Origin of the sequence: Vibrio hangzhouensis (assembly GCF_900107935.1) — a bacterium.
Classification (GTDB): Bacteria; Pseudomonadota; Gammaproteobacteria; order Enterobacterales; family Vibrionaceae; genus Vibrio; species Vibrio hangzhouensis.
Genome location: NZ_FNVG01000007.1, coordinates 115,343 through 173,013, shown reverse-complemented (window position 1 = coordinate 173,013; position 57,671 = coordinate 115,343). Strand labels below are relative to the sequence as shown.

Sequence of the window (57,671 nt, the reverse complement as noted above, 5' to 3'; positions counted from 1 at the left end):
CAATGCGAACGCGGCACTTACCATCGACAATTTCGCCCACGTAGCGCAGTACTTTGCCTTCTTTCGCCGCGCTCTCGACAAGCTCACTAAAGTAAGCGTCCGCTTCTGGTAGTCGGGCCATAAACTCATCGATAGAGCCCGAATCATCAAAGCCTGGTGGTAACGCCTGGTCGACTTCTACGTCTTCAAGTTCGAGTGCCATGCCAGCTTCACGCGCTAGAATTAGCAGCTTACGAGCGACGTCCATACCCGATAGATCGTCGCGAGGATCCGGCTCTGTAAAGCCTTTGTCTTTCGCCACATTGGTGGCTTGGCTTAGCGTTAGTCCTTCATCCAGCTTACCGAAAATAAATGACAGTGAACCAGATAAGATACCGTTGAATTTCTCAAGTTCATCACCGGCCGCAATGAGGTTTTGCAAGTTTTCGATAACCGGCAGACCTGCACCTACTGTTGTTTCGTACATTAACTTACGACGGGAGCTGCGAGCCACATCGCGAAGCTGATGATAGTAAGACATGCTTGCTGTGTTGGCTTTCTTGTTTGGTGTTACAACGTGGAAGCCAGCAGCCAGGAACTCAGCATATTGGTTTGCGATCTCTTCGCTAGAAGTACAGTCAACTAATACAGGGTTAATGATGTGATTGCGCTGCACCAGAGCCGCAAGGCCTGCAACAGTAAACCTCTCACTGACATCGCCCATACGATCGCGCCACTGATCTAGTGGAAGCCCCTTTCCGTCAAGCAATACACCTTTGCTGTTCGCCAGACCACACACACGAATGACAATGCCTTTCTCGGCCAATTTCGCCTGCTGTCTTTGTATCTGATCTACCAGCTCACCACCGACGCCGCCAACACCGACGACAAACACGTCAAGGAAGTGCTTAGAGTTAAATAGATTCTCATGACACGCCTTGATCGCTTCAGAGATTTTATCTTCCGGGATCACTGCCGAAATCGCGCGCTCTGAAGAGCCCTGTGCAATAGCAACAATGTTCACGTTAACTTCTGCAAGTGAAGAGAAGAACTGAGACGCCACCCCGCGAGAAGTACGCATACCATCACCAACTAGAGTTACGATCGCGACGTCATCCATAAACTCTACAGGCTCAAGCAGGCCATTTTTAAGTTCCAGCTCGAACGCTTCACTAAGTGCACGCTCTGCATCCAGCTTATCTTCTTCTTCGATACAAAAGCTGATGCTGTACTCTGAAGAAGATTGCGTGATGAGTACAATCGAAACGCCAGCAGACGACATCGCACCAAATACACGGCTCGCCATACCCACCATACCCTTCATACCTGGGCCTGAAACGTTAACCATAATCAGGTTAGATAGCGTGGTGATGCCTTTGATTGGCAGGTTGTCTTCACCCGTGTCCTGACCAATGAGCGTTCCAGCACCTTGTGGGTTGAAGGAGTTCTTGATAAGACATGGAATATGGAATTGAGCGATTGGGGCGATGGTTTTCGGGTGAAGTACGGAAGCACCAAAGTAAGACAGCTCCATCGCTTCTTGATAGCTCAGAGATTTCAGCAGGCGCGCATCGTCAACCAGTCGAGGGTCGCAGTTATACACACCGTCAACGTCAGTCCAGATTTCGCAGCAATCCGCTCGCAAACACGCCGCTAGTACCGCAGCGGAGTAATCAGAGCCGTTACGACCTAGCGTCACCAGCTCACCTTTTACATTACCGGCAGTAAAGCCCGGCATGATGTGTACTACGCCCTCCGCAAGTGGGTTTGCTTGGAAGTTCTGAGTGGAGACCTCGACGTCGACCATTGCCTCAAGGTGGTCACCTTTAGCAAATAGGTACTTCACTGGGTCGATAAGATCCGCCGCCTGGCCTTTCGCTAACAACACCGCTTTCATCAGCTGAATAGAAATACGCTCACCTTTTGAGATGATACGAGCATTCACATGGTCGGGGCAGGTACCAAGTAGGCGGATACCGTGCACAAATTGGTGTAATTGGAACAGCGATGTTTTGACTTGATTGTCAAAATCGGTGCTATCGATATTCGGGAGGATTTTCTTGATGTCTGAGAACAGCTCATTGAATGAGGTTTCCAACTCAGAGATTTGCAGTTCAACTTCATTGTTTTTTAGCGCAGTTTCAATGACTGCCACTAATTTATTGGTGGTTTTACCCGGTGCCGATAGCACCACAGCTAAATCTTCTTGCTGGGCATTGTTAGCGATGATATCCGCTGCTCTTAAAAAACGGTCCGCATCGGCTAACGATGAGCCTCCAAATTTTAGTACTCGCATCCTTTCCTCCCGAAATACTCAAAACAGGTAAAAAAAAGGCCCGTATCTTGGTGATACAGGCCTTGTTTTTGAATTTCTTTCGTCTACCAGCCTGCCCCAACGATCATGTCGGTAATAATAATGGTGGTGGTCATTACTACGTGCTGGTGATTAAACATAATAGGTCGTAATTCAATTTCTCTTATGTGCTTACCCATACGTGTACCGCATTTGTTGGCGATTAGTCAATCAAAATTTGTTCTTTTGTTGCTTATGATAGGAATTTCTCTCAAAAGCATAGAAATTGACAATTGATCACTTTATATGCAAACAGGATCTTTATACATAACTAATCGCTATATAGTTTTACAATGTTTTGCTTAGATTATGTGCTTTAATTAGAGTTCAATAAATTATAAATAAAAACGATAACTAAGGAGTGGTGCGATGAAAGCAGTGTCTTTGTATGCCTTACCCTTGGTTTTGTTTTCAGCAACCAGTTTGGCGGTTGAGCTACCGGCTCTGCCCGCGCAACACAATGCCTCCCCTCATAATTTTTTCCTGTCCTCCGGCACTAAAGCCACCAACACAGATACGTTTGACGAGTGGAGTATCGATAGTGGTTACTCATATTCTGTCTTTGACTCACTCGATGTATACATCGGCGCAAGACTGAATAATTCAAATGAGTCTAACAATGGTGGAATATTGAGTGGAGTGAGCTATCAAGTATCCGACCGACTGTCTGTTCAGAGTACAGTGCGTGGTTATCAGGTAGAAGAAAATGAGCAGAAGCAAGGCGCGATGGCAGCAGAGATTTCCAGCCGGGTAAGACTTACCGAAAACCTAGACGTCCATGCCACCTTTGACTTTGAAAAAGTACAACAAGGTGTCGAAGTCGGTCTAGGTTTCCGCTTTTAGTCGATTAACGCTTTTCGATTAAATATCAGAATTCAAGCGCTTGTTTGGCAATCAAAATTCCATTCCAGTCAGAATAGACAAAGTGTCCTGGTTGCACAATTTGATTGTTCATGGTCAAGGTAACATTGATCTGTCCCGCACCACGTTTTTCAGTTTTGAATGGGCAGGCCCCCAATGCTTTAACGCCAAGATCCATCTCAGCCATCGCAGCAACGTCACGCACCGCTCCGTTAACGATGATCCCCTCCCAGCCATTTTCAATCGCCATAATAGCGAGCTGGTCCCCCAGCAAGGCTTTGGCACAAGAACCATTCCCGTCTATGAAGAGTACTTTACCCGCTCCGTTCAGACCTAACACTTCACGAACCATAGAGTTGTCATGGTAACAGCGTACTGTCACAATCTCTCCCCAGAAGGCGGCCCGCTGTCCAAAGTTCTGTAGTGGCAAATTCAACAACATCACTTTATCTTCGTGTTGGTCACAAATATCAGGTGTGATATCTCTCATTTTTCCTCCGTGATCATCGCTCAATAGACACAAAAAAATATGTCTTTAGAGGGCGATTAAATTAAAAATCCTTTTCTATCCATCCAGCCTTTTTGTGCTTCAGTACACAAACTGACTCAATGGACCTAAATTCGTTTGTCGTCGAGGTTGATCACAGGAGACCAGAAACAGTACACCATTTTCGACAAAATAAATGGCGTTTTGCTCATAAATTTGCGCCAACTCACATCCTTGAGTTAAGGATATTTCCACTGCAAAACTGTCTTCCATCCAGTCAAAATTCGGGTCGCCAACTTTAACATTCTGGTAGGGAAATCTCGCAATATCACGCTCTAACTGCAAGTTTTTTATGCAGTTTATCTCTTTAGACACTTGACTACTTCTAGGGTTGCAGGCTGTTATAATCACATAGCACTGGCACTCCCACGCAGCCAGAAATTTCAAGCGTACATTTGAATAGGCACGCCAAAGATGCGCATCAATACTCATATTGTCTAAATTGTCGTAATTGCCCAATACTATTAATATTTGTTACAAAGCGGCGATTGATTTAAATCAACAAAGTGCATGGAATTAACATTTGACCATTGTTAGCATGCTGTTAACATTATAGAATTCGCCTCAGTGACATAGCAGAATAATAAGAGATTAAAGGGATTTCTCGTTTTTTGGCAACATCATGGATGGCGACGTAACCTGTAACTGTTTCTATGATTGTGAGTAAAACATCCAAGAAACATTACCTATATGTTAACTTTTTGCCTAGAATTTATTCTACTAGAGACAGAATTATCACAAGTTTAATTTAGGTACCGCCGATGCAAAGCCCGCAGATTCTTATTGTTGAAGATGAGCAAGTAACCCGTAACACCCTAAAAAGCATTTTTGAAGCAGAAGGATATGCTGTATTCGAGGCCAGCGACGGTCAGGAAATGCACCAGGTGATGTCAGAAAACTCTGTAAACCTTGTTATCATGGATATTAACCTTCCTGGTAAAAACGGTTTATTGCTAGCTCGTGAGCTTCGTGAACAAGCAAACGTTGCGCTGATGTTTTTGACTGGTCGTGACAACGAGGTTGATAAAATACTTGGTCTAGAGATTGGTGCTGACGACTACATCACTAAACCATTTAACCCACGTGAACTGACTATCCGTGCACGTAATCTTCTGACTCGCTCTATGAGCAACAGTGCTGTGACAGAAGAAAAACGCAGTGTAGAGAAGTATGAATTCAACGGTTGGGTTCTGGACATCAACAGCCGCTCACTGGTAAGCCCGGGCGGTGACAGTTATAAACTGCCACGTTCAGAGTTCCGTGCGCTGCTGCACTTCTGTGAGAACCCAGGCAAGATCCAAACTCGTGCGGATCTGCTGAAGAAGATGACGGGTCGTGAGCTTAAGCCGCATGACCGTACTGTAGACGTAACCATCCGTCGTATTCGTAAGCACTTTGAGTCAGTATCTGGTACACCAGAAATCATTGCTACGATCCACGGTGAAGGCTACCGCTTCTGTGGTGACCTTGAAGAGTAACTTCTTTTATATCCTATGAAAAAGGGACGCTTGATGCGTCCCTTTTGCTTATCCGGTCGTTGTGGTTTGATATCAATACACGGTATCGACATTCACCTGTTTGTTGACCAACCAGGTCTTGCTCTCGCCATCGTCTAGCAGAACGGCCACATCAATGGGCTTGGTTATATTGACTTCAAGTTGCCAGTTAAATGCAATTTCCCATTGGCTTTCCGAATGATTGCGAAGCTCAAAATCATTGCCTTCAAATTCCCAGAACTGATCGCCCTGCCTGAGCACGACCAGAGCAATGTCCATATCAGCCGGTAACTGTGTCTCCGTTGTCAGATTGAGCGCACCATACAAATTCTGCTCTTTAACCAGTGCAGTGGTTTCACCAATCTTGGGCATCATATCAATCCACAAATTCGACTCAAGGCGAACAGATTGCTGGGCGAACATAGCGCTATTACCCGCGCTCCAGACCTGATTATCGATTGTCGGCGATGAAGCACAACCGGCTAAGGCTGCAGTAAGTGCGAGCGCTGTCAGTATTCTTTTCATTTTGATTCCTTACTTTCCAACCACATTTTCAAAACACGTATGTCATTCTGATACTCGTTCTTGATCTCTTCAACCCAATCTTCAATATTCTCCCACCAGGCAGGCATATCAGGAGATTGAGCCTTTTGGGCAATAGATTGGATATGCTTCAAACCAATGGAGCCAGCAGCCCCTTTGATCTTGTGTGCTTCTGACGCGATGCCCGGCTGATCTTTCGCGGTCATATTGGAATCAAGGATTTCGATGTAATCTGGCATCATATCTTCGAACATCTTGATGCTGTCACGAACGGGTTGTGTACCGACAATGTCAACATAGGACTCGAGCATATCCAGATCCAATAAGCGACAATACAGCTCCTCGTTGATTTTAATTTCGGGTTCAGTTGCTACCGTCACTCGTTCAATTTGTGCCGGCTCGTCTTCACCAGCAAACTTATTAATAACCTCTGATAGCGCTTTAACACTCAGTGGCTTGCTGATAGCGTCATCCATTCCTTTTGCTAGGTACTCTCGCTTATCTTTAAGCACATTGGCCGTCAGCGCCACTAACGGAGGTAATTGCTGATAATGCGATCGGAAATGCTGCGCCACGTCGAAGCCTGTCATGTCCGGCAATTGAATATCCAGTAATGCCAGAGCGTATTCTTCCGGATTAAAGCGCTCTATTGCCTCTTCTCCGGTCATCGCCACAGTAACAAAGTGTCCTAAACTCTCCAGCAGCGAACGAGCTACGGTAATATTGAGCTCAATATCTTCCAGCAAGAAGATATTCAGGCTTCCCTGACGTTTTACTTCTATTGGCGCGAGTTGCTGCTTATCGGCACATGGAACATTTATAGAGACAGTAAAGGTACTTCCGTAACCCTCTTCGCTATCCACCGTGATGTCTCCATCCATCATTTTAATGAGTTGCTTCGACACAGCCAATCCAATTCCGGTTCCTACAGCATGCAGGTTATCTTTTCCAGATTTAACCTGATAGTACATCGCAAATATCTTATCGAGTTCCTTCTGCGGGATACCGATACCGGTATCTTCCACTTCGATCACGATATGCGCCTGACCGTCTTCGATATCAGAACTGATGGTCATCACAACACCACCCTGCTTAGTGAATTTCATCGCGTTACTGACCAAATTCCAGATGACCTGTCTCAGACGGGTTGCGTCGACGACTACACCTTCCGGTAATTCTGTCAGACGTTCCAAATCAAATCGCAAACCTTTTTGTTCCGCCATCAACGCTGAGATACTTTCCAGCTCTGCCACAAAGTCTTCAAAATTCAGCGGTTCTGGGAAGAGCTCTAACTTACGTCTATCGAACTTATCCATATCAATGATGTCATTGAAAATATGCCCCAGAGTAATGGCGCTGACGTTAATGGTTTGCATGTGTTTGCGCTGCTCAGGATCAAGTTGGCTATCCAATAACATGCGACTTAAACCGACGATCCCGTTAAGCGGTGTTCTCAACTCATGGCTGATGGTCGAAATAAACGTAGTTTTATCTCGGCTGGCCTTTTCAAGCGATTCCGCATGACGCTTACGTTCCGTAATATCTCGTCCAAAGCCCACCAATCCCAGGTGCTTGCCGTCCCGGCTATAAAATGGCACTTTACGTAACTCGTAATAACACTTTTTACCATCAGGGTATTCCAGCCACTGCTCGTATGTCAGCGCCTCATTATTGCCCATCACTTTGTGGTCCGTTTCGACCACCTGCTTTGCGATTTCCTCTGAATAAACATCCCAAGGTGTTAGTCCCACCAGTTCTTGCTCTTTACGACCCGTGAGTTCTTCCATCGCTTTGTTACAACCAGAGAAGACTCCTTCCGCATTGCGGTAATAAATCAAGTCTGGCGACGCATCAATAAACGAACGCAGCAACGCAGTTCGTTCGGCCAACTCTAACTGGGTACGCTCGCGCTGAAAGACCTCATTTTCCAGATCTTTCATCGCTTCTTCACGGGCATCTTCTGCTTTCTGACGCTCTTCAATCTCCTGATTCAGTTTACGGATATTTTGCTGAAGCTTATGATTCAGATCCTGATCCCGGGAACGCATATCTTTGAGTTTAGAGACCATTTTTGCCAGACGTTGGCGAGACTCCTCTAACTGGTCTACGACCACAGACAGGAAATAGACCGCCCAAGGGGTGATCAACAGACCGAAGAAAACGGAACGAACAATGTCGATATCATCGACACGACCGTTGAGCACCAAAGTGATGCCTACCTGGACAACAACCGCCAGTGCCACCAGTGCTAAAGCAAGCAGAATAGAAAAACGAACAATGCCGAGCTTGACCAACAAGTCGACATAGTATTGCGCGAGGTTTTTAATAGGTTTCATTCAGCACTCCGTGCATTACAACTGGGCTAAGTCTATCACTAAGCCCGTTGCTACACACGGAAGGCGAATTATTTGAGAACAGGTTTGTGATAGATAAACGAATTCGTGGTCAGCGAGCCTTGCGCCCCCTCTTTTGTCAGGGTACGGCCCAGTTCCGTCATTGCCAGCCAGCGATTTTCACACCAGAGCGGGGAAAGCAATGTCGGTCGCCTCGCTGAAGAGGAGACTCGGTGGTAGACAATTTCTGCTGGCGTGCGGCGTATCATTTCACTGGCCACATCCAGATAGAACTCCAGAGTGGGTGCTTCCAGTCGTCCGGCACGCCATGCCTTAGCCATGGTACTGCCCTCAACAATATGCAAGCCGTGAAGTTTGATCCCGTCTGTTCCGGTCTTCAGCACCTTTTCCAGTGTCTGCAGGTTGTCCTGCTTGGTCTCATTAGGCAGGCCCACAATAAGGTGAGTACACACCTTGATACCAAGAGCCCGTGCACGTCGGGTGATCTCATCGTACACCGCAAAATCATGACCACGGTTAATTCGTTTCAAAGTCTGATCATGAGCGGTCTGTAATCCGAGTTCCAGCCAGATTTCATAACCTTGCTCGACGTAACCCGCCAACAATTCCAGCACTGAGTCCGGAACGCAGTCTGGACGGGTACCCACACACAGGCCGACGATATCAGCGTACTTCAGTGCCTCTTCATACATATTCTTCAGAACCTGCACTTCGGCATAAGTACTGGTATAGGCTTGAAAATACGCTAGATACTTTTTCGCACGCTTTACTTCGCCCGCGCGATCAGACAGTTGCTCATGGATCGACTGTATTTGAGTCTCTTCACTGGCAAAGGATGCAACATTGCAAAATGTGCAACCGCCACGTCCGATGGTACCATCGCGGTTTGGACAGCTGAAACCGCCGTGCAGGGTCAGTTTGTGAACTTTCTCTCCATAACGGCGTTGTAAATCCTGGCCGATGGTATTCACCAACTCATGTAATTGCATGCTCAATAACCTATTAATAAGAATGAATCTCACTCTAATTTGTGAAACTAAATTACATCCCTGCAAAAGAAAACCATGCATCGTATCAGCACGCTGTTAAACATCGCTTAACCAAAATCAATAAATATGCATAAAAACAAGCAAAAAACGGCAAATGTTGCAGTTATGTTATGGAATATATTCAAAACTAGATAAAAAAAATGTGTAACAGACGTAAGTTTCGTTGGAATTACAGAGAACAAAATTGTAGGATACTTACACAATTCTGCTGTATTTGCCGTTTTTATTACAGTATGAATTAGTAGATTGAAGGTTGATATTCTACTCCCAGCAACACATTTCACTAAATTATGAAATGCAGACATTAGATATCACCAAGGAATGTTTTTCTCGCAATACTTTTCCTGCGAGATGCTGAATGGACTCGAAAGCTGCCCCCTCTGGCAGTCAAGAATCAAAATTACAAAGGACAAGGCGCAACCACACACTATTGTTGTGCCTGGATTTAACTGGAAGGAAGTATCTATGGTAGATAGAGAGCAGAATACACAAGGTCTGTATACTCCTGAACTGGAGCATGACGCTTGTGGTATCGGTTTTGTTGCTCACCTAAAAAACCGTAAATCTCACGAAGTAGTGACTCAAGCCCTGGATATGCTGGCTCGAATGGAACACCGTGGTGGTCAGGGTTGTGACCCATGCAGCGGTGACGGCGCAGGTATCCTACTTCAAAAACCGCATGAGTTTCTTTTAGAAGAGTCAGTAAAGCTTGGCATCAAGCTACCCTCTTTTGAAAAGTACGGTGTCGGTGTGGTGCTATTCCCTAAAGACGAGCACAAACGCGCACAGTGTCGTGACATTCTGGAACGCAACGCTAAGCGTCTGGATCTTGAAGTTATTGGTTACCGCGTACTGCCAACCGACAACTCTATGATCGGTGCTGACCCGCTAAGCACTGAGCCTCAATTTGAACACGTATTCGTAACTGGCGGCCCAGGCTGCACACCAGAAGAGCTAGAGCGTAAGCTTTATGTACTGCGTAACTACACGGTTCGCGTCTGTCTGGAAAGCGTGTCAAACATTGGCGATGACTTCTACATCAACTCGATGTCATACAAGACTCTTGTTTATAAGGGTCAGCTAACGACAGAGCAGGTACCTCAGTACTTCCTCGATCTACAGAATCCAACGATGGTGACAGCACTGGCTCTGGTTCACTCTCGTTTCTCTACCAATACTTTCCCGAAATGGCGCCTAGCACAGCCTTTCCGTTACATTGCCCACAATGGTGAAATCAACACCGTACGCGGTAACCTGAACTGGATGAAGGCACGTGAAGCGATCATCGAATCTGACTTGTTCACTCAAGCAGAGATCGACATGCTGCTCCCTATCTGTCAGGAAGGCAGTTCGGATTCATCCAACTTCGATATGGCACTTGAGCTCCTGGTTCTGTCTGGTCGTAGCCTGCCACATGCGTTGATGATGATGATCCCTGAAGCATGGCAAGAAAACAAAAACATGGACCCAACACGTCGTGCGTTCTACCAGTATCACGCGAACGTAATGGAACCATGGGACGGCCCGGCATCGGTGTGCTTTACTGACGGTGTTCAGGTAGGTGCAACGCTTGACCGTAACGGTCTGCGCCCGTCGCGTTATACCGTGACTAAAGATGACTTCCTAGTGATGGCATCAGAATCTGGTGTTGTCGACATTGAGCCAGAGAACGTTGAGTTCCGTGGTCGTCTGCAACCTGGCCGTATCTTCGTTGCTGACCTAGAGCAAGGTCGCATCATCTCTGATGAAGAAGTAAAAGATGGCATTGCAAGTGCTCAGCCATACCAGAAATGGGTGGAAGAGAACCTACTTAGCCTTAAGAAGCTTCCAGATGCGAGCAACGAGTTCAGCCAACCTTCTCCAGAGAAGCTATTGCACAAACAGCAAGCGTTTGGTGTCAGCTCAGAAGAAGTGAACGAAATCATCGTACCTATGGCAAAAGATGGCAAAGAGCCATTGTCTGCAATGGGTGCTGACTGGCCGCTGGCGATCCTTTCGCACCAGTCACAACATCTGTCCAACTACTTTAAACAGCTATTTGCTCAGGTTACTAACCCGCCAATCGATCCGATTCGTGAGCGTATGGTGATGTCACTGAACACTTACCTAGGTAAAGATCAGAACCTCCTGACTGAATCGCCAGAGCACTGCCAAAAAGTAGAGCTTGAGTCTCCGGTTCTATCTAACTCAGAGCTTGAAAAGCTGCGTGCTATCGATAACGAGCACCTACAAGCGAAAACGTTAGATATCGTATTCCAAGCGAGCGAAGACGAAGGCAAGCTAGAGCGTGCCCTAAAACGTATCTGCCAATACGCTGAAGACGCAGTGATCGATGGTTACTCAATCATCCTTCTAACTGACCGTGCGGTTAACTCAAACCATGCGGCTATCCCAGCAATGCTAGCCGTAGGCGCGGTTCACCATCACCTAATCCGCAAAGGCTTACGTGCTAAGTGTGACATCGTAGTAGAAACCGGTGACGCACGTGAAACACACCACTTTGCAACACTGGTGGGCTATGGTGCAAACGCGGTTAACCCATACCTAGTTATTGAAACTATGGTTGAGCTGCAGCGCACTAAGAAGTTAGATCCTGAAACGACTATCTCTGAGCTGTTTGAGAACTATCGTAAGGCCATCAATGGCGGTCTGTTGAAGATCTTCTCGAAGATGGGTATCTCGACGCTTCAGTCTTACCACGGTGCGCAAATCTTTGAAGCACTTGGTGTAAGCAAATCAGTGGTTGAGAAATACTTCACGGGTACCGTTTCACGTATCCAAGGCCTAACGATTGATGACATCGCTAAAGAAGTTCTGATCCGTCACCGCGTAGGCTTCCCTGCACGTGAGATCCCAGTTCAAGTACTTGATGTCGGTGGTGTTTATCAGTGGAAACAGCGTGGTGAGAAGCACCTGTTCAACCCAGAAACTATCTCGCTGCTGCAACAATCTACGCGCAACAAAGACTTTGCTCAATTTAAGCAATACGCGAAAGCAGTTGATGATCAGGGCGACAACGCCGCAACACTGCGTAGCCAGTTAGACTTTGTTAAGAATCCTGCAGGTTCGATTCCTCTAGAAGAAGTCGAGCCAATCGAAAGCATCCTTAAGCGTTTCGCCACGGGTGCAATGTCATTCGGTTCTATCTCGTACGAGGCGCACTCTACCCTGGCCGTTGCGATGAACCGCATCGGTGCGAAATCGAACTCGGGTGAAGGTGGTGAAGACCCTACACGTTTCGAGCGCAAAGAGAACGGCGATTGGGAACGCTCTGCCATCAAACAGGTAGCATCCGGTCGTTTCGGTGTGACATCTTACTACCTGACCAACGCTGATGAGTTACAAATCAAGATGGCTCAAGGCGCGAAGCCAGGTGAAGGTGGTCAGCTACCAGGTGATAAAGTAGATGACTGGATCGGTGCAACACGTCACTCGACTCCGGGCGTTGGTCTGATTTCTCCACCGCCGCACCACGATATCTACTCAATCGAAGATTTGGCTCAGCTGATCTACGACTTGAAGAATGCTAACCGTGCTGGCCGCGTGAATGTGAAGCTAGTATCAGAAGCCGGCGTGGGTACTATCGCCTCTGGTGTTGCAAAAGCAAAAGCAGACGTCGTTCTTATCGCAGGTTTCGATGGTGGTACCGGTGCATCTCCGATGTCATCAATTCGCCACACGGGTCTTCCATGGGAGCTAGGTTTGGCGGAAACGCACCAAACACTTCTGAAGAACGGCCTACGTAACCGTATCGTGGTTCAATCTGATGGTCAGATGAAAACACCTCGCGACCTAGCAGTGGCGACTCTGCTTGGTGCTGAAGAATGGGGTGTTGCAACCGCAGCACTAGTGGTTGAAGGCTGTATCATGATGCGCAAGTGTCACAAGAACACTTGCCCAGTGGGTATCGCAACGCAAAACAAAACTCTACGTGAGCGCTTTGACGGTCGCGTGGAAGACGTGGTGACCTTCTTCCAATACATGGCTGAAGGCCTGCGTGAAATCATGGCTGAGCTTGGCTTCCGCACTATCGATGAGATGGTCGGTCAATCTCAGAAACTAAAAGTTCGTGACGACATCGCTCACTGGAAATATAAGAACCTGGATCTCACGCCTGTTCTGCACATTGAACAAGCACGTGAAGAAGACGGTGTTTACAACCAGACAGAGCAAAACCACAACCTGGAACAAGTTCTGGACCGTAAGTTGATTCAAGCCGCTATCCCAGCACTTGAGAAGGGTGAAGCAGTAAATGCTGAGTTCCCAATCATCAACACGGATCGCTCTGCAGGTACCATGCTGTCGAACGAGATCTCTAAAGTTTACAAAGACCAAGGTCTACCACAGCCAATGAACGTCAAGTTCAACGGCTCTGCGGGTCAGTCATTCGGTGCTTTCCTTGCTAAGGGCGTGAAGTTCGAAGTGGAAGGTGATGCGAACGATTACTGGGGTAAAGGTCTGTCTGGCGGCACCTTGGTGCTGTACCCAGATGCAAAATCGAGCATCGTTGCGGAAGACAACATCGTTGTTGGTAACGTTTGTTTCTATGGTGCGACATCTGGTGAATCTTTCATCCGCGGTATGGCTGGTGAGCGTTTCTGTGTTCGTAACTCTGGCGCGAAAGTTGTGGTTGAAGGCGTGGGTGACCACGGCTGTGAATACATGACTGGCGGTGTTGCGGTTATCCTTGGCTCAACAGGTCGTAACTTTGCCGCTGGTATGAGTGGTGGTGTGGCTTATGTTTGGGATAAAGCCGGTGACTTTGAAACCAAGCTCAACCCAGAACTGGTCGACCTGGACCCTATCGAACAAGAAGATCGCGAACTACTACTAGACATGCTGAATAAGCATGTGGAGTTCACAGGAAGTGAAGTCGCTCAGTCTTTCCTAGACAACTTTGAAGCAAGCATTGCCTCGCTGGTGAAAGTGATGCCACGCGACTATAAAGCAGTGCTACAAAAGCGCAAAGCAGAAGCTGAGCAAGCGCAAACGGAACAAGTGGAGGCAGTATAATGGGTAAGCCTACTGGATTTTTAGAACATGGTCGCGAGCTTCCAAAGAAGCTCGACCCAACAGTTCGTATTGAAGACAACAAAGAATTCGTTCTGAACGAAGAGTTTGGCGACAAAATCAATACTCAGGCTTCTCGTTGTATGGATTGTGGCGTGCCGTTCTGTCATAGCGGCTGCCCGATCGGTAACATCATCCCTGAGTTCAACGATGCCGTATATCGCGACAGTTGGGAAGAAGCCTGGAACATTCTGAGCTCAACCAACAACTTCCCTGAGTTCACGGGACGTGTATGTCCATCTCCATGTGAGAGTGCTTGTGTGCTTGGTATTAACCAGGACCCAATCACTATCTGTAACATTGAGAAAACCATCGTTGAGACCGCTTATCGCGAAGGTTATGCGAAACCAAAAACACCGCGTGCACGCACGGGTAAAACCGTTGCAATCATCGGTTCTGGTCCTGCCGGTCTGTCGGCTGCAGAGCAGCTCAACAGTGCAGGTCACTCTGTGACAGTATTTGAGCGCGACGAGAAAGTCGGTGGTCTGCTTCGCTTCGGCATCCCAGATTTCAAACTGGGTATGGACGTGATTGACCGTAAGATCAACCTAATGGCTGAAGCTGGTGTTGAATTCAAAGTAAATCAGCACGTGGGTGTTGACGTTAACGCTCAGCAGCTGCGTCAGGAGTTTGATGTCGTACTACTAACAGGTGGCTCTACAGTGCCTCGTGACCTACCGGTTCCTGGTCGTGAGCTAAACGGCGTTCACTTCGCGATGGAATTCCTTGCACAGAACAACCGCCGAGCAAACGACATGGACCTGAAAGGCGAAGAGATCCACGCCAAAGATAAACACGTTGTGGTGATCGGTGGTGGTGATACTGGTTCTGACTGTGTTGGTACCTCAAACCGTCATAAGGCTGCCAGCGTAACTCAGGTAGAAATCATGCCGATTCCGCCGGAGAAGCGACCAGCCAATATGCCTTGGCCGCAATACCCAATGATCATGAAGACCACCACTTCTCACGAAGAAGGTTGTGAACGTCATTGGAATATCCTGACCAAAGAGTTCATCGGCAACGATGAAGGTCAGGTAACCGGTCTGCGCATTGCCGATATCGTTTGGAAAGATGCGGCACCTGGTGAGCGTCCATCATTCGAAGAAGTGGCAAACTCTGAACGCGTTATTCCATGTGACATGGCCTTCCTGGCAATGGGCTTCCTACACCCAGAACCAACAGGCGTGCTTGCACAGTTGGATATCAAGCTTGACGAACGTGGTAACGTTGCTGCGAGCAACTTCCAAACCAATCAACAGGGTGTTTTTGCCGCTGGTGATATGCGTACTGGTCAGTCACTGGTCGTACGCTGCATCAACGAAGGCCGTGAGTGTGCACGCGCCGTCGATGAATACCTAATGGGCAACACCAACCTTGAAGCGAAGGCAAACTCTTTGATGCTTTCTGCTTAAAGGTTTTCTGTATGGTTACACTGAATAAGTAACTGACAGCATTCCTTCCGAACTTGGCCAGCAATATGCTGGCCTTTTTTGTAGCCGATAAACACCTTGTTACGCAAAATGTTAATAGCCTCTCCATTTTGATGAAAATGACCCTAGCCCTTCATAGTGAAATCCGCTGGTTTTCCGATTCACACATAACAATTTTCCGAAAACTTGACCTTTCTCGCCATAAGCTATACGTTGTGAATTCCGTGAAAATAGAATAGATACAATTTGTTAAAAGTTTTACGACAATAAATGTGACCCAAATAACAACAAAAAGTCATTAAAAAGCATTAATTTACTGTCAGGATGACAGCAAGCTCAAAGGGAGAAAGGCAATGGCTCTTTACGATCCAAGTCTTGTAAAAGACAACTGTGGATTTGGTCTTATTGCGCATATGCAAGGTCAGCCCAGCCACAAACTGGTGCGCACCGCAATCTCAGCACTAGACCGCATGACTCACCGAGGCGGTATCAACTCCGACGGAAAAACAGGCGATGGATGTGGCTTGTTACTTCAAAAACCCGATTCATACTTCCGGTTAATTGCAGAAGAAAATGAATGGAATCTGGGAAAACAGTATGCCGTTGGCATGCTTTTTCTTTCCAAAGATCCGGTAAAAGCTCAGACAGCCAAAGACATCATTAACCAAGAACTGGCTCAGGAAACCCTGACCATTTCTGGCTGGCGCGATGTCCCTACGAATGAACAGGTTCTCGGCCCGATAGCCATGAGCTCTCTGCCAAATATTGTTCAGGTCTTCATTTCGGCTCCTGCAGGTTGGCGTGAACAAGACGTCGAACGACGTCTGTATATCGCCAAAAGGCGCATTGAAAAACGCATCAATGACGATGCCGACTTCTATATCTGTAGCCTGTCGACACAAGTGATCGTCTATAAAGGTCTGTGTATGCCGGCCGATCTTCCGCGATTCTACCTTGATCTTGCCGATCTTCGGATGGAGTCGTCAATCTGCTTATTCCACCAGCGCTTTTCAACCAATACTCAGCCACGCTGGCCATTGGCACAGCCGTTCCGCTATTTGGCGCACAATGGTGAAATCAATACCATCGAAGGTAACCGCCAGTGGGCAAAAGCGCGCGCTTACAAATTCGCCTCACCGCTATTGCCAGACCTACAAACTGCAGCACCATTTGTTAATGAGACTGGCTCAGACTCTTCGAGCTTAGATAACATGCTGGACCTATTCCTGTCTGGCGGTATGGATATCTTCCGCGCGATGCGAATGCTGGTGCCACCCGCATGGCAAAATCACCCGGACATGGACCCGGATCTGCGAGCCTTCTATGACTTCAACTCCAAACACATGGAGCCATGGGATGGGCCGGCAGGAATCGTTCTGTCCGATGGTCGCTACGCGGCCTGCAATCTGGACAGAAACGGCCTTCGCCCGGCGCGTTATGTTATCACCAAAGACAACCTCATTACCCTCGCATCCGAAGTCGGCATTTGGGACTACGCCCCCGATGAAGTGGCAGAAAAAGGTCGTGTCGGCCCTGGAGAACTACTGGTTGTCGACACTCAGGAAGGGCAACTTTGGCACTCCGACGACATAGATAATGATCTCAAGAGCCGACACCCTTACCGAGAGTGGATGGAGAATAACGTTCACAAACTGACCCCATTTAGTGAGCTCAAAGATGAGCAGGTTGGTGAGCGCAGCTTTGATGAAACTCTGCTTAAGACCTATCAAAAGCAGTTCGCCATGACCAACGAAGAAACTGATCAGGTGCTTCGCGTATTGGGCGATATGGGCCAAGAAGCCGTTGGCTCTATGGGTGACGATACGCCTATGGCGGTTCTGTCTTCCAAAGAACGTTTGGTTACTGACTACTTCCGCCAGAAATTTGCTCAGGTCACCAACCCGCCTATCGATCCATTGCGTGAAAAGCACGTCATGTCACTCGCGACCAGTGTCGGTCAAGAGATGAATGTGTTCTGTGAGACCGATGGTCATGCCTATCGCGTCACCTTCGACTCACCAGTATTGCTGTACTCTGACATACAGCAGCTACTAGAGCTAAGCGACAAACACTATCGCAACACGATCCTCGACATTAACTACGATCCCAACGAGAAAGATCTCAAACAAGCTCTCCTCGATCTCTGTGATCAAGCTGAAACGGTGGTTAAGGAAGGTACTGTATTAGTGGTACTTTCTGATCGCGCACTGGTTAAAGGTAAGCTACCTATCCCAGCGGCCATGGCAGTTGGCGCTGTGCAAACAAGATTGATTGAAGCGAACCTTCGTTGTGATGCCAACATTATTGTCGAAACCGCGACAGCACGTGATCCGCACCAGTTTGCCGTATTGCTTGGCTTTGGTGCTACTGCCATCTACCCATATCTAGCCTACGAGGCACTTGGCAAGCTAGTAGACGATGGTGCGATAAACAAGAGCTATCGCGAGGTCATGCAAAATTATCAATACGGTATCAACAAGGGGCTATACAAGATCATGTCGAAGATGGGTATCTCGACCATCGCTTCCTACCGTTGCTCGCAACTGTTTGAAGCGGTCGGTCTGCATACCGATGTGGTTAATCTCTGTTTCACGGGCGTTACCACCCGTATTCAAGGTGCGAACTTCGACGACTTCCAACAAGACTTGTTTAACCTGTCTCGCAAGGCATGGGCAAAACGAAAACCGGTTGAACATGGTGGTCTACTCAAATACGTCCACGATGGCGAATACCACGCCTATAACCCGGATGTCGTAGGTACGCTGCAACAAGCAGTGAAGTCGGGTGAATCTACGGATTACCGTTCTTTTGCCAAGCAGGTAAACGACCGTCCTGTTGCTATGCTTCGTGACTTGATGAAGCTAAAAAAAGCCGACCAGGCTCTGCCACTAGAGCAAATTGAACCAAAAACAGAGCTGTTCAAACGTTTTGATTCTGCCGCCATGTCAATTGGCGCATTGAGCCCAGAAGCGCACGAAGCGCTAGCCATAGCGATGAATAAACTCGGCGGCTACTCTAACTCTGGCGAAGGGGGAGAAGACCCTCGTCGCTTTGGTACCAATCGAAATTCACGTATTAAACAGATTGCCTCTGGTCGTTTTGGCGTAACACCACACTACCTCACCAATGCCGACGTGTTGCAAATCAAGGTAGCACAAGGCGCTAAACCGGGAGAAGGCGGACAGCTTCCAGGTCACAAGGTGACGGCTGAGATCGCCAAACTGCGTCACTCAGTGCAAGGGGTTACACTCATCTCCCCTCCTCCACATCACGACATATACTCCATTGAGGATTTAGCCCAGCTTATCTTTGATTTGAAGCAGGTTAATCCCGATGCCTTGGTATCGGTGAAACTGGTTTCCGAACCTGGTGTAGGCACAATTGCTACTGGTGTAGCTAAAGCATATGCAGACCTCATCACCATCTCTGGCTACGATGGCGGCACGGCAGCCAGCCCTCTGACATCGGTGAAGTATGCCGGTTGTCCGTGGGAGCTAGGGCTTGCCGAAACGCAGCAAGCACTGGTTGCCAATAACCTACGCCACAAGATCCGCCTGCAAGTCGATGGCGGTTTGAAGACGGGTCTGGATGTAGTGAAAGCCGCGATCCTCGGTGCTGAAAGCTTTGGTTTTGGTACCGCACCTATGGTGGCAATGGGCTGTAAGTTCTTGCGTATCTGTCACTTGAACAACTGTGCAACCGGCGTTGCTACGCAAGATGAAACGCTGCGTAAAGAGTACTTCAAAGGTCTGCCTGAAATGGTGGTCAACTATTTCACAGGCCTTGCCGATGAGGTACGTGAATTACTCGCTGAGTTAGGTGTAGAAAAGCTGACTGACTTGATTGGTCGCACTGATTTGCTGGAAGCGGTAGAGGGGATGACAGCGAAGCAATCAAAACTCGATCTCTCCAATATCCTTGAGGCGCCAGTATCACCGCTGTCCCACCCACTGTATTGGACAGAGCCTAACCATCCATTCGATGCCGCCGAGCTGAACCAGAAGATCAATAATGAAACACGCGCTGCGGTTGAAAGTCAGTCCGGTGGAAACTTCTACTTTGATGTTCGTAACACCGATCGTTCTGTCGGAGCCAGGTTGTCTGGTGAGGTCGCCAAACGCTATGGCAACCAGGGCATGGCAACCAACCCAATTAAGCTCTATTTAGATGGGACGGCAGGTCAGTCACTGGGGGTATGGAATGCTGGCGGGGTGGAAATCTACCTAACAGGCGATGCTAATGACTATGTAGGCAAAGGCATGGCTGGCGGTAAGTTAGTTATCAAACCTCACGTAGGCACAACCTTCACGTGTAATGACGCCACCATCATTGGTAACACCTGTCTTTACGGTGCAACCGGCGGCAAGCTCTTTGCTGCGGGTACCGCTGGTGAGCGCTTTGGAGTGCGTAACTCGGGCACCATAGCGGTGATTGAAGGTGCGGGTGACAATGCCTGTGAATACATGACAGGCGGTATTGTGGCTATCCTTGGCGCGACTGGAGTTAACTTTGGCGCGGGTATGACGGGCGGCTTTGCTTATGTCATGGACAGCAATGATGACTTTGAAGGTCGCGTCAACACCGAGTCGGTCGATGCAATTTCTCTGTCGGATCTGTACATCCATCAGGAACACCTACGCGGCCTCATTGCCGAGCACCTTGAGGAGACAGGCTCAGTACACGCTGAAAACATTCTGGCAAACTTCGATGAATGGATTCCAAAGTTTTATCTAGTGAAACCGAAAGCCGCGGATCTCAACACGCTGCTTGGTCACCAAAGCCGAAGCGCCGCAGAGCTGCGCGTTCAAGCCCAATAATTGGAAGGAGCCTGAATTATGAGCCAGAACGTATACCAATTTATTGATGTGAACCGAGTCGATCCGGCGAAAAAGCCCATCAAGGTTCGCAAGATAGAGTTCGTTGAGATCTACGAACCCTTCACCAAGCAACAAGCCACCGCTCAGGCCGATCGCTGTCTGGATTGTGGTAACCCTTACTGTGAGTGGAAATGTCCGGTACACAATTACATTCCTCAATGGCTCAAACTTGCCAATGAGGGGCGCATTTTGGAAGCGGTTGAGCTTTCGCACCAAACCAACAGTCTTCCAGAAGTGTGTGGACGTGTGTGTCCACAAGATCGTCTCTGTGAAGGGTCGTGCACACTGAATGATGACTTTGGTGCCGTCACGATCGGTAATATCGAGAAGTACATCACCGACAAAGCGTTTGAAATGGGCTGGAAACCGGACATGTCGCATGTCGAATGGACCGATAAAAAGGTCGCCATAATTGGTGCCGGTCCTGCAGGCCTCGCCGCCGCTGATATCTTAGTGCGTAATGGCGTTAAGCCCGTAGTCTTTGACCGTTACCCAGAAATAGGCGGACTGCTCACCTTCGGCATCCCATCTTTTAAGCTTGAAAAAGATGTGATGCTTAACCGTCGCCGCATCTTTAGCGACATGGGCGTTGAGTTTAGACTTAATACCGAGGTGGGTAAAGATGTAGATATGGCCACTCTGGTTGACGAGTTCGATGCCGTCTTCTTGGGCGTTGGGACATACAAGAACATGCGAGCCGGTTTAGAGAATGAGGATGCGCCAGGCGTATTTGATGCTCTGCCGTTCCTTATTTCCAATACCTATAAGGTCATGGGATTAGCAGGTGATCAACCTTTCATTGACATGCAGGGGAAAAAAGTGGTGGTTCTTGGTGGTGGTGACACGGCCATGGACTGCGTCCGAACCTCTATCCGCCAAAGTGCTAATAACGTCATTTGTGCTTACCGCCGTGATGAAGAAAACATGCCCGGTTCAAGACGTGAGGTGAAAAACGCGCGTGAAGAAGGGGTAAACTTCATGTTTAACCTGCAGCCACTGGGCATCGAAGTGGACGCCAATGGTAACGCCTGTGGCGTGAAAGTGGTGAAAACGGCGTTAGGCGAGCCGGACGAGGCGGGACGTCGCCGACCAGAGCCAGTAAAAGGCAGTGAACATGTGCTAGAAGCTGATGCTGTGATCATGGCCTTTGGCTTTCAACCACATCAAATGACCTGGCTGGAACCTTATGGTGTCGAGCTCGATCAATGGGGCCGAATCAAAGCTCCCGTGAGTCAGACGTTTATGTATCAGACCACCAATGAGAAGATTTTTGCCGGAGGCGATGCCGTGCGTGGATCGGACTTAGTGGTGACCGCCATCGATGAAGGACGCAAAGCGGCAGAAGGCATACTAGACTTCTTAGAGGTATAGGACTTTCATTCAATAGCCCAGCCTAGCTGGGCTTTTTTAAGGAATGCATATGACAATCGCCCGAATCATCGCCCTGTCCTCCACCCTCATTCTCGCTGCCTGTAGTGCCCCTAGAAACACAACAGCGGATCTGTCAGAACAACCCTGTGGTGACAACCCACGCTGTGTTTCAACTCAGGACAATCGGGAAGAGTTTGAGCTGGCGTCATTCATCCTGACACCAAACGCAACGATCGATCAAATAGCACAAGTGGCCCTGAGCTTCCATCGATCAGAACTGGCAGACAAGCGAGATGACTATCTGCGAATAGAGTACACCTCTGAGATATTTGGCTACATTGATGATATGGAACTCAAAATCAAGGATGGACGTTTAATCGTCCGCTCTGAAGCCCGCATCGGTTACTATGATTTCAAGGTCAATCGAGACCGGGTGGAAGCGTTTCGAGCCAAACTGATTGAAACTGGATTGGTCATCGCAAATCCCTAGCCGCTACTGCCAGTAAAAGTTGGGCTGAATCGAGACTGTTGCTATACTGCACGCCAAAATACGTTTCCTACTTGAGAGAATCTCTATGAAAATCGGCGTAATTGGCGCAATGGAGCAAGAAGTTTCCATCCTTAAATCAGCACTGAGCAACCTGGAGCAGATCCAGAAAGGTGGCTGTACGTTCTACACGGGTCAACTGGACGGTGCCGACATTGTTTTACTGCAATCCGGGATCGGCAAAGTCGCTGCCGCTGTGGGTACAACGATTCTTCTTAGCGATTATCAACCAGACGTCGTCATCAACACAGGTTCTGCTGGCGGTTTTGCGCCCTCTCTGAATCTGGGAGATGTTGTCATTTCAACTGAAGTTCGCCACCACGACGCAGATGTAACCGCATTTGGTTATGAGATTGGTCAAATGGCCGGCCAACCAGCGGCCTTTAACGCGGATCAAAAGCTGATGGACGTTGCAGAGCAGGCTCTGGCTCAGATGGAAGACAAGCATGCTGTGCGTGGTTTGATCTGTACCGGTGACGAGTTTGTTTGCCGCCCTGAGCGCCAGACCTATATCCGCGAAAACTTTCCTGGTGTTATCGCTGTAGAAATGGAAGCTTCAGCCATTGCTCAAACTTGCCATCAGTTCAACACCCCATTTGTGGTGGTGCGCGCGATTTCTGATGTTGCCGATAAAGAATCACCAATGAGCTTTGAAGAGTTCCTTCCGCTTGCTGCAAAAAGCTCGTCAGAGATGGTGGTTAAAATGGTTGAGCTACTTAAATAAGCACTACCTGAAATTAAGGACATACCACGCAAGGACCGCTAAATGGGCTCTTTTATTGAGAGTTTGTATGGAAATGGCGCGCTGCTTATCATGTGGGGCGCGCTCTTATTTCATCTGCTTATCCCTATTCCTCCGGCTGCGCATCCCGTGCGCTTTTGGCAGCAACTGGCACGACTCATCGCCAGTAAGGTCAACACCGCAACCTCTTCTGCCCAGCAGAAACAGTTATCCGGTACACTGGCCCTATTATTAATGTTAGTGCCCACCCTACTGGTCCTTATTGCACTCCAGTCCATTGTTTGGAAAGCGGAGTTCTATCACTTGGCACTGTTACTACTGGCTCTCGACTGGCGTGGTAACGAAACGTTTATGCGTCGCCTTATTGAGGCGCTGGCTAAAGAAGATAAACCACACGCTCGTCGTCTGTTGTCGACTAAAATCAATCGTGACACCAACACACTATCCTTATTAGGCATAGGTAAAGCCGGTGCTGAGACCCTACTCCTGAGCTATGCGCGTAATGTGGTCGGTGTCCTGTTCTGGTACAGCCTGTTAGGTGGCATTGGTGCCCTGTTCTATCGACTGACACTGGAACTGGCCCGGAACTGGAGCCCGAGCCAACGTAACTTCTCGGAATTTGGCCGTGCGGCTGCTTCACTCTTTGTTCTGCTTGACTTTGTTCCGCAGAGATTGTTTTCATTACTGGTGATGCTCGGTATGCCCGTTCACATAGTCCGGCAAGCACTATCACAGTCGAAAGCCTGGCATAATTCGGTGACCGGATGGTTAATTTGCAGTTATGCGCACCGCTTTGAACTGGCGCTGGGCGGTCCGGCTATCTATCAGGGAGAGAAACACCAGCGCGCACGAGTGGGTGGAAAAATCGCGCCATCGGCTTATCATTTGGCTCAATTGCAAAAGCACATCGCCTGGCGTATTTACCTGTGGCTAGTTCTGCTGAGTCTGATCATGTTCATTGTTCATAAGGGCTTTTAAATCATGAAGAAAAGGCTGGCTTTCCTGTTAGGTATTGTAATGGTGCCGAATGCACTGGCCGCTCCTCAACGTATTATCAGTCTGGCCCCCCATGCTACCGAACTGGCTTATGCTGCAGGGCTTGGCGATAAGCTGATCGCCGCCAGTGAGTACAGTGACTATCCTCCACCCGCAAAGAAACTGGAGCGAGTGTCCAATTATCAGGGCATCAAATTAGAGCGTATCGTTGCATTACAGCCTGATTTGATTCTTGTATGGCCCGCAGGCAATCCAGCAAGGGAGCTCGAAAAACTGGAGAAGCTCGGCTTCAATCTGTTTTATTCTGAAACAGCCTCCCTCAATGATATTGCTATTAACCTGAAAAGACTCAGCCAATATGCTGAAGACCCTTCTGTAGGTCAGGAAGCTGCACTCAACTTTACTACCAGGCTCCATCAACTCAAGCAACAGTATGATACGAACGAGCCAGTGCGCTACTTCTATCAACTCAGCGAGAAACCCATTATTACACTCGCACAGGGCAACTGGCCCAGTGAAGTGTTTGAGTTTTGTGGTGGTGAAAATATTTTCTCTGATAGCAAAGCTCCTTACCCTCAAGTCAGTCAGGAACAGATAATTGTTCGTCAGCCTCAAGCGATCTTTACCTCCGAGCATGCCATTGCTAACGGTAACCTGTGGCAGCAATGGTCTGCGGAACTGCCTGCCGTTGAACAACAGCATATCTGGTCTTTGACCTCAGACTGGCTCAACCGGCCAACACCAAGAACCCTGCTCGCCATCGACCAGATATGCAACTATTTCGAACAAGTTCGGTTAAAAAATAAATGAGAAGCTGATCACATTTAAATAGGAAGCACTAGGCGCAATCATTAAATCCCGTAAAATTAGCCCACTTTCCTATTTAAATGCTTCAGTGAGAATACAGCTGTGGACTCCATGCTCTATTTGGTCGACTTATTTGGTACGGCAGTGTTTGCAATATCGGGAGTGATACTTGCAGGAAGACTTAGGATGGACCCTTTTGGTGTAATGGTACTGGGCAGCGTCACCGCCATTGGTGGCGGTACGATCCGCGATATGGCTCTGGGGGCCACCCCGGTTTTTTGGATTACTGATACCACGTATCTCTGGGTGATTTTCATTACCTGCTTGTTGACGATGTTACTGGTTCGCCATCCCCGCCGTCTCCCCTGGTATGTATTGCCAGTCTGTGACGCCGTCGGCCTTGCGGTCTTCGTCGGTATCGGTGTTGAAAAGGCGCTAATGTTTCAGGATTCGTATATGGTCGCCGTGATCATGGGCGTTATAACAGGCTGTGGTGGCGGGATAATCCGGGATGTGCTGGCACGGGAAGTTCCTATGGTTCTGCGCCGCGAAGTTTATGCAACAGCCTGTATTATTGGTGGCCTCTTCCATACCAGTGCGCTGTTGCTCGGCGCATCGTCCGAGATTGCTTTCCTGTGCTGTATTGTTGCGACACTGGTTATTCGTCTTGGTGCGATTCGATGGCACTTATCGCTACCTACCTTCGCCCTCGACCGGTAACGACTTCAAAACAGACTAGAGATTGGTAAATCTCTAGTCTTTACCCTTCATTTTTCCCTTTCGCTTTAGTATGTTGGTTAAACATGCGATTTACTCCACCGACAGGGAATAGTCTATGGATATCACTTTTAACAGCCTCTTGGTTAATCAGGCAGGTACTCTCTCCATTCCACACTGGCACATTAAACCCAACGAGCACTGGGCCGTTTTTGAAACTCAGGGCAATGTGGGAGCCATGTTAGGTGACCTGTTGTGTGGCGAGCTCACCGCAGATAGCGGCAGCATCGACCTGCCGAAATCCGGTATCGCTCAGGTATCCCTGGCGGAGCAGCAGCGCCTGCTCGCTCTGGAAAACGCCAATGATGACACGGATTTTATGGACAAAATTGATTTTGGCCGTAGTGTCGAACAACTCATCGCCGAATTCGCTGAGAACCCGCAAATTACTCAACAACTGATGCAGGAGCTTGACCTGTTACATCTCCAGCACAGAGGCTTTAAACAACTCTCTACTGGCGAAACCCGTCGCGTCATGCTTGCTCGAGCTCTGGCCAAATCACCGAAGTTTCTGATCCTGGATGAACCTTTTGTTGGATTGGATAAACAGCATCGTAGCTTGCTGGCGAACTACCTTCGCGATTTGTCACTGCATATTCAGCTAATAATAATCACTTCACGCGAAGACGAGGTCCCTTCCTGGGTATCACATGTGGCAATGTTTGAAGAGGGAGAACTAAAGCAACAACTCAACTACCCGCAGTGGTGCTCCCACCCGATCATTTCTCAACTATTAGCTCAGTCTTCTGAGCAGAGTGAGCAGTGGCTGACCTTAATCCGTAAGCATCAACACCAATCACAATTCACCAACCCATTGGTCAAAATCACCAATGGCCATGTGGAGTATGTCGACCAGAAAATCTTCTCCGGAATCAACTGGCAAATCAATAAAGGGGAGCATTGGCAAGTGCGTGGGCCTAATGGCTGCGGAAAAAGCACCTTGCTGGGGATGATTTTCGGGGATCATCCGCAATGCTATAGTAACGATATCCACATCTATGGAATGAAGCGCGGCAGTGGAGAGACCATCTGGGATATTAAACAGCACACTGGCATGGTGTCGTCCTCACTGCACCTTCAGTATCGGGTCAACTGCAGCGCACTCGAGGTACTGCTGTCCGGCTATTTCGATTCCATTGGCTTGTATGACAAACCGAGTAAGAATCAAATTGAAACCGCAAAAGAGTGGCTGACTCTGCTACATATGGAAGCTCTTCATGACCGTTCTTTTAAAACACTGGAATACAGTCAGCAAAGACTACTGCTGATCGCCCGGGCTATCATCAAACAACCAACTATTTTGATTCTGGATGAACCCTATCAAGGGCTCGACTTTCTGGGTCGTAAGCTGGTGATGAATGCGTTAAATATGATTGCACAAGAGAATCTTAGTCAACTTTTATATGTATCTCATTACGTTGAAGATGAGCTCGACAGTATTCAGCACTTTGTCGATTTCGTACCAGATGATGACGGTCAGGGCTATACGGTTAAGTTGTCACAACGTCCAGGCTAAGTAGTATTTAGTGTTATAATGACAGTTAATCATTCCTATTTTTCATTAAAAAGACATGCTACTGGAAGGAATAGAAACTCTGCTGGTGCTGGCGCAAGAAAAGACCATGAGCCGCACAGGAAGTCGACTGTACATCAGCCAATCAGCGGTCAGTAAACGGATTGCGAATCTTGAGAAAAGGTTGGGTAAGAAACTGATTGAACCCGAAGGCCGACAGATCAAACTGACGCCTGATGCTCACTCATTGATTGAGCGGATTGGCCCCAGTCTTAATGAGCTTCGTGGGCTGATTGCAGAGCAACAAGTGCTCGACGACCGCTCTCTAATCCGCATTGACTGCTCTGAAACTCTGGTGGCGGGATACCTGAGTGAAACGTTGCCGGGCATGCTTAAGCATGATCCTTTTGTCACGATCACCACGAACCACACACCGAGAATTATTGAACACGTTAAATCCGGTGACGCCGCGATTGGGCTTTGTGCCGGGCACTTAAATGCACGCCTGGGGTTACACGCAACCCATCTTTTCAATGAGCCTTTCAGGGTGGTCAGCAAACACCCTCTGGGTACCCCACCAGCAAAACTCATTACCAATGATCTGAATAACCCCGCCAATACTTACCAAGCTGGGTTCCTGCAACAAGCCGGCATCCGACCCAGTATGCAGATGGACTCTTATACCGCGGCAGCGCAACTGGCGATTCAGGGCGTATCACCCGCTTTGGTACCGTTATCAATCATAAAAACCCTCCATATCGATGAAGAGCTGTGCTTTGATTTTGACTTTTTGACCCAACTAACACGCCCGGTTCATGTGGTTTACCGTCCGTCAGCATTAAAACAACAACGCCTCAGAACAATGATTGAAACCATTGAGGATGCTGTTCCCAAAGTAGCTTTATTGCCATCACCATCGACATAAGCACCACCAGTGGACGAATGAACTTTCGTCCCTTTGACACGACCACTTTCGCTCCCATACGAGCCCCCAGGAAACCGCCCACTGCCATGACAAGACCTATCTCCCAAACCGGTAAACCGGCAATGACGAAAAAAATCAGCGCCGCGAGATTTGACGTAAAATTAAGAACCTTAGTTCTTGCTGTGGCATGAACAATGGATAACTGGGCAATCGCCACAAAGCAAATGGTAAAGATAGAGCCGGTTCCAGGCCCAAAGAACCCATCGTAAAAGCCCACCCCTGTGCCAACGGAAAATGCGAACATCGTCTCAGACAGCCTAGGCTTCCCTCGCCCTTCACCCGCTTGGGGAGCAAACAAGAAATACAAAGAGATAGCCAGCAACAAGATCGGAATCAAACTGGTTAACACACCGGCATCAATGTGCTGCACCAACTCGGCACCAATGGCAGAGCCAATAAAAGTGCAGGCAATCGCCAGCCGCATATCCTTTAAATCAACAATGCCGTTACGAACAAAATACCAGGTTGCAGAAAAGCTACCAAATGAGCTTTGAAGCTTGTTAGTCGCCAGAGCCTGCGTTGGCGGCACACCCGCCGAGAGCAGAGCTGGCAGCGTCAACAGACCACCACCACCGGCCATCGCATCAATAAATCCAGCCAGGCTGGCCACCAAAAACAACATCCCTAAAATTTCAATTGTAACTTCCATGCGCCGGACTCAAACTCATATCGTTGCGCTATTTTACTTGCCACAAGCACTAACACTAGCGAAATTGAGGATAGAAACCCATTCCTATCAGGCATAGATTAAAAGTGGTAACTCAGGCCGATATTGACCGCATTGCCGCTGTAGAGTCTGCGTTGTGCTAACGATACGTATTCCAGCGATCCTTTTACCTTTTCGCTAAAAGCGTATGACACACCGGCCCCGCCTGAGAATGAACTCTGAACATTACTGCTTGCCGAATGTTGCCTGCTGATATTGACACCTGCCAGCGCGTAGACAGAAAAACACTCGCCGAACGGATAACTGACTCTGGCATACAGCTGTGACTGGTGCAGAGGGAGCGTGCTGACGCGTTCGATCGCATAGAAATATCGACCTTCTAACGCAAAATGTTCACTAAATGAGTACCCCGCCTGTACCCCCAGATTACTGACATTTGATGGGGGTAGTTTGATGGAATCGTTGGCGACTCGCACTGTACTTAACAGAGTACCAAGATATAAACCATTGTCGGCCATCACAGGTGTGGTGAGTGTGGTTAGCGCGAATAGCGCCGCCGTTGAGAGTTTCGATTTCACTGCTGTTTTCCTGTGTTTTAATTGAAAACAGGAATATAGCGCCAAGGCTATTTGATTAAAAAACAGTCTCTGACTTGACTTGGTAACAAAAAAAGCCCGCTCAAGTGAGCGGGCAATGAGGTTGTCTAGAAGGCAGGGCAAACCTGCTTCTTAGTTTTTATCCGATTAAGCGTTTTTGATTTGCTCGTGCAGTTCTTGTACTGACGTTACCGATATTTTTGCATCAGCAGTGTGAGCCATACACGTTGCGAACGCTGCGTTTAGCGTTGTGGTGTAGTTCACTTTCTCCGCCAGAGCACCGCGACGTAGAACTTTGGAGTCTTCAATCGCCTGACGACCAGCAGCCGTGTTCACGATGTAGGTGTACTCGTTGTTCTTGATGCGGTCCAGGATGTGTGGACGACCTTCGTGTACCTTGTTCACAAGACGAGGGTTGATGCCAGCTTCACCTAGGATAACTGCTGTACCGTGTGTCGCATCTAGTTGGTAGCCAAGCTTAGTTAGCTTAGACGCTAGGTCAACGACGCGCTGCTTGTCGCCTTCGCGAACAGACAGTAGTGCGCGGCCGCCTTCTGGGTAAACATTACCACAACCTAGTTCTGCTTTCGCGTAAGCTTCTGCGAACGTTGCGCCAACACCCATAACTTCACCAGTAGAGCGCATTTCTGGGCCTAGTAGTGGGTCAACACCTGGGAACTTGTTGAACGGCAGTACCACTTCTTTCACAGAGTAGTATGGTGGGATGATCTCTTTAGTAAAGCCTTGAGACTCTAGAGATTGGCCCGCCATTACACGTGCTGCGATTTTCGCAAGTGGTGCACCTGTTGCTTTAGAAACGAACGGTACCGTACGTGCTGCACGTGGGTTTACTTCGATTAGGTAAACCTTGTTGTCTTTGACAGCAAACTGAGTGTTCATTAGTCCACGTACACCCAACTCGAACGCTAGCTTTTCAACTTGCTCACGCATAGTGTCTTGGATTTCCGCACTCAGCGTGTAAGCAGGAAGTGAACATGCTGAGTCACCTGAGTGAACACCCGCTTGCTCGATGTGCTCCATGATGCCGCCGATAACTACACGCTCCCCGTCACAGATAGCATCGATATCGACTTCTACTGCGTCGTCAAGGAAGCTATCTAGAAGTACTGGCGATTCGTTAGACACGCTCACTGCTTCGTTGAAGTAGCGACGTAGGTCTTGCTCGTCGTATACGATTTCCATCGCACGACCACCGAGTACGTATGAAGGACGTACAACAAGTGGGAAGCCGATTTCACGAGATTTATCAACTGCCTGCTCAAGCGTCGTTACTGTGGCGTTTTCTGGTTGTAGTAGGCCTAGACGGTCTACGGCAACTTGGAAGCGCTCACGATCTTCTGCACGGTCGATAGCGTCTGGGCTAGTACCAATGATCGGCACACCCGCCGCTTCTAAGGCACGAGCCAGTTTCAGTGGAGTTTGACCACCGTACTGAACGATAACGCCTTTTGGCTTCTCAACGCGTACGATTGACAGTACATCTTCAAGCGTTACCGGTTCGAAGTACAGACGATCTGACGTGTCGTAATCCGTTGATACTGTCTCAGGGTTACAGTTAACCATGATGGTTTCGTAACCGTCTTCACGCAGTGCAAGAGACGCGTGTACACAGCAGTAGTCAAATTCAATACCCTGACCGATACGGTTAGGACCACCGCCCAGAACCATGATCTTGTCTTTGTCTGTTGGCTGCGCTTCACACTCTTCATCGTAAGATGAGTACATGTAAGCCGTGTCAGATGAGAACTCTGCTGCACAGGTATCTACGCGCTTGTAAACAGGGTGAATCTCGTACTGGTCACGTAGACGACGGATTTCGCTTTCAGAGACACCTAGCAGAGTCGATAGGCGTGCATCCGCGAAACCTTTACGCTTCATCTTGCGAAGTACGTCTTGAGTTAGACCTGCGAAACCGCCTGCCTTAACTTCGTTCTCTAGTTTCACAATCTCTTCGATTTGAACCAGGAACCAACGGTCGATTTGCGTTAGGTTGAATACGCCGTCAACCGACAGACCGGCACGGAATGCGTCTGCGATGTACCAGATACGCTCCGCACCCGCTTCTTTCAGCTCGTGACGGATTTTAGATAGTGCGTCTGGAGAGTCTAGGTCAACCATCTCATCAAAGCCGTTCACGCCTACTTCTAGACCGCGAAGTGCTTTTTGTAGAGACTCTTGCTGGTTACGACCAATCGCCATTACCTCACCAACAGACTTCATCTGAGTCGTTAGACGGTCGTTAGCACCGGCGAACTTCTCGAAGTTAAAGCGAGGGATCTTAGTCACAACGTAGTCGATAGTTGGTTCGAACGATGCTGGAGTTGCGCCGCCCGTGATGTCGTTCATTAGCTCGTCTAGAGTGAAGCCAACTGCCAGTTTCGCTGCAATCTTCGCGATTGGGAAACCTGTTGCTTTAGACGCTAACGCAGAAGAGCGAGATACACGCGGGTTCATCTCGATGATAACCATACGGCCATCTTTCGGGTTGATACCAAACTGAACGTTTGAACCACCGGTTTCTACACCGATTTCACGCAGAACCGCTAGAGAAGCGTTACGCATCAATTGGTATTCTTTGTCGGTCAGCGTTTGCGCTGGCGCCACTGTGATTGAGTCACCAGTGTGAATACCCATTGGGTCGAAGTTTTCAATCGCACAAACGATAATACAGTTGTCCGCTTTGTCACGAACCACTTCCATCTCGTACTCTTTCCAGCCGATTAGCGACTCATCGATAAGAAGCTCATTAGTTGGAGAAAGGTCTAGACCGCGGCGACAGATCTCTTCGAACTCTTCTTTGTTATACGCGATACCACCACCAGTACCACCCATAGTGAAAGAAGGGCGGATGATACAAGGGAAGCCAACCATATCAAGAACGCCATAAGCTTCTTCCATAGTCTTAGCCGTGTCAGCACGTGGACACTCCAGGCCGATTGACTTCATCGCTTTATCGAAGCGAGAGCGGTCTTCTGCTTTATCGATAGCGTCAGCCGTTGCACCGATCATCTCTACACCGAACTCAGCAAGTACACCGTGCTTTTCTAGGTCTAGAGCACAGTTAAGTGCAGTCTGACCACCCATAGTAGGCAGTACTGCATCTGGACGCTCTTTCTCGATGATCTTACGAACCACTTCCCATTGGATAGGCTCAATATAGGTTGCATCTGCCATGTCTGGGTCAGTCATGATAGTTGCAGGGTTCGAGTTCACAAGAATAACTCGGTAACCTTCTTCGCGCAGTGCTTTACACGCTTGAGCGCCTGAGTAGTCAAACTCACAAGCCTGACCGATGACGATTGGGCCAGCACCAAGAATTAGAATACTTTTTAAGTCAGTACGTTTTGGCATTCTCAACTACTCCGAATTACGCTTTGTGTTGTTTAATAAGTTCGATGAAGTGGTCAAACAATGGCGCTGCATCGTGTGGACCTGGGCTCGCTTCAGGGTGACCCTGGAAGCTGAACGCTGGCTTATCTGTACGGTGGATCCCCTGAAGCGTACCGTCGAACAGAGACTTGTGCGTCGCACGTAGGTTCTCTGGAAGCGTCGCTTCATCCGCAGCAAAGCCGTGGTTCTGTGAAGTAATCATTACTACGTCACGATCAAGGTCTTTAACTGGGTGGTTTGCACCGTGGTGGCCAAACTTCATCTTCACTGTTTGCGCACCAGACGCTAGAGCCAAGATTTGGTGACCAAGGCAGATACCGAAGATTGGCAGGCCTTTGTCTAGGAATACTTTTGTTGCTTCGATAGCGTATGTACATGGCGCCGGGTCACCAGGGCCGTTTGACAGGAATACGCCATCTGGGTTGAGTGCAAGCACGTCTTCAGCAGAAGTTTGCGCCGGAACCACTGTTAGGCGGCAGCCGCGGTCAACAAGCATGCGTAAGATGTTGCGTTTTGCGCCGAAGTCGTAGGCAACAACGTGATATGGCAGTTCGCTGTCGTCTTTCGCTTCAGGAAGACCACCCTCGAGCGTCCACGAACCCTGTTTCCATTGATACGTCTCTTTTGTTGTAACTTCTTTCGCAAGATCCATACCTTTCAAGCCAGGGAATTCTTTCGCCTTAGCGAGCGCCAGAGCCTCATCCAGATTATCGCCAGCGACGATACAACCGTTCTGTGCACCTTTCTCACGTAGTAGACGAGTCAGTTTACGCGTATCGATATCTGCGATACCAACGATGTTTTGAGACTTAAGGTAGTCAGAAAGTGACTGTTCATTACGGAAGTTAGAAGCGATAAGAGGAAGATCGCGGATCACAAGGCCTTGTGCGTGGATTGCCGAAGACTCTTCGTCTTCTTTATTAGTACCAGTATTGCCAATGTGAGGATAAGTAAGGGTAACGATCTGTTGAGAATAGGAAGGATCAGTGAGGATTTCTTGGTACCCCGTCATCGAGGTATTAAAAACAACTTCACCAACGGATAAACCATCTGCTCCAATGGAAACACCGTGGAACACTGTCCCATCTTCTAGGACTAACAGTGCTGATTTACTCAAGACAACCTCCAGAATAAAAATGCATAAATTTTAAATTAAATTGCAAATCTGCCTTCCTCTTCGCCATAAATAAGCGGTTTCAGGTAGTTCAGACAAATTGGCGGTATTCTAATGACGTCGATTACATGTGTCAACAACTGCCGAAAAATAAAATTAATTTTTCTCGGCATTGACCATTTATTTGCTTAAAACCGCTAAAAATGCACATTTGAAGAACATTTTTCAAGCAGTTAGTGAACAGCATAGTTTTTCGCATGATAAAAGGCAACGCATTACACCTAAACGACAACTGAGATTTGCGCAAACGATACCCGAAACAAGTTAACCTTACAAAAACCAACACTTTGACAGTTTTTCACTCCAAACCCCTATAATTAACATCTAATTATGTAAAACCAGGTCAAAAACCGACCTTTTAGTAAATTCGAAAGTTAAGAGGTATTATCCTATCACTCAGCATTCAATCAGAATATTTATGTAAAGAAGAAAATCATAGATTGCGGTTAACTTTGGCGAAAAAAAAGCGCCTATCGGCGCTTCTTATTAAATACTGTCGAGGCCTAACACCTCGGTCATGGTATAAAAACCTGCAGGCTTACCATGCAACCATACCGCAGCTTTCACCGCACCATTCGCAAAAGTCATGCGATCCGTGGCTTTATGAGTAATCTCCACTCGCTCACCGATGTCTGCAAACATTGCGGTATGCTCACCGACAATGTCACCAGCACGAATGGTGGCAAAGCCAATTTCATCTCGCGTTCTCTCACCAGTGATCCCTTCACGAGCGTAAACAGCAACATCATTAAGCTCGTTGCCCATTGCACCAGCGATAGCCTCACCCATGCCAATGGCAGTACCGGAGGGCGCATCAACCTTATGACGGTGGTGAGCTTCTACGATCTCGATGTCGCAATAGTCACCCATTACTTTTGCTGCTTTCTCAAGCAGTTTGAAAACCAGGTTAACACCAACACTGTAGTTGGGCGCCATCACCACTGGAACCACTTTCGCGGCTTCGTCGATAAGTGCTTTCTCATCGTCGTTAAAACCCGTGGTTCCTATAACCATTTTTTTACCGTGCTGTTTACACAATTCCAGGTTCGCAAGGGTACTCTTGGGTGCCGTGAAATCAATAATCACATCAAAATCTTCAATCGACTTTGCCAGATCATCCACAAGCGCTACATCAAAACGCCCTTCACCACACAATTCACCAACGTCGACACCGACGAGTGAAGACTCTGGACGCTCAGAGCCAGCGCCTACTGTCGCTTGTGTATTATGAAATGTTGCTTTTACCAGATTGCGACCCATTCGGCCCGCTGCTCCTGCAATCGCAATTCTTACCATTGCGCTATTCTCCATTGTTTGTGTTGCTACCAATGTAACGTAAAGCCACTAGGGTCGCTAGCACCCTTGAATAAATTAACGGTATTTTTCGATGACTTTGTTCAGGATGGGCACGTTTGCCTCTGGAAAGGCGTAATTCGCCAACTCGGCTATCGGCACCCAACGCCCTTCCTGACCTTCTTTACCGTAAGGCTCATTGTCAAATGCAGTGACAGAGATAAAGTCAAACTCCAATGACTTATCTGGATAGTCATAAAGCAGATGCTCGAAGTTCTCAAGCTCTGTGACCTGAATATCTATTTCCTCAAACAGCTCTCGAGTGATGGCTTCCCCGACAGTTTCCCCTACTTCAACTTTGCCTCCGGGAAATTCCCAAAAGCCGCCTTTATGAAGGTTATCGGGACGTTTGGTGATGAAGACCTCTGACTTATCCTGGTTGAAGATGATCGCCGCTACAATATGAACTCGCTTCACTTTCTTCCTCTACTTTCTTATCTTTCTAGGTTAATTGTTCAACCGTTACTTAGGCTAATCCCTATGTTCGTCATAAAAAAAAGAGCCGCATAATGCGACTCTTCATCTATGACATCATGGTTTAGCTGATTTTACCATGGCACTGTTTGTACTTCTTGCCACTTCCGCATGGGCAAGGTTCGTTGCGACCCACTTTGCGTTCTTCACGAACCATAGGCTGGTGAGCGCCCTGTTCAGATTGCTCGGAGTTGTCAGCCAGTTGATTCTCCGCATCAGCGTGTTGCGCCTGAGCTTTTGCTGCCGCAGCTTGGGCCTGAGCCTGACGCTGAGCTTCCATACGCTCAACTTCTTCTTGCTGCTGAACGCGAACTTTAGACAGAATGGTAATCACATCAAACTTCAGTGAATCCAACAACTGCTCGAACAGTTCAAACGACTCACGTTTGTATTCTTGTTTTGGATTCTTCTGAGCGTAACCGCGTAGATGGATACCCTGACGCAGGTGGTCCATTGCGGCCAAGTGCTCTTTCCAGAGTGTATCCAGAGTTTGCAACATCACAGACTTCTCGAAGTTGCGCAGCACTTGTGCACCAACGGTCTCTTCTTTCTGTTTGTAGATAGTCACAGCATTTTCTAAAATCTTCTCACGCAGTGCTTCTTCATACAGTTTGTCGTCTTCTTCCAGCCATGACTGAATCGCCAGATCTAGATCGAAATCCTTCTTCAGCCTTTCTTGCAGGCCTTCGATGTCCCACATGTCTTCCAGAGACTGAGGCGGAATGTATTCGTCGATCACGGAAGTGAACACATCCTCACGGTTTTGCTCCAGCATTTCGCTGATGTCTTCCGCCGTCATGAGTTCATCACGCAGTTCGTAAACTACCTTACGTTGGTCATTCGCCACGTCATCAAACTCAAGAAGCTGCTTACGAATGTCGAAGTTACGACCTTCCACTTTTCGTTGCGCTTTTTCAATCGAACGAGACAGCATCTTACTTTCAATCGCTTCCCCTTCTTCCATACCACTCTGGATAAGGCTTGCCATACGATCAGACGTAAAGATACGTAACAGTTGGTCTTCCATAGACAAGTAGAAACGCGAAGAACCCGCATCACCCTGACGACCAGAACGACCACGTAACTGGTTGTCGATACGACGAGATTCATGACGCTCAGTACCAATGATGTGCAGGCCACCGGCTTCAAGCACTTGATCGTGAACTCCTTTCCACTCTGCTTTGATCGCATCGATCTGCTCTTTAGATGGATTATCCAGCTGTTCGACTTTTGCTTGCCAGCTACCACCCAGCACGATATCGGTACCACGACCGGCCATGTTGGTTGCGATAGTTACGGCACCAGGTGTCCCCGCTTCCGCAACGATTTCTGCTTCTCTTTCGTGGAACTTCGCGTTTAGAACATTGTGTTTGATCTTCGCTTGCTTCAGTGCGTTAGAAAGCAATTCCGATTTTTCAATCGACACGGTACCAACAAGACTCGGCTGGCCATTCGCAGCTCGCTCTTTAATGTCTTCAATGATGGCGTTGAATTTTTCCACCTCAGTACGATAAACCACATCGGGCATATCGTTACGAATCATCGGTTTGTTGGTTGGAATAACCACGGTTTCCAGACCATAGATAGACTGGAATTCGAACGCTTCTGTATCGGCTGTACCCGTCATACCTGACAGCTTGTGATACAAACGGAAGTAGTTCTGGAAAGTAATTGAAGCCAGCGTCTGGTTTTCATTCTGGATCTTAACGCCTTCTTTCGCCTCTACCGCTTGATGCAGACCTTCAGACCAGCGACGACCAGGCATAGTACGGCCCGTGTGTTCGTCAACAATGACCACTTCACCTTGCTCGTTGACGATATAATCGACGTTTTTCTCAAACAGGACGTGGGCACGAAGCGCAGCATTCACGTGATGTAACAAACTGATATTGGTTGGTGAGTAAAGCGTGTCACCCTCTTCCATCAGGCCATTCTTAACCAGTAGCTCTTCGACAAACTCCTGGCCGGTTTCCGTTAGGTGAACCTGCTTTGATTTCTCATCAACGGTATAGTGACCGTCACCACGATATTCTTCAGAATCTTCTTGATCTTGCTTCTCAAGGTGAGGAATCAAGGTGTTGATACGAGTATAAAGATCAGAGCTGTCTTCCGCTGGACCAGAGATGATCAGTGGTGTACGAGCTTCATCGATAAGGATCGAGTCCACCTCATCCACAACAGCAAAGAAACGTTCGCGTTGCACACGATCTTCAACACGGAACGCCATGTTATCGCGCAAATAGTCGAAACCAAACTCGTTGTTGGTTCCGTACAGGATATCAGCCTGATAGGCTTCTTTTTTCTCTTGTGGATGCATATTGGGTACGTTAACGCCAACAGTCATACCCAGGAATTCAAATAGAGCGCGGTTAGTTTCCGCATCACGCTTAGCCAGATAGTCGTTCACAGTAACGATATGAACGCCTTTGCCAGGCAGCGCATTGAGATAGGCAGGAAGTGTTGCTGTCAGTGTTTTACCTTCACCGGTACGCATCTCTGCAATCTGACCAGAGTTCAGCACCATACCACCGATAAGCTGAACATCGAAGTGACGCATGCCGAACACACGCTTAGATGCTTCACGAACCGTCGCAAAGGCTTCTGGCAGCAGTTGGTCCAGATCCTCGCCCTTGTCCAAACGCTCACGAAACTCGACCGTTTTCGCTTTTAGTTCTTCATCAGACAACGCTTCGAACTGCGGCTCGTAGTTATTAATCTGCTTTACGATTTTTCTTAGTCGACGCAATGTTCTGTCGTTGCGACTACCAATGACCTTTGTCAGTAGGTTAGTAATCATTGTGTTTTTGTTCTCTCTACCATTAGATCATATCGACCTATTAAAAATGCCTTCCGTCTCTAAAAAGGCCTAGCGACCTAAGCGAGATAAAATCTATACCAACTGATATTGAGTTCAAGCTGCTATATTTCAAGGCAGATATACCAATTAATGGCACATAGTTTAAGGAATTTTTGACCGAACAACCAAGCATCAATCCAAACTAACCGCAATTAGTTTGATGTGTTTGGAAGTTTTGGTCTATTCACAGACATTAAGCGCTGCATTGTCGCTAAAATTTAGGCTGGTCGGTACGTATTGATGATGTCAAAAGTGAAAACTTAAACTGCAGATTCGTCCTCAGAATGCAGTCCAGAACGCCAGGATCTTGCCGATCCAACGAAGATCGTTGCCACTCATGTTGAGGTGGCAAGATACTGCCAGTTGACGAGCAGGCGAATTGCGATATTCAGGCATAAAAAAATCAGGCATAAAGCCTGATTTTTCAAATTCAATTTAGAACATGCGCTGGGTTAAGCAAGCACCATCGATGGCTCTGCGAATGCAACTGGAGAGCCTGCTTGCTCTTCAAACGTTGCCCACTCCCATGCTTCCTGATCAGCTAGCACTGCTCTTAGCAATTGGTTGTTTAAACCGTGACCAGATTTGTACGCAGCAAACTCACCAACAATGGCGTGACCTGCCATGTATAGGTCGCCAATCGCATCCAGCACTTTGTGCGTGACAAATTCATTGTCGAAACGCAGGCCTTCTTCGTTCAGAATGCGGTAGTCATCCAGCACGATGGCGTTATCAAAGCTACCACCCAACACAAGGTTCTGTGATTGTAGGTACTCGATATCGCGCATGAAGCCGAAAGTACGGGCACGCGAGATTTCTTTGACAAAGCCCTGTGATGAGAAGTCAAAGACCAGACGTTGTTCGTCTGCATCGATTGCCGGATGATTAAACTCGATTTCAAAGTCCATACGGAAACCATTGTATGGGCGAAGTTCAGCCCACTTGTCTCCATCCTCAAAACGCACCGGCTTTTTAATACGAATGAATCGTTTTGGTGCATTTTGCGTTTCGATACCAGCTTGTTGAAGCAGATAAACGAACGGACTTGCGCTGCCATCCATAATTGGAATTTCTGGCGCATCAACTTCAACGATGATGTTATCAATGCCCATACCCGCCAGTGCTGCGTTAAGGTGTTCGACGGTTGAGATTCGAATACCTTCATCATTCACTAGAGCAGTACACAACATTGTATCGCGCACAGAAAGAGGGTCCGCAGGGAAATCCACAGGCGGATTCACGTCGGTGCGACGGTAAATAACACCAGTATTAGCAGCCGCTGGACGCAAAGTTAGTGTTACTTTACGGCCTGAGTGGAGGCCCACTCCTACAGTAGTCACTATTTCTTTAAGCGTACGTTGTCTGATCATCTACAAACCTCTTCTTCAACGCTACATATCACAGTTGATCATGTAAGCAACCGCGAATCCTACCAGATTTTTGAGCTATGTCAAATTCAAACGGTTGTTTAGTCCGCTTGACGGCGCAAAAATGCTGGAATGTCTAAGTAGCCGCTTTCCTTCTCAGGTTTGGGTGCTGCACTTGTATTACCGCTCGATACCGGAGCATTGGAGCCTGTATTGCCTGGTGCATTCACTTCAACCTTGTCCTGATTATTTACAGGCAAAGTTTGTGCCACTTTGTCTTCAACTTTTGCAGCTGGAGCTTGTGTTTGTGGTTGAGACTGAGCCGTAGAAACTGATGTTTTACCACCAGCTACTAGGGTGATATCAGGCTTACGCTCGTTACCGATACCCGTTGCCACTACTGTCACACGAATTTCGTCGCTCATGTCTGGGTCTAGTGATGTACCAATAACAACCGTCGCATTATCAGAAGCAAAGGCTTTAACCGTGTTACCGACGGTTTCGAATTCATCCAGACGCATATCAAGACCAGCAGTGATGTTAACAAGCACACCACGGGCACCCGCAAGATCGATGTCTTCAAGTAGAGGGCTGGAGATCGCCATTTCTGCCGCTTCTTCCGCACGGTCTTCGCCTTTCGCGACACCGCTGCCCATCATTGCGTGACCCATTTCTGACATCACAGTACGCACGTCCGCAAAGTCGACGTTGATCATGCCAGGGCGAGTAATCAATTCTGCAATACCCTGAACAGCGTTCTTCAGTACATCGTTCGCGCTTGCAAACGCTTCAAGCAGAGTGACGCCACGGCCCAGTACTTTCAGTAGCTTTTCATTAGGGATAGTGATTAAAGAATCGACATGCTTTGACAATTCTTCAATGCCCTGCTCTGCAAACGCCAGGCGCTTCTTACCTTCAAAGCTAAATGGCTTAGTCACCACGGCAACCGTAAGAATGCCCAGTTCTTTTGCCACTTCAGCAATCACCGGAGCCGCACCAGTACCAGTACCACCGCCCATACCAGCTGCGATAAACACCATATCGGCACCGGTAATGCTTTCTTTAATTCTTTCTTTGTCTTCAAGAGCTGCATCACGTCCAACTTGTGGGTTCGCACCCGCACCCAAGCCTTTTGTAATATCGCCGCCAATTTGAATAACATGGCTGACACTTGTTTTACGAAGTGCCTGAGCATCTGTATTTACGCTAATGAAATCAACCCCTTCGATTGATTCGCGCACCATGTGCTCTACAGCGTTACCACCGCCACCGCCGACTCCAACTACTTTAATGACTGCTTCGTCAGACATTTCCATCATCGGTTCAAACATTTGTTATCTCCGTTTTCCTGCAACTCAGGTTAAAACTCTTTTTGTATCCAATTACGCAACTTTCCAAAGATTGTCGACACCGATTGACGCTTTGGTTCGTTATAATCATTGTCGTCATTGATCTGACTGTCTCGTGCGTAATGAAGTAATCCTACGGCCGTTGAATGATACGGCTCCTTAACATAGTCCGTCAGTCCGCTCACCTCTAGGGGCTTCCCGACTCGGACCTGATTGCGGAACACACGCTCAGCGCATTCCACAACCCCTTCAATTTGTGCTGCGCCACCCGTAAGGACAACACCAGCTGCGAGATGATGCTTAACACCACTCTCCCTTAGTTTGGCCTGAACATTATCAATGGTTTGATTTACCAGTCCCATTAATTCTGTATAGCGCGGTTCTATCACTTCCGCCAATGTTTGACGCTGTAAACTGCGAGATGGTCGTCCGCCAACGCTAGGAACGTTAACTGTATCATCTTTGCTCACCAGTTCACTGAGAGCACAACCATACTTCACTTTGATTTCTTCAGCATCACTCAATGGCGTACCGAATGCAAAAGCAATATCACTAGTAACTGCATTACCGGCATAAGAAAACACTTCGGTATGCCTTAATGCGCCACCGGTCCAAATCGACACATCCATGGTACCTGCGCCGATATCAACCACGCACACACCCAGTTCACGCTCGTCTTCAGTAATCACGGCATTGCTTGAAGCCAGCCCCGAGAAAACCAACTGTTCGACTTTCAGGCCACAACGTTCAACGGCTTTAATGATGTTTCTTGCCATATCGTTATGGCAAGAAATCAAATGCACGCTGACTTCCATTCTAACCCCAGACAAACCAAGCGGATTTTTGATTCCCTCTTGATAGTCTATGGTAAATTCCTGAGGAATAACATGAAGAATACGCTGCTCATCACCAATTTTTATGGATTTGGCAGTGTGTATTGCCCTGTCCATATCATCCTGTGACACTTCTTCCTCAGAAATGGTTCCCATGCCTTTTTCAATTCGACTCGCAATATGCTTACCGGAAAGAGAAATGAAAACGTTACTGATCTGACACTCAGCCATGAGCTCAGCCTGATCAACCGCACGCTGAACAGACTTAACGACTGATTCAAGATCGTTAACGCCTCCTTTGTCCATCCCACGAGAAGGACTAGAGCCGGCACCTATGATATTCACCTGCCCATCAGGCAATACTTCGCCAACTAAAGCAGATACGGTCGCGGTGCCTATATCGAGACCGACAATAATATTGTCATCCGTGGTCTTCGTCATCTGTTCTCTCTTTCTATTAGAAATTTCAATTCCCAGCGAGCAATCCAAATCTATTGCTCAATTCTCAAACTGAATTTACCTATCGGCGGTTCGTCGCTACCGATAGGTAAAGCCCGTTATCCAACCTCACTCCCGGTGACATCAGAATTCAATTCCCCTTGCTCTGCAGGAAACCATCCTACTGCCGCACCGGTGTCATAGCGTAAATCAATGTAGCTGACTCTAGAGACATCGTCCCCTAGTTTTCGGTACAAAGAAATAAAGCGCTGCAAACGCTCTTGCATCGCGTCTTTGCCCAGTTCCAGACGGATACCATTATCAAGTATCACCTGCCATGCTCTACGCTCATTGAGTACCAGCGAAGAAATCGACAAGCCGAGACTGGCTAGTTGACCGTTACTGTTACGGTAGGTTTGCAGTACGATTTGCTCTGTGCCCTTTGGTCCGTACAGCTTGACTTTCTGCTCTTCCATTGCCGACACATCGCCACTGAATACCACTCCATTAGTATCGAGCATGTCGATACCGTTCCAGATGGCACTCGCTTTATGCTCGGTCAAAAACACTTTCACTGTGTCTGGCCACTGTTTTCGTACCGAAGCCTGTGAGACCCAGGGGATCTGTTCGACGCTATGTTGCAATACATTAATGTCCTGAGACATAAATGTACCAATATGCTCCAGGTTGGCAAACGCATGCTGCACGTCTTGCGCAGACACATGAGTCAGCTCACCTTGCAGAACTATCTTAGATAAAGGGAGGCGCTGGTCATCCCACATCCAGCTAACGGTGGAATAAAGTGTTGAACCAATTACTGTGATCACAGCCAATAAAAAAACCGCCCCGACTCCATGTCTTGATAACGAGGAGGCTCGACGCGTCTGTTCTACACTGCTCTCTGAAGTTTCAGTCAAACTCTTTGGTCCTTTATTAACTTCTCTTTACCTTTCCTTAAGATAGTGGAATAAGAGTCTAATCTAATGCTGTTAACCTTAGGATTATACTAATGAATATCAAACTATCAAACACTGAACCCAAGAAATATGGGCTTTTGCATACTGAAATAACAAAAATGTTCGACTGAGCATTCCAATTTGTTGATAGCTCGGTCGAACAGATATATTTTTTTCTAAATCAGAAGCTGGGTGTAACTAGCTTTTTTGCATCAGTTGGATGTCTAACTTCATTTGCTCAAGCTTCTTGGCTACTTTACCAATATCACCTGCGCCTTGCGTCAGAACAAGGTCGCCATCTTGCAAAAGATTTGATAAAACAGAGGGTAACGCACTCACATCCGGCACAAAAACCGGATCGAGTTTGCCACGTGTACGAATAGTACGACACAGGGAACGACCATCCGCCCCTGCAATGGGTGCTTCACCCGCAGCGTACACATCCAACATCACCAATACATCTACCTGCTCAAGTACATTGGCGAAATCATCGTAAAGATCTCGGGTACGACTGTATCTATGGGGTTGGAAGATCATCACCAAACGTCTGTCCTCCCAACCATTTCGGGCGGCTTTGATAGTAACACCAACTTCTGTTGGATGGTGACCGTAATCATCCACCAACATAACTTTACCGTTACCGGTTTCAAACTCACCTAAATGCTCAAAACGGCGTCCTGTACCTTCGGTTCCCAGCATCGCTTTGACAATAGCCTCATCGCCGATGTGATCTTCCGTAGCAACCGCAATAGCTGCCGCGGCATTCAGCGCGTTGTGCTGACCCGGGATATTTAAAGTGATCTCCAGCTTTTCTCGGTCTTTTCTGACAACCGTGAACTTGCCTTGCTGTCCTTCCTGGCGATAATTCTCAATTCGAACGTCCGCATCGTCAGAGAAACCGTAGGTGATCACTTGTCGGCTCACACTCGGAATCAGCTCTCTCACCACGGGATCATCGACACACATCACCGCCTGACCATAAAATGGTAAGTTATGCAGGAAATCGATAAACGTTTGTTTCAACGTATCAAAGTCCCCTCCATACGTGTCCATGTGGTCCGCTTCAATATTCGTGACAATACTGACCATCGGCTGAAGGTGTAGGAAAGAAGCGTCACTCTCATCGGCTTCTGCGATCAATATCCGACTGGATCCAAGACGAGCATTGGTTCCGGCGCTCTTTACCAGGCCACCATTAACAAACGTTGGATCCATACCGGCTTCAGAGTAAATCTGAGTGACCAGCGCTGTTGTTGTGGTCTTACCGTGTGTCCCCGCGACCGCGATACCGTGTCGAAAGCGCATCAATTCCGCTAGCATTTCTGCCCGGCGCACAACAGGGATCCTCAGCTCTTTAGCCGCAACCAACTCTGGGTTCTCCGGATCAATGGCTGTCGACACAACCACCACACTTGCCTGTTCAACGTTGCTTGCCTGATGACCAATAAAAATGATGGCACCTTTACGCTTAAGGCGTTCTGTAACCACATTTTCTGCAATGTCAGAGCCGGTAATTTGATAGCCTTCATTAAGCAGTACCTCAGCGATACCACTCATTCCAGCTCCGCCGATACCGACGAAATGAATGCTCTTCACCCTTCTCATTTCAGGTATCAGCGCACGTATTTGCGCCAAATCTTGTGTATGTTGCTCTGTCATGGATTAAATCTCGTTACTCTATTTAGTTAATTCGATAATTTCTTGGGCGACTCGGTTGTCAGCATCCAATTTCGCGGCCTTGCGCGCGTTGATCGCCAGCTCAATCAGTTGCGCTCTGTCCAGCACTTTTATCTGCTGTGCTAACTTGTCTACCGTCAGTTCCGGCTGCTCTATCATGTACGCCGCATTGCTGTGGACCAGATGATCGCCGTTTAATGCCTGTTGGCGATCTTTATGCATGAAAGGAACAAAGATCGCCCCAACACCGACTGCCGCCAATTCCGACACCGTCAGGGCACCGGAACGACAAACGACCAGATCAGCCCAGCAATATGCTTCGGCGACATCGTCAATAAATTCGGTGGTCTCAGCACTGGTCACCCCTTGTTGCTGATACAGCGTGGCCACTTCATCACGATTGCCTTTACCTGCCTGATGACGCACAGTATAACCAGAGCCAAGCTGAGCCATGACCAAAGGTAACGTGTGGTTCAGTATCCTCGCTCCCTGACTGCCACCCATGACCAGAACGCGCACATCCCCATCACGCGCAGACAATCTGCTTTCAGGGGCTTCTACATCCAACAGATCCTGACGTACTGGATTGCCAACGACTTCAGCGTCAGCAAACGCCCCGGGGAACGCCTGAAACACTTTCTTCGCCACTTTAGACAACCATTGGTTCGTCAAGCCAGCGACACCGTTTTGCTCGTGAAGAACCACAGGAATGCCCAGAGTCCACGCAGCAATGCCACCGGGACCACTCACATAGCCTCCCATGCCAAGTACCGCATCAGGTTGCCAGCACTTCATGTGTTTGCGTGCCTGAAGTATGGCACTAAAAATCTGAAATGGTGCTTTCAGCAGCTTAATGATCCCTTGACCACGCAGCCCTTTGACTTTAATGAAGTCGATATCAATGCCGTGCTTGGGCACCAAATCGGCCTCCATTCGGTCTGCGGTACCCAACCAGCGGATTTCCCAGCCTTGTTCTTGTAGTCGTTTGGCTACAGCCAGACCCGGGAAAACGTGTCCCCCAGTGCCGCCGGCCATCACCATCAATCGTTTACTGTTTTTCATCTTGTTTATTTTTCTTGTCTGTTTCTGGCTCATCTGGCTGAGCCTTCATCTCTGGGACATCGGGCAATAATCGGCATTCATGATCAACACGCAGCAGAATCGATACCGCAACGGACATAATAATCAGACTGGAACCACCGTAACTGATCAGCGGTAACGTCAGACCTTTTGTCGGTACCATTCCCGCTGCCGCTCCCACATTAACTAACGTCTGAAAAGCAAACCAGATACCGATAGCAAAAGAGAGATACCCGCCAAAAAGTTGTTGCTTTTCAAATGCACGTTTACCGATATACAAGGCTTTGACGACCAAGGCAAAGACCAGCATCAAAATTAACAGAACACCGACAAAGCCCAGTTCTTCTGCCAATACAGCAAACACAAAGTCTGTATGAGCTTCTGGCAGGTACTCCAGTTTTTGCACTGAGTTCCCTAATCCTTGTCCCATCCAGTTCCCTCGGCCAAATGCCATAAGGGACTGAGTTAGCTGATAGCCACTGCCAAATGGGTCTTCCCACGGGTCGAGAAAAGAGGTAACCCGACGAACACGATAAGGTTCAACCAGAATCAGCGCGATAACCGCACTAATGCCTGCTACCAATAGGGCAATAAACTGGGAGAGTTTGGCACCGGCGATAAATAGCATGCCAAACAAGGTCACTAACATTACCACTACGGTACCCAAGTCCGGCTGTCCGAGCAGCAACGCGGCAAACGTCAGAAACACTATGAATGGTTTGATGAAGCCACCGAAGAACGACTTCCTGACTTCATCCTGTTTTCGAACCAGATAACCCGACATAAATATGAACAGAGACAGCTTGGCGACCTCTGCTGGCTGCAGGTTAAACAGCCCAAGGGGGATCCAGCGAGAGGCCCCGTTCACCGATTTGCCAACCACCAGAACCACAATCAGTAAAAAGATCGAAAGAGCGAGTAGATAAGTACTAAAGCGGAACCACTTCTCAATTGGGACTTGCAACACCACCGAAGACGTCCCTAAGGCAAGCACCAGAAAAATCGCATGGCGGAACATAAAGTGAAAAGGCTGGTCTGTCAGTCTGGAACTGATGGGAAAGGAGGCTGAAGTCACCATCACTAAACCAGTAATCATCAATGCGAATGCCAACCAGACAAGTTGGCGATCGTACAGAGCGTCTGGCGCAGATTGAGCTAGCCACCCAGTGAAACGTTGTCGAGACTGATGAAACATAGTGACCAATCCGTGTTAGCTGACTTGGGTCGAGTAGCGCTGTGCCTGTTGAGTGAAATGAACACCCCGCGCCATAAAATTAGCAAACTGATCAAAACTTGCACACGCTGGTGACAGCATGACCATATCACCATCTTTCAACTTTGGCGTGATCTGCGCTAAGATCGTGTCCATACTGTCAGCATAGCTCGCACTCGGATGCAGCTCCATAAACGCTTCACCATCACGACCAAAACAACATAACTGGACATCCAGCGTCGATAACGGCTGGGCCAGTTCAGAGAAATCGGCCCCCTTACCCACACCGCCAACCAGAAGATACAGCTTACCCGCTAGCGACAGACCAGAAAGTGCTGCCAGTGTACTAGCCACATTAGTGGCTTTGGAATCATTGACCCACTTTACGCCTCCATGCTCTGCCACAACCTGACAACGGTGACTGAGGCCGGTGTAGCGTCGGAGACATGTGAGCGCTAAACGATAGTCCACCCCGGCCAGTTTGAGCAAAGCACAAGCGACCAGCGCATTGGACCAGTTGTGTTTGCCAACCAGACGCAGGTCGTCAACGGAAATGATCGGTTTTTGATGATCCATCAGCCAAATCTGGCCATCGCGCTTCTGCATTCCGAATTCTTTATCATCAAAACCAAATGTAGACACCGCATGTTGGCCTTGGGTCGGATAGGTTTCTTTTTCTTCACGGTTTACCAAAACCTGTTCAGCGTGTAGGAAGATTCTTCGTTTTGCACATGCGTAGTCCTCCATCCCCTGATAGCGATCCATATGGTCTTCAGACAAATTGAGGAAAGTCGACACCTTGGTTTTCAGACTCTGCGTGGTTTCCAACTGAAAACTCGACAACTCCAGCACATACAGATCCGCGTCCTGATTTAGCAAATCAAGCGCCGGCACGCCAATATTACCGCCAACGCCGACACGAACGCCCGCCGCTTTGGCCATTTCTCCGGTAAGGTCGGTGACGGTACTTTTTCCATTTGAGCCAGTGATAGCAATGACCGGTTTGTCATTGGCCCAGGCAAACAACTCAATGTCACCCACGACGGCGATGCCCTTATCCATCGCTTGCTTGATTTCCGGTGTCGCCAGTGCGATGCCCGGATTACAGACAATCAAGTCTGCTTGCATCAGCCACTGTTTTTCAAAACTGCCGGTATGGAGCTCAATGCTTTCGGCCAGCTGATCCGCTCCCGGTGGCGCTGAGCGCGAGTCCATAACGCGTATGGTGACGTCAGGATGAAGTCTGCGCAGATGATTAACTACAGAGAGCCCGGTAATACCGAGCCCTACAACAACAACATGATTAATATTTTGCCAACGATCCATGAACTGCCTGTCCTGTCGATTGTTTAACGTACTTTAAGCGTGGCTAATCCAATAAGAACGAGTACGATGGAAATAATCCAGAAACGAACAATCACTCGTGGTTCCGGCCAACCTTTCAGCTCATAGTGGTGGTGAATAGGTGCCATGCGGAAAATACGCTGACCACGCAACTTATATGAACCTACCTGTAAAATGACGGACAGCGTTTCCATAACAAACACGCCACCCATGATCACCAAGACGAATTCCTGACGAACCAACACGGCAATAATACCCAAAGCGCCACCAAGCGCCAGTGAGCCTACATCGCCCATAAATACTTGGGCCGGATATGTATTGAACCAGAGGAAGCCAAGCCCTGCACCTACCATTGCGGTACACACCACCACCAGTTCTGAGGTATAAGGAATGTAAGGGATGTGCAGGTAATTCGCGAAGTTAACGTTACCCGTCGCCCAGGCGATAGCAGCAAAGCCGGCCGCCACAAGCACGGTTGGCATGATGGCCAGACCGTCCAGACCATCGGTCAGGTTCACCGCATTACTGGTACCGACAATAACGAAGTAAGTGAAGACAATATAGAACAGCCCCATTTGCGGCATCACGTCTTTGAAAAAGGGCACCACTAATTGCGTCGCCGCAGTATCTTTTCCGTGGACATACAGCGCAAAAGCCACCACTAGCGCAATCAGGGACTGCCAGAAGTATTTCCAGCGCGCAATCAAACCATCGGTGTTCTTACGAACCACTTTACGATAATCGTCAACAAAACCCACCGCGCCGTAGCCAAGCAGCACAGTCAGTACAGCCCAGATGTAGGGATTGGATAAATCTGACCACAATAGTACTGTCAGAGTAATAGCAAACAGAATCATCACCCCGCCCATGGTCGGCGTACCGCGTTTGCTAAAGTGCGACTCAGGTCCCTCATTTCGAACCACCTGACCAATTTGCAACATTTGCAGACGAGCGATCATTTTCGGCCCCATCCACAATGAAAGACCAAGAGCGGTTAACACACTGACTATGGCTCTGAATGACAAATATTCAAACAGTCGAAAAAAAGAAAAGTATGGCTGTAGTAACTCTGCGAGCCAAATAATCATGTGTAATTCTCCTTCAGTGCATTAGCGACTTTAAACATGCCTGCACTTAGTGCCCCTTTAACTAGCAAAGTATGAGGGGTCTGGTTTAGCTGTGTTAAGGTTTGCTCAATGTATTCGAGCATGGTTTCGTGACTGTCGAAGTGCTTACCACCGCAAACTTCACTGATGACTTTCGCATCTTCACCATAGGTTAAAACATGTTCAAATGCGAAAGGTGCAGCATGTTGTCCGACTTCTTTGTGAAGTGCAAGGCTTTCATGCCCTAATTCTGCCATATTGCCCAAAATCAACCAGCGCTGGGTCGCATCAAACTGTGATAGCAACTCAACAGCAGCTTTCATTGCCGGTACACTGGCATTGTAACTGTCATCAATCAGAGTCACCGTGTCATTCAACTTTTCCACATCGACACGTCGTTTGACTTTGTTGAGTGATTGCAAGCCTAATTGGACCTGTGCCAGCGTGGCACCGCATTGTATGGCTAAGGCTGCGGCAGCGACTGCATTGGCGACATTGTGTTGGCCGAGCAGTGACAACTGCACCTGAATGTTGCCAGCCGGTGTATGAAGTGTAAATAACGGACTGCCGTCGGATGACATTACTATGTCAGAAGCGTAAAAATCGGCGTCAGTATTCTGTTTAGCAAACGTGATAACGTGTTTATCACGTAAAACTTCTGACCAAAGTGACGCCCCCTGACTGTCCAGGTTAACCAGTGCCGTGCCACCTTTTGCCAGTCCCTGATAGATCTCACCTTTAGCCTGTTTCACCCCTTCAAGAGAGCCAAAGCCTTCCAGATGGGCTTCAGCAACATTATTGACCATCGCAATATCTGGTTGGGTTAATGCTGTGGTATAGGCGATTTCACCAATATGATTGGCTCCAAGTTCAATCACCGAGTAATCGTCCTGTGGGGTATTTCTCAACAGCGTTAACGGTACACCGATGTCATTATTGAAGTTACCCGCCGTATACAACACCTGCCCTAACCCAGAGAGAATACTGGCCACCATTTCTTTGACTGTGGTTTTTCCACAGCTGCCAGTGATCGCCAACGTCTTGGTTTGACAACGTTGATGAACTTCCGCCCCCAGTTTGCCGAGCGCCAGTTTGGAATCAGCGACTACAATTTGAGGAACCGGAACGTCCAGCAATCGCTCAACTATCAAAGCGGCGGCACCTTTATCTGCCGCCTGCTGACAGAAATCATGCGCATCAAATCGTTCACCCACAAGAGCGATAAACAGAGCTCCGGGCTCTATGGCGCGAGTATCCGTTGTAACCTGCTCAATCTGGGTATCTTCGCCACTAAAGGTGCCACCAACAATCGTGGCAATATCTGAAAGTGCTAATTTGATCATAACGTTAGCCCCAATAAATGTGCAGCGGACTCCCGGTCGGAGTAGTGAATCGACTCGGTGCCAATCACCTGATAATCTTCGTGCCCTTTGCCGGCGAGCAGGATAATATCGCCGGGCTTCGCCTGAGTAACAGCAGTCTGAGCAGCTTCAAAGCGACTGTGCTGAACCAAGGCTTTTTCTGGCTGACTCATGCCCGCTAACATGTCGGCTACAATGGCGGCGGGATCTTCGCTGCGCGGGTTGTCATCGCTGAGAATTACGTGGTCAGCAAGCTGCTCGGCAATGGAGGCCATCATCGGGCGCTTGCCTTTATCACGGTCACCCCCGCACCCTACAATCACCCACAATTTACCTTCGCAGTGCACGCGTAGGGCTTGTAACGCTTTTTCCAGCGCATCCGGCGTGTGCGCGTAGTCAACCACGACTTTCGGCTTATCTTCAGCCTGAAACAGCTCCATACGTCCCAAAACTGGTTGTAACTGTTGTGCGCTCTGCTGTAACGCCTGAATATCAAAACCCAGTGATAACAAGGCTGCGAAAGAGAGCAACAGGTTACTGGCATTAAACTGACCTATTAAGGGAGCGTTCAGAGAACCGCAGCCGAAACTGCCCTCAAATGACAGCGAGATCCCTTTGTCGCTATACTCTACTGAGGTTGCCCAAAGTCCCTGACCGCTGCCTTGACGACCTTCCACAGACACAGCAATTGCATCTGGGCGCTCTGTCATCCAGCGTTGCCCAACTTCATCGTCAATATTGAGTACTGCATTTTCACAATGGTGCCCGGTAAACAACAGCTTCTTCGCCGCCTCGTAGCCATCCATCGTACCGTGATAATCAAGGTGATCCCGACTCAGGTTAGTAAAGATGCCAAGGGAAAAAGGCACAGCGGCGACACGCCCCTGAACCAGACCGTGAGAAGAGACTTCCATCGCCGTGTAATCAGCGCCCAGACTGTCTAATGTTGCCAGTGTTTTCTGTACTTCTATCGCACTGCCAGTGGTATTTTTGGCCTCTTGCAGCTGATGCAGAAATCCATTGCCCGTGGTGCCCATAATTGCGGCTTTATCCCCCATCAACTCAATCCACTGAGCGATAAGTTGGGTAATGGTGGTTTTTCCGTTGGTGCCGGTCACACCGATGATTTGCTGTTGATACTGATACAAACGCGCGGCGAGCACGGACAACAAGCTATCGAGTTGATAAATGTGCACCACAGGTACCTGATTGACGTAACTGACATCACCGTGTTTATGCTCACTGTCCGCCTGTGCGATCACCGCTGTTGCGCCAGCCTGCAGCGCTCGTTCGATAAACAATCGACCGTCGACGGTATGGCCAATGATGGCCACAAAGGTGTCACCTGCATTGATCGCTCTGCTGTCTAATTCAAGATTAGAGACCTGAATATCGTCAAGTTGTGAGCGGTTATTACCTAACCAAGGTGTTAATAACTTCGCCAATGTCATAGAGGTCAACATCGTTCTTCACCTATTGTTGAAACTGGTTTTCATCGGGGGCCACATTCAAGATTTGTAGTGACCCTTTCATAATTTCTGAGAATACCGGACCGGCAACAGCACCGCCGTAGTATTGATCCCCCTGTGGTTCATTAATCACAACCACCAATGCAATGCGAGGATCGCTGACGGGTGCAACACCCGATGTAATTGCGACATATTCATCGCTGTATCCACCCGCAGCTGCTTTTCTCGATGTGCCGGTTTTGGCCGCCACACGATAGCCCGGAACCGCGGCACGAGTTGCTGTCCCTCCAGGTTGGGTAACCGCTTCTAACATATGCAGAACTTTGACAGCGTAGTCGTGACTGATTACTTGTTTTGAGAGATCTTGCTGATTATTTTCAATGATATGAACGGGCTGGTACAGACCACCGTTGCCCAGTGTGGCATAAGCGTGCGCTAACTGCAGGGGCGTGATCGAAATACCATAACCAAAGGCAAGTGTGGCGATTTCAAACTGTGACCAACGTCTGCGGTTGGGGAAAATACCCGAGGTTTCGCCAATCAGGTTGAGACCCGACAGCTGACCGAAACCAATCGAACTGTACATGCCAAGCAGCCCCTCAAGTGGCATATCCAGAGCCAGTTTGGCCACACCGATGTTACTTGATTTTTGCAGGATTTTAGCCAGGTTGGCCTTGCCCACCTTTGAGGTGTCACGCACGCGACTTCCGCCAATTCGCATGATGCCGTTTCCGGTATCGATCACGGTATTATCATCCGCGACCCCCTCTTCGAGCGCCGCTAAAACGACAAAAGGCTTCACCGTTGAACCTGGCTCCATCGCGTCAGTGATGACCCGGTTACGCATGGTAAACGATTGGCGTGAGGCACGGTTATTCGGGTTATAAGAAGGGGCATTGACCATGGCCAGCACTCCGCCGGTTTTTACATCAATAATAACCGCACTGCCAGAGGTCGCTCGATAGTCTGCGACGGCCTGTTTCACGGCCCGATACGCTATCGCCTGAAGACGCTGATCAATAGTCAGTTCGAGAGGTTTCCCTTCTTCACGTTCTTCCAAAGAGATGTTTTCCACCACCCGGCCATAACGGTCTTTACGGATAATGCGCTTACCCGCTTCTCCCGTCAGCCACTTATCGTAGCTGCGCTCAACCCCTTCGAGACCGTGCCCGTCGATACCAGTAACACCAACGAGATGAGCACTGACTTCCCCTGCCGGATAGTAACGACGAGACTCCGCTTTCAGACCAATCCCCGAAAGCTTAAGCTCTTTGATGTATTTGGCCATCGCCGGACTCACCTGACGCTGGAGGTAGATAAAGCGGCGATTTTTATTCTTGTTGATTTTGTTGATAAGGCTCTGTCTGTCGACACCAAGTACATCTGCCAGAGCGTGCCAGCGATCGAGCTCTTTGAAGCCTTCATTCTTAAAGATGGTCACAGGATCAGCCCAAACAGCCTGAACCGGTACACTCACCGCCAGCGGCTCACCATTGCGATCGGAAATGATGCCACGTGCTGAAGGCAGCGCTTTCACTCGCACTGAACGTAGATCACCTTGTTTGATAAGATTGTCTGGTTCGATGACCTGAATGTAGCCAATTCGAGCGACGAGCGCCGCGAAAATGAGGAAGACACCGCCTAAAATAAGACGAAAACGCCAAGCAATAAGGGCTGGCGCTTCAACAGACTGTGTCTTTTTCTTGTTGGAAGATTTGACGACTTTTTTGCCTTTCATTTCAGTGAAACCACTACTTCCTTGTCTGAGTCAGGGCGTTTCATATCCAGTTCTTTTTTAGCCAATGCCTGCACACGGCTGTGTTCCGACAGCGCATTTTCCTCTAACAGTAGATTACGCCATTCATTATCCAGCCTTTCTCGCTCCTGCAACGCCATGTCTTTATGATTTATCGCTTCACGGGTATGGTGTGTAGCAAACACCACCCCCATTGCAGTTGCAAAGATCAGCAGCAACATAACAAGAGGGACTCGCCCTACCGTGATGATATCAATCGCAATGAGCTTAGCTAAATTGTGCTTTGGCCGGTTAGACATTCCTTGGTCCGTTAAAGTTTCTCAGCTACGCGAAGTACTGAACTGCGCGAACGGGTGTTCATTTCAATTTCCTGATCGGTGGGCTTAAGCGCCTTGCCAATCGTTTTCAGATTGGCACTACCCAGTGCGCGAATCTGATCTTCCGTCATCGGAATACCATGAGGAACCTGTGGTCCTTTACTCTCTTTGCGCATAAAACGTTTGACCATACGATCTTCCAGAGAGTGGAAACTGATCACCGATAAGCGCCCCTCTGGTGCAAGAATACTTGCCGCGCCTTTTAGCGCCGTATCGATCTCTTCAAGCTCACTGTTGATGTAGATTCGAAATGCTTGGAAAGCACGTGTCGCTGGGTGCTTTTTCTCTTTAAAGCTCTTAGGTGCGGCTTCAGAGATCAGCTTTGCCAACTGGCCAGTACGTGTAAGCGGCTCTTTTTCTTCATCTTCACGGTGCGCCACAATGGCTTTAGCAATACGGCGAGCATGCTTGTCTTCACCAAACTCACGGATCACCCAAGTAATGTCATCCAGATCGGCTTGCGCTAACCATTCAGAGACAGGCATACCAGATGTTGGATCCATGCGCATATCCAGCGGGCCGTCTTTCATAAAGCTAAAGCCACGTTCAGCATCATCAAGCTGCGGCGAAGAGACACCTAAATCAAGCAGCACACCGTCCACTTTACCCACTAGATCATAACGCTCTGCGTAGTCTGCCATGCCAGAAAATGGGCCATGGATGATGGTAAAGCGCGGATCATCAATCTTTTTTGCTTCCTCAATCGCCGTCGGATCGCGGTCAATACTGAATAGGCGACCGTTTTCACCCAGTTGTGAAAGAATTTGACGACTGTGACCACCACGACCAAATGTTCCATCTATGTAGGTGCCATCCGGCTTGATCGCCAGGCCATCAATGGATTCATGGAGTAATACCGAAATATGTTGAAAGGATTCGCTCATGGGTGATCTCGAGAGTTGCTTAAGGCAAAGATGACCAGTTTACTGATTTCCTTCAGTAACGTCATCCAGTTAAGTTCAGCCTAACGTAAAGATAGGTGATAAAAAAGCAAAAAACCCATCACAAAATCGATTTGTAATGGGTTTTTCTGAATTAGGTGAAGTTGACCTGTAAGCCGGGTTCTGTATCCGCCGAAGCGGTGATAGCCATTCGTCTAGGCCAGCAATCGCTCACTGGCTCGAGCAACCTACCCGCCTCCTTACGCGAGCAACGCAATGTGGAAGCCTATTTGGTCTTGCTCCGGGTGGAGTTTACCTTGCAACGAACTGTTACCAGTCGCCCGGTGCGCTCTTACCGCACCCTTTCACCCTTACCTGTGCTCCTTCCGAAGAAATGGAGCCATCGGCGGTCTTCTCTCTGCTGCACTTGTCGTGGGCTTGCGCCCCCCAGGCGTTACCTGGCACCCTGCTCTGTGGAGCCCGGACTTTCCTCCCCTCCGTCAGTCTCCCCCAAGACAAGCTCAAGGGGACGTCAACGAAGCAGCGACTATCCAGTCAACTTCAGGGCGCGGATTGTAGCGGAGCGCGAGCAATTACTCAAGGTTTTCTAAGCCCCATTTGTAAAGTGCGTTCTTTTTCAGGTTGTAAATTTCGGCTGTCGCCGCCGCAGCCTTCTTCAAAGGCAACTGTTTAACAAGGATTGCCAAAGTGCGAGTCGCTTCATCCGGCAGTGTATCGTTCACCGCTTCTCGATAGCCGTGGATCAGTAATACCATTTCTCCGCGTTTACGGTTCTCATCCTCTTCAATCCAGCTCACCAGTTCTCCCAGAGGCAGACCTTGGATGGTTTCATAGGTTTTGGTCAACTCACGAGCCAGCACTACCTCTCGCTCCGGCCCCAGTACCTCCAGCATATCGGCCAGTGATTCGGTGATACGATGAGGGGACTCATAAAAAATACAGGTTCGCTCCGCTTTGGCGATCTCCATAAACTTGTCTTTCCGTCCCTTACTTTTAGCGAGCAGGAAGCCTTCAAAACTGAAGCGATCAGAGGGTAAACCAGAGGCGCTCAAGGCTGTGATGACCGCACATGCACCTGGTAATGGCACAACTTTAACGCCCGCCTGACGACATTGAGTGACTAAATGATACCCTGGATCGCTGATCAGCGGCGTGCCTGCATCAGAGACCAATGCAATAGACTCACCCGCTAACAATTTGTCGACTAAAACTTGCGCTTTCTGTTGCTCATTGTGATCATGAAGCGCAAATGTTCTAGTTTGAATATTGAAGTGAGACAGAAGTTTCCCGGTATGACGGGTATCTTCAGCGGCAATAATATCGACACTGTTCAGGATATCCAGCGCTCTTTGTGTGATATCACCGAGGTTTCCAATGGGCGTCGGTACAATAAAGAGCGTTGGTTGCTCAATATAAGTGGTTTTGTTGCTTGTCATTTGTTTACCAGCACTTCAACGATTAATATAATGATTTTACACGAATAGTGATTAAAGAGCTCATGGCAATGATGAACCCAAAGAGAAATAGTGTAACACGCCTACTGACTCCAATTGCATTGGCTTTGTCCATTGCCGCTTGTTCTACTCAACCAAGCGCCCCTACGAGTATTGATGT

Annotated in this window: 43 protein-coding genes and 1 other RNA gene (2 of these 44 running past the window's edge); 14 read left to right on the top strand and 30 right to left on the bottom strand. The window is 48.4% G+C overall.

Annotation, left to right across the window (positions count from 1 at the left end; all coding sequences use genetic code 11):
- Positions 1 to 2,275, bottom strand: partial view of a bifunctional aspartate kinase/homoserine dehydrogenase I gene (gene thrA / locus C4S60_RS09515; protein WP_103880112.1) — the 5' portion only. 185 nt of this gene lie to the left of the window's left edge; 2,275 of the gene's 2,460 nt are visible here — the first part of the coding sequence; it begins with the start codon at positions 2,273 to 2,275; the stop codon falls past the left edge of the window.
- A 426-nt stretch (positions 2,276 to 2,701) separates the two neighbouring features.
- On the opposite strand from thrA, the gene C4S60_RS09510 reads away from it, so the two are divergent.
- Positions 2,702 to 3,175 (top strand): ribonuclease regulator, encoded by a 474-nt coding sequence (locus C4S60_RS09510; protein WP_103880111.1) that lies wholly within the window; start codon positions 2,702 to 2,704, stop codon positions 3,173 to 3,175.
- A 25-nt stretch (positions 3,176 to 3,200) separates the two neighbouring features.
- Here the strand turns inward: C4S60_RS09510 and C4S60_RS09505 are convergent, their stop codons facing one another.
- Both C4S60_RS09505 and C4S60_RS09500 read right to left on the bottom strand, forming a co-directional pair.
- Complete coding sequence (locus C4S60_RS09505) at positions 3,201 to 3,683, bottom strand: putative 4-hydroxy-4-methyl-2-oxoglutarate aldolase (protein WP_103880110.1); 483 nt, start codon at positions 3,681 to 3,683, stop codon at positions 3,201 to 3,203.
- 99 nt (positions 3,684 to 3,782) lie between these two features.
- Positions 3,783 to 4,172 (bottom strand): DUF3293 domain-containing protein, encoded by a 390-nt coding sequence (locus C4S60_RS09500; protein WP_103880109.1) that lies wholly within the window; start codon positions 4,170 to 4,172, stop codon positions 3,783 to 3,785.
- Positions 4,173 to 4,501: 329 nt separating this feature from the next.
- On the opposite strand from C4S60_RS09500, the gene arcA reads away from it, so the two are divergent.
- Positions 4,502 to 5,218: a two-component system response regulator ArcA gene (gene arcA / locus C4S60_RS09495; protein WP_103880108.1), complete on the top strand. Its 717-nt coding sequence runs from the start codon at positions 4,502 to 4,504 to the stop codon at positions 5,216 to 5,218.
- A gap of 72 nt (positions 5,219 to 5,290) precedes the next feature.
- On the opposite strand, the gene C4S60_RS09490 is transcribed toward arcA, so the two are convergent.
- The 3 genes from C4S60_RS09490 to mnmL all read right to left on the bottom strand — a co-directional run bounded on the left by C4S60_RS09490 (position 5,291) and on the right by mnmL (position 9,122).
- Positions 5,291 to 5,761 carry a hypothetical protein gene (locus tag C4S60_RS09490; RefSeq protein WP_103880107.1) on the bottom strand — a complete coding sequence of 157 codons (471 nt, stop codon included), beginning with the start codon at positions 5,759 to 5,761 and terminating at the stop codon, positions 5,291 to 5,293.
- On the bottom strand, positions 5,758 to 8,115 hold the full coding sequence (arcB, locus tag C4S60_RS09485; RefSeq protein WP_103880106.1) for an aerobic respiration two-component sensor histidine kinase ArcB: 2,358 nt from the start codon (positions 8,113 to 8,115) through the stop codon (positions 5,758 to 5,760). The genes C4S60_RS09490 and arcB overlap by 4 nt, the downstream gene beginning before the upstream one ends.
- Positions 8,116 to 8,183: 68 nt before the next feature.
- Positions 8,184 to 9,122 (bottom strand): tRNA modification radical SAM protein MnmL/YtqA, encoded by a 939-nt coding sequence (gene mnmL, locus C4S60_RS09480; protein WP_103880105.1) that lies wholly within the window; start codon positions 9,120 to 9,122, stop codon positions 8,184 to 8,186.
- Between the two features lie 525 nt (positions 9,123 to 9,647).
- Here mnmL and gltB (C4S60_RS09475) point away from each other — a divergent pair.
- The 11 genes from gltB (C4S60_RS09475) (at position 9,648) to C4S60_RS09425 (ending at position 28,237) form a co-directional block, all read left to right on the top strand.
- Complete coding sequence (gene gltB / locus C4S60_RS09475) at positions 9,648 to 14,195, top strand: glutamate synthase large subunit (protein ID WP_103880104.1); 4,548 nt, start codon at positions 9,648 to 9,650, stop codon at positions 14,193 to 14,195.
- On the top strand, positions 14,195 to 15,664 hold the full coding sequence (locus C4S60_RS09470; protein ID WP_103880103.1) for a glutamate synthase subunit beta: 1,470 nt from the start codon (positions 14,195 to 14,197) through the stop codon (positions 15,662 to 15,664). The genes gltB (C4S60_RS09475) and C4S60_RS09470 overlap by 1 nt, the downstream gene beginning before the upstream one ends.
- Positions 15,665 to 16,035: 371 nt before the next feature.
- The gene (gene gltB, locus C4S60_RS09465) at positions 16,036 to 20,499 is read left to right on the top strand and encodes a glutamate synthase large subunit (RefSeq protein ID WP_103880102.1); all 4,464 of its coding nucleotides are present in this window, start codon (positions 16,036 to 16,038) and stop codon (positions 20,497 to 20,499) included.
- A gap of 18 nt (positions 20,500 to 20,517) precedes the next feature.
- The gene (locus C4S60_RS09460; RefSeq protein ID WP_103880101.1) at positions 20,518 to 21,930 is read left to right on the top strand and encodes an FAD-dependent oxidoreductase; all 1,413 of its coding nucleotides are present in this window, start codon (positions 20,518 to 20,520) and stop codon (positions 21,928 to 21,930) included.
- 49 nt (positions 21,931 to 21,979) lie between these two features.
- On the top strand, positions 21,980 to 22,420 hold the full coding sequence (locus C4S60_RS09455) for a DUF1499 domain-containing protein (RefSeq protein ID WP_103880100.1): 441 nt from the start codon (positions 21,980 to 21,982) through the stop codon (positions 22,418 to 22,420).
- 85 nt (positions 22,421 to 22,505) lie between these two features.
- The gene (gene mtnN / locus C4S60_RS09450; RefSeq protein WP_103880099.1) at positions 22,506 to 23,201 is read left to right on the top strand and encodes a 5'-methylthioadenosine/S-adenosylhomocysteine nucleosidase; all 696 of its coding nucleotides are present in this window, start codon (positions 22,506 to 22,508) and stop codon (positions 23,199 to 23,201) included.
- 42 nt (positions 23,202 to 23,243) lie between these two features.
- The gene (locus C4S60_RS09445; protein ID WP_103880098.1) at positions 23,244 to 24,197 is read left to right on the top strand and encodes a cobalamin biosynthesis family protein; all 954 of its coding nucleotides are present in this window, start codon (positions 23,244 to 23,246) and stop codon (positions 24,195 to 24,197) included.
- A gap of 3 nt (positions 24,198 to 24,200) precedes the next feature.
- On the top strand, positions 24,201 to 25,025 hold the full coding sequence (btuF, locus tag C4S60_RS09440; RefSeq protein ID WP_103880097.1) for a vitamin B12 ABC transporter substrate-binding protein BtuF: 825 nt from the start codon (positions 24,201 to 24,203) through the stop codon (positions 25,023 to 25,025).
- 108 nt (positions 25,026 to 25,133) lie between these two features.
- Positions 25,134 to 25,742 carry a TRIC cation channel family protein gene (locus C4S60_RS09435; protein ID WP_425275115.1) on the top strand — a complete coding sequence of 203 codons (609 nt, stop codon included), beginning with the start codon at positions 25,134 to 25,136 and terminating at the stop codon, positions 25,740 to 25,742.
- A gap of 115 nt (positions 25,743 to 25,857) precedes the next feature.
- The gene (locus C4S60_RS09430) at positions 25,858 to 27,315 is read left to right on the top strand and encodes an ATP-binding cassette domain-containing protein (RefSeq protein WP_103880095.1); all 1,458 of its coding nucleotides are present in this window, start codon (positions 25,858 to 25,860) and stop codon (positions 27,313 to 27,315) included.
- Positions 27,316 to 27,370: 55 nt separating this feature from the next.
- Complete coding sequence (locus tag C4S60_RS09425) at positions 27,371 to 28,237, top strand: LysR family transcriptional regulator (RefSeq protein WP_103880094.1); 867 nt, start codon at positions 27,371 to 27,373, stop codon at positions 28,235 to 28,237.
- Here C4S60_RS09425 and C4S60_RS09420 read toward each other — a convergent pair.
- From C4S60_RS09420 to rsmI, 24 genes are all read right to left on the bottom strand, one after another.
- Entirely contained in the window at positions 28,167 to 28,946 is a 780-nt protein-coding gene (locus C4S60_RS09420; RefSeq protein WP_103880093.1) for a TSUP family transporter, read from the bottom strand. The two genes, C4S60_RS09425 and C4S60_RS09420, sit on opposite strands and share 71 nt — an antisense overlap.
- A gap of 98 nt (positions 28,947 to 29,044) precedes the next feature.
- On the bottom strand, positions 29,045 to 29,542 hold the full coding sequence (locus C4S60_RS09415) for a porin family protein (RefSeq protein WP_103880092.1): 498 nt from the start codon (positions 29,540 to 29,542) through the stop codon (positions 29,045 to 29,047).
- 165 nt (positions 29,543 to 29,707) lie between these two features.
- Positions 29,708 to 32,932, bottom strand: a complete 3,225-nt coding sequence (carB, locus tag C4S60_RS09410) for a carbamoyl-phosphate synthase large subunit (RefSeq protein ID WP_103880091.1) — start codon at positions 32,930 to 32,932, stop codon at positions 29,708 to 29,710.
- Positions 32,933 to 32,948: 16 nt separating this feature from the next.
- Positions 32,949 to 34,088 (bottom strand): glutamine-hydrolyzing carbamoyl-phosphate synthase small subunit, encoded by a 1,140-nt coding sequence (gene carA / locus C4S60_RS09405; RefSeq protein ID WP_103880090.1) that lies wholly within the window; start codon positions 34,086 to 34,088, stop codon positions 32,949 to 32,951.
- A gap of 543 nt (positions 34,089 to 34,631) precedes the next feature.
- Positions 34,632 to 35,441 (bottom strand): 4-hydroxy-tetrahydrodipicolinate reductase, encoded by an 810-nt coding sequence (gene dapB / locus C4S60_RS09400; protein ID WP_103880089.1) that lies wholly within the window; start codon positions 35,439 to 35,441, stop codon positions 34,632 to 34,634.
- Positions 35,442 to 35,516: 75 nt separating this feature from the next.
- Entirely contained in the window at positions 35,517 to 35,915 is a 399-nt protein-coding gene (gene mutT, locus C4S60_RS09395; protein ID WP_103880088.1) for an 8-oxo-dGTP diphosphatase MutT, read from the bottom strand.
- Positions 35,916 to 36,036: 121 nt separating this feature from the next.
- On the bottom strand, positions 36,037 to 38,769 hold the full coding sequence (gene secA, locus C4S60_RS09390) for a preprotein translocase subunit SecA (RefSeq protein ID WP_103880087.1): 2,733 nt from the start codon (positions 38,767 to 38,769) through the stop codon (positions 36,037 to 36,039).
- Positions 38,770 to 39,108: 339 nt separating this feature from the next.
- Positions 39,109 to 39,240, bottom strand: a complete 132-nt coding sequence (locus C4S60_RS23885; RefSeq protein WP_279626944.1) for a hypothetical protein — start codon at positions 39,238 to 39,240, stop codon at positions 39,109 to 39,111.
- A gap of 41 nt (positions 39,241 to 39,281) precedes the next feature.
- Complete coding sequence (gene lpxC / locus C4S60_RS09385; RefSeq protein ID WP_103880086.1) at positions 39,282 to 40,199, bottom strand: UDP-3-O-acyl-N-acetylglucosamine deacetylase; 918 nt, start codon at positions 40,197 to 40,199, stop codon at positions 39,282 to 39,284.
- Between the two features lie 98 nt (positions 40,200 to 40,297).
- Positions 40,298 to 41,527 (bottom strand): cell division protein FtsZ, encoded by a 1,230-nt coding sequence (gene ftsZ, locus C4S60_RS09380; protein WP_103880085.1) that lies wholly within the window; start codon positions 41,525 to 41,527, stop codon positions 40,298 to 40,300.
- Positions 41,528 to 41,556: 29 nt separating this feature from the next.
- A complete protein-coding gene (gene ftsA, locus C4S60_RS09375) occupies positions 41,557 to 42,819 on the bottom strand; it encodes a cell division protein FtsA (protein WP_103880084.1) in 1,263 nt (420 codons plus the stop codon).
- Between the two features lie 116 nt (positions 42,820 to 42,935).
- Positions 42,936 to 43,733, bottom strand: coding sequence for a cell division protein FtsQ/DivIB (locus C4S60_RS09370; RefSeq protein ID WP_103880083.1), 798 nt, complete (start codon positions 43,731 to 43,733; stop codon positions 42,936 to 42,938).
- Positions 43,734 to 43,970: 237 nt separating this feature from the next.
- Positions 43,971 to 45,431: a UDP-N-acetylmuramate--L-alanine ligase gene (murC, locus tag C4S60_RS09365; RefSeq protein WP_103880082.1), complete on the bottom strand. Its 1,461-nt coding sequence runs from the start codon at positions 45,429 to 45,431 to the stop codon at positions 43,971 to 43,973.
- 18 nt (positions 45,432 to 45,449) lie between these two features.
- Complete coding sequence (murG, locus tag C4S60_RS09360) at positions 45,450 to 46,511, bottom strand: undecaprenyldiphospho-muramoylpentapeptide beta-N-acetylglucosaminyltransferase (RefSeq protein WP_103880081.1); 1,062 nt, start codon at positions 46,509 to 46,511, stop codon at positions 45,450 to 45,452.
- A complete protein-coding gene (gene ftsW / locus C4S60_RS09355) occupies positions 46,498 to 47,724 on the bottom strand; it encodes a cell division protein FtsW (RefSeq protein ID WP_103880080.1) in 1,227 nt (408 codons plus the stop codon). Before ftsW ends, murG begins: the two co-directional genes overlap by 14 nt.
- A gap of 15 nt (positions 47,725 to 47,739) precedes the next feature.
- Positions 47,740 to 49,068: a UDP-N-acetylmuramoyl-L-alanine--D-glutamate ligase gene (gene murD, locus C4S60_RS09350; RefSeq protein ID WP_103880079.1), complete on the bottom strand. Its 1,329-nt coding sequence runs from the start codon at positions 49,066 to 49,068 to the stop codon at positions 47,740 to 47,742.
- Between the two features lie 23 nt (positions 49,069 to 49,091).
- A complete protein-coding gene (gene mraY / locus C4S60_RS09345) occupies positions 49,092 to 50,174 on the bottom strand; it encodes a phospho-N-acetylmuramoyl-pentapeptide-transferase (protein ID WP_103880078.1) in 1,083 nt (360 codons plus the stop codon).
- Positions 50,171 to 51,535, bottom strand: a complete 1,365-nt coding sequence (locus tag C4S60_RS09340; RefSeq protein ID WP_103880077.1) for a UDP-N-acetylmuramoyl-tripeptide--D-alanyl-D-alanine ligase — start codon at positions 51,533 to 51,535, stop codon at positions 50,171 to 50,173. Before C4S60_RS09340 ends, mraY begins: the two co-directional genes overlap by 4 nt.
- Positions 51,532 to 53,016 carry a UDP-N-acetylmuramoyl-L-alanyl-D-glutamate--2,6-diaminopimelate ligase gene (gene murE / locus C4S60_RS09335; RefSeq protein WP_103880076.1) on the bottom strand — a complete coding sequence of 495 codons (1,485 nt, stop codon included), beginning with the start codon at positions 53,014 to 53,016 and terminating at the stop codon, positions 51,532 to 51,534. Before murE ends, C4S60_RS09340 begins: the two co-directional genes overlap by 4 nt.
- A 10-nt stretch (positions 53,017 to 53,026) precedes the next feature.
- Positions 53,027 to 54,760, bottom strand: coding sequence for a penicillin-binding transpeptidase domain-containing protein (locus tag C4S60_RS09330; protein WP_103880075.1), 1,734 nt, complete (start codon positions 54,758 to 54,760; stop codon positions 53,027 to 53,029).
- Positions 54,757 to 55,077 (bottom strand): cell division protein FtsL, encoded by a 321-nt coding sequence (gene ftsL / locus C4S60_RS09325; RefSeq protein ID WP_103880074.1) that lies wholly within the window; start codon positions 55,075 to 55,077, stop codon positions 54,757 to 54,759. The genes C4S60_RS09330 and ftsL overlap by 4 nt, the downstream gene beginning before the upstream one ends.
- A gap of 11 nt (positions 55,078 to 55,088) precedes the next feature.
- Positions 55,089 to 56,039 (bottom strand): 16S rRNA (cytosine(1402)-N(4))-methyltransferase RsmH, encoded by a 951-nt coding sequence (rsmH, locus tag C4S60_RS09320; RefSeq protein WP_103880073.1) that lies wholly within the window; start codon positions 56,037 to 56,039, stop codon positions 55,089 to 55,091.
- A gap of 153 nt (positions 56,040 to 56,192) precedes the next feature.
- An RNA gene (gene rnpB / locus C4S60_RS09315) (RNase P RNA component class A) lies at positions 56,193 to 56,599 on the bottom strand.
- Between the two features lie 30 nt (positions 56,600 to 56,629).
- Positions 56,630 to 57,493, bottom strand: a complete 864-nt coding sequence (gene rsmI / locus C4S60_RS09310) for a 16S rRNA (cytidine(1402)-2'-O)-methyltransferase (protein ID WP_103880072.1) — start codon at positions 57,491 to 57,493, stop codon at positions 56,630 to 56,632.
- A 62-nt stretch (positions 57,494 to 57,555) separates the two neighbouring features.
- Here rsmI and C4S60_RS09305 point away from each other — a divergent pair, with 62 nt between their 5' ends.
- Positions 57,556 to 57,671: the 5' portion of a penicillin-binding protein activator gene (locus C4S60_RS09305; RefSeq protein WP_208623258.1), read on the top strand. Its footprint extends 1,789 nt past the window's final position; only the first 116 of its 1,905 coding nucleotides appear in the window; its start codon is at positions 57,556 to 57,558; the stop codon falls past the right edge of the window.

Excerpts from the sequence above, each read along its gene's own strand:
- C4S60_RS09330 (WP_103880075.1), bottom strand. The coding sequence starts at position 54,760 with ATGAAAGGCAAAAAAGTCGTCAAATCTTCCAACAAGAAAAAGACACAG.
- C4S60_RS09425 (WP_103880094.1), top strand. The coding sequence starts at position 27,371 with ATGCTACTGGAAGGAATAGAAACTCTGCTGGTGCTGGCGCAAGAAAAG.
- C4S60_RS09510 (WP_103880111.1), top strand. The coding sequence starts at position 2,702 with ATGAAAGCAGTGTCTTTGTATGCCTTACCCTTGGTTTTGTTTTCAGCA.
- C4S60_RS09460 (WP_103880101.1), top strand. The coding sequence starts at position 20,518 with ATGAGCCAGAACGTATACCAATTTATTGATGTGAACCGAGTCGATCCG.
- murE (WP_103880076.1), bottom strand. The coding sequence starts at position 53,016 with ATGTTGACCTCTATGACATTGGCGAAGTTATTAACACCTTGGTTAGGT.
- ftsL (WP_103880074.1), bottom strand. The coding sequence starts at position 55,077 with ATGTCTAACCGGCCAAAGCACAATTTAGCTAAGCTCATTGCGATTGAT.
- lpxC (WP_103880086.1), bottom strand. The coding sequence starts at position 40,199 with ATGATCAGACAACGTACGCTTAAAGAAATAGTGACTACTGTAGGAGTG.
- ftsW (WP_103880080.1), bottom strand. The coding sequence starts at position 47,724 with ATGTTTCATCAGTCTCGACAACGTTTCACTGGGTGGCTAGCTCAATCT.
- gltB (WP_103880102.1), top strand. The coding sequence starts at position 16,036 with ATGGCTCTTTACGATCCAAGTCTTGTAAAAGACAACTGTGGATTTGGT.
- C4S60_RS09490 (WP_103880107.1), bottom strand. The coding sequence starts at position 5,761 with ATGAAAAGAATACTGACAGCGCTCGCACTTACTGCAGCCTTAGCCGGT.
- rsmH (WP_103880073.1), bottom strand. The coding sequence starts at position 56,039 with ATGAGCGAATCCTTTCAACATATTTCGGTATTACTCCATGAATCCATT.
- dapB (WP_103880089.1), bottom strand. The coding sequence starts at position 35,441 with ATGGTAAGAATTGCGATTGCAGGAGCAGCGGGCCGAATGGGTCGCAAT.
- C4S60_RS09455 (WP_103880100.1), top strand. The coding sequence starts at position 21,980 with ATGACAATCGCCCGAATCATCGCCCTGTCCTCCACCCTCATTCTCGCT.
- arcB (WP_103880106.1), bottom strand. The coding sequence starts at position 8,115 with ATGAAACCTATTAAAAACCTCGCGCAATACTATGTCGACTTGTTGGTC.
- mraY (WP_103880078.1), bottom strand. The coding sequence starts at position 50,174 with ATGATTATTTGGCTCGCAGAGTTACTACAGCCATACTTTTCTTTTTTT.
- C4S60_RS09445 (WP_103880098.1), top strand. The coding sequence starts at position 23,244 with ATGGGCTCTTTTATTGAGAGTTTGTATGGAAATGGCGCGCTGCTTATC.
- ftsA (WP_103880084.1), bottom strand. The coding sequence starts at position 42,819 with ATGACGAAGACCACGGATGACAATATTATTGTCGGTCTCGATATAGGC.
- C4S60_RS09340 (WP_103880077.1), bottom strand. The coding sequence starts at position 51,535 with ATGATCAAATTAGCACTTTCAGATATTGCCACGATTGTTGGTGGCACC.
- btuF (WP_103880097.1), top strand. The coding sequence starts at position 24,201 with ATGAAGAAAAGGCTGGCTTTCCTGTTAGGTATTGTAATGGTGCCGAAT.
- C4S60_RS09500 (WP_103880109.1), bottom strand. The coding sequence starts at position 4,172 with ATGAGTATTGATGCGCATCTTTGGCGTGCCTATTCAAATGTACGCTTG.
- murD (WP_103880079.1), bottom strand. The coding sequence starts at position 49,068 with ATGGATCGTTGGCAAAATATTAATCATGTTGTTGTTGTAGGGCTCGGT.
- murC (WP_103880082.1), bottom strand. The coding sequence starts at position 45,431 with ATGACAGAGCAACATACACAAGATTTGGCGCAAATACGTGCGCTGATA.
- gltB (WP_103880104.1), top strand. The coding sequence starts at position 9,648 with ATGGTAGATAGAGAGCAGAATACACAAGGTCTGTATACTCCTGAACTG.
- mnmL (WP_103880105.1), bottom strand. The coding sequence starts at position 9,122 with ATGCAATTACATGAGTTGGTGAATACCATCGGCCAGGATTTACAACGC.
- C4S60_RS09505 (WP_103880110.1), bottom strand. The coding sequence starts at position 3,683 with ATGAGAGATATCACACCTGATATTTGTGACCAACACGAAGATAAAGTG.
- murG (WP_103880081.1), bottom strand. The coding sequence starts at position 46,511 with ATGAAAAACAGTAAACGATTGATGGTGATGGCCGGCGGCACTGGGGGA.
- mtnN (WP_103880099.1), top strand. The coding sequence starts at position 22,506 with ATGAAAATCGGCGTAATTGGCGCAATGGAGCAAGAAGTTTCCATCCTT.
- C4S60_RS09470 (WP_103880103.1), top strand. The coding sequence starts at position 14,195 with ATGGGTAAGCCTACTGGATTTTTAGAACATGGTCGCGAGCTTCCAAAG.
- C4S60_RS09420 (WP_103880093.1), bottom strand. The coding sequence starts at position 28,946 with ATGGAAGTTACAATTGAAATTTTAGGGATGTTGTTTTTGGTGGCCAGC.
- C4S60_RS09435 (WP_425275115.1), top strand. The coding sequence starts at position 25,134 with ATGCTCTATTTGGTCGACTTATTTGGTACGGCAGTGTTTGCAATATCG.
- arcA (WP_103880108.1), top strand. The coding sequence starts at position 4,502 with ATGCAAAGCCCGCAGATTCTTATTGTTGAAGATGAGCAAGTAACCCGT.
- secA (WP_103880087.1), bottom strand. The coding sequence starts at position 38,769 with ATGATTACTAACCTACTGACAAAGGTCATTGGTAGTCGCAACGACAGA.
- ftsZ (WP_103880085.1), bottom strand. The coding sequence starts at position 41,527 with ATGTTTGAACCGATGATGGAAATGTCTGACGAAGCAGTCATTAAAGTA.
- rsmI (WP_103880072.1), bottom strand. The coding sequence starts at position 57,493 with ATGACAAGCAACAAAACCACTTATATTGAGCAACCAACGCTCTTTATT.
- C4S60_RS09430 (WP_103880095.1), top strand. The coding sequence starts at position 25,858 with ATGGATATCACTTTTAACAGCCTCTTGGTTAATCAGGCAGGTACTCTC.
- C4S60_RS23885 (WP_279626944.1), bottom strand. The coding sequence starts at position 39,240 with ATGCCTGATTTTTTTATGCCTGAATATCGCAATTCGCCTGCTCGTCAA.
- carB (WP_103880091.1), bottom strand. The coding sequence starts at position 32,932 with ATGCCAAAACGTACTGACTTAAAAAGTATTCTAATTCTTGGTGCTGGC.